Origin of the sequence: Pseudomonas sputi, from assembly GCF_021603585.1 — a bacterium.
In the GTDB taxonomy this organism is placed as follows: Bacteria; Pseudomonadota; Gammaproteobacteria; order Pseudomonadales; family Pseudomonadaceae; genus Aquipseudomonas; species Aquipseudomonas sputi.
This window is the reverse complement of record NZ_BQHI01000004.1, coordinates 1-57,671: the sequence shown is the minus strand read 5'-3', so window position 1 is coordinate 57,671 and position 57,671 is coordinate 1. Positions and strand designations below refer to the sequence as shown.

Sequence of the window (57,671 nt, the reverse complement as noted above, 5' to 3'; positions counted from 1 at the left end):
GCTGTTCAGCTGGTTGCCGGTCATTGGTGATCCGCTGACGCTGATCGCCGGGGTCATGCGCGAACCCCTCGGACGATTTCTGCTGATCGTCACCCTCGCCAAAGGCGCTCGCTATGGGGTGCTGGCGATGCTCACCCTCGGCTGGCTCGGTTGAACGATCGGGCCCGGGCATTGCCTGTGTTTAACGTCACCCTAATCCGGCCGCTCCAGCATCGGCCGATTTCTTGTGGAGTTGTCCTATGTCTGTTTCGCTGACCCGCTGGCTGCCCGGCCTGGTGCTGACCGCCGCCCTGCCCCTGCTCGCTCACGCCGAAGGCCCGCAATACGGCCCGGAATTGCAGGGTTTCGAGTATCCCTACACCCTCAAGCACTTTGCCTTTCAGTCCCAGGGCAAGTCCCTGCAGATGGGCTACATGGACGTCGCCGCCCACGGCAAGGCCAACGGACGCACCGTGGTGCTGATGCACGGCAAGAATTTCTGCGGCGCGACCTGGGACAGTTCGATCAAGGCCCTGAGCGAAGCCGGGTACCGAGTGGTCGCCCCGGATCAGATCGGTTTCTGTACCTCCAGCAAACCGGATCATTACCAGTACACGTTCCAGCAACTGGCGGCCAACACCCAACAACTGCTCAAGGCGCTGGGCATCCAGAAAGCCACCCTGCTCGGCCACTCCACCGGCGGCATGCTCGCCACCCGTTACGCCCTGCAATACCCGGATCAGGTCGAGCAACTGGCGCTGGTCAACCCGATCGGTCTGGAAGACTGGAAAGCCCTCGGCGTGCCGTATCGCAGCGTCGATCAGTGGTATCAGCGTGAACTGAAAGTCACCGCCCAGAGCATTCGCGATTATGAACGCACGACCTATTACGACGGCCGCTGGAAACCCGAATTCGACCGCTGGGTGGACATGCTCGCCGGCCTGAACAACGGTCCGGGCAAGACTCAGGTCGCATGGAACTCGGCGCTGATCTACGACATGATCTTCACCCAGCCGGTGTACTACGAGTTCAAGGACCTGAAGATGCCGACCTTGTTGCTGATCGGCACCTCCGACACCACCGCCATCGGCAAGGACATCGCGCCGCCGCAAGTGAAGGCGAAAATCGGTCATTACGAAGTGCTGGGCAAGCAGGTGGCGAAGCTGATTCCACAATCCACGCTGGTGGAATTCCCCGGCATGGGCCACGCCCCGCAGATGGAAGAACCGGCTAAATTCCACGAAGCACTGCTGGGCTGGCTGGACAAAACCAATCCCGTTCGTTGAAGAGGTAACGCTGATGGCGGTGCAGATTGCGGTGATCGATGACTGGCAGGACGTGGCCCGCGACGTGGTCGACTGGTCGGTGCTGGGCAGTCTCGGCGAAGTGACCTTTGTCCATGACTACCCGGCAGACAACGCCACGCTGGCCGAGCGTCTGGGCCGATACGAAGTGATCTGCGTAATGCGTGAACGCACGCGCTTCGATGAAGACCTGCTCAAGCGCTTGCCGAACCTGAAGCTGCTGGTCACCGGCGGCATGCGCAACGCAGCGCTGGACATGCCGGCCGCCGCCCGCCTCGGGATCAAGGTCTGCGGAACCGACAGCTATAAACACGCGGCACCGGAACTGACCTGGGCGCTGATCATGGCGGCCACCCGCAATCTGGTCAACGAAGCCAACGCCCTGCGCGCCGGCCAATGGCAGCAAGGGCTGGGCGGCGACCTGCACGGTAAGACCCTGGGCATTCTCGGGCTCGGCAGTATCGGCCAGCGGGTGGCGCAATTCGGTCAGGTGTTCGGCATGCGAGTGATCGCGTGGAGCGAAAACCTTACTGCCGAGCGCGCGGAACAGGCCGGCGTCACCTACGTCGGCAAACAACAATTGTTCGAACAGGCTGACGTGCTGTCGGTGCACCTGGTGCTCAGCGACCGCAGCCGGGGTCTGGTCGATGCCCAGGCGCTGGACTGGATGAAGCCGACTGCCCTGCTGGTCAACACGGCCCGTGGGCCGATTGTCGACGAAGCGGCGCTGATCAAGGCCTTGCAGAAACAGCGCATCGGCGGTGCGGCCCTCGACGTGTTCGATCAGGAACCCTTGCCGGCGCTGCACCCGTTTCGCACCCTCGACAATGTGCTGGCCACGCCCCATATCGGGTATGTCAGCCGCCAGAACTATGCGTTGTTCTTTTCGCAGATGATCGAAGACATACAAGCCTGGTCAGCCGGCGAACCCGTCCGCCTGCTCAACTGAGCCTACTCGCCTTCGCGGGCAATCCCTGCCCGCGAAGCAGCACCCGCTGTGCGCCTGCCAACACCTGTGTCCGCACCGCAACAGTGCGCTCGCACGCTTCCGGCGCCCGAAATCGTGACCGGGCGGTCACCATTTTGCATCATCGACACCGCCAGACATGCACTTCGTCGGGGCGTACCCCGTCCCCACGTCACGGTTTTCGCGAGCCTGCAACAGATTGTCGAACAATTCATCCGCCAGCCCTGGCCCGCTCTAGGATCTGGCCTAGACTGATGTTCGCGGGGTAAAACCGGCCGGTCACAAAGCGGAAATTTTGTCGAAACTTTTGCTGATCGCCACGGGTCATCTGATAGGCAGGGCCAAAGCGACTGGTTCAAGTCTTGCAATGGCCCCCTCACCCATTCTGCTTGCACGTGTTGGGTAGCGTTTGCTCACCGATGCGTGGCGCGTTTGCGCCCGGCCACAGGACCTGGCCATGGACATCGCTTGTTCAAGACAAGAATCAGATCAAAAAGACGGGAGATTCATATGATCAGTGCGGCATTGGAAATTCAGGGAGAACGGGCTCATCAGCCGATGGGTGAATCGAGCACCGTCAGCGTTCCCGGCAGCCGATCGATCAGCGTTCCCGGCACCAAGACGCTGACGCCAGTGGCCAGTCAGAACCCCAACAAGAAGAAAGTGCTGTTCGTGACCTCGGAAATCGCCGATCTGGTGAAGACCGGTGGTCTGGGAGACGTTTCGGCCGCCCTGCCCCGCGCCATGGCGCATCTGCACGACGTCCGGGTATTGATCCCCGGTTATCCGCAAGTCATGAACAGCGAAAATCCGATCCACATCATCGGCGAACTGGGTGGCCACGCCGCGCTGCCGCCCTGCAAGATCGGGCGCATGGACATGCCCGATGGTCTGGTCATTTATGTGTTGATCTGCCCTGAACTCTACGCCCGTGACGGTGGCCCCTATGGCGCCAACAACGGCCGCGACTGGCCGGACAACCACATCCGCTTCGCCCGTCTGGGGCTGGCTGCCGCCGATATCGCCGCCAACCTGGCGCAAATCCACTGGTGCCCGGATCTGGTGCACGCCCACGATTGGCCGGCCGGGCTGGCACCTGCCTATATGCACTGGCGCGGTCAGCGTACGCCGACCCTGTTCACCATTCACAACCTGGCCTACCAAGGCGTGACCAGCCTCGGCTCATGCCCGGAACTCGGGATTCCCGCCCATGCCCTGCAACAGGAAGGCATGGAGTTCTACGGCAAGATGTCGTTCCTCAAGGCCGGCATGGCCTATTCGAGCCACATCACCACGGTCAGCGCCACCTACGCGCAGGAAATCACCACCCCGGATTTCGGCTGCGGTCTCGACGGCTTTCTCGCCGCCAAGACCCAGCAAGGCTTGCTCAGCGGCATCCCCAACGGCATCGATGAAAGCTGGGACGCCGCTACCGATCCGCATCTGTTCGCGCCTTTCGCCATCGGCGACTGGGAAGGCAAAGCCATCAATGCCGCCCACGTTCGCGAACTGTTCGGCCTGAACGACTCCGAAGGACCTCTGTTTGCGGTCGTCTCGCGCCTTGTTTATCAAAAAGGCCTGGACCTGACCGAAGCGGTGTCGGAATACATCGTCCAGAACGGTGGCCAGATCGCGATCATCGGTCGCGGCGAACCGGAAGAAGAACAAGCCATGCGCGAACTGGCGCTGCGCTTCCCCGGCCAGATCGGCGTGCGCATCGGCTTCAACGAAACCGACGCCCGGCGCATGTTCGCCGGCAGCGATTTCCTGCTGATGCCGTCGCGCTATGAACCCTGCGGCCTGAGCCAGATGTACGCCCAGCGTTTCGGTTCGCTGCCGGTAGCGCGCAACACCGGCGGGCTGGCCGACACCATTGAAAACGGCGTCACCGGTTTCCTCTTCAACGAGTCCACCGCCGACAGCTACCGCGAAGCCCTGAGCCGAGCGTTCAAGGTATTTGCCTTTCCCGAACTGCTCAACGCCATGCGTTGCCGGGCGATGGCCGCGCCGTTCAACTGGTGCAAGGCGGTCGAACCCTACGCCGAACTCTACGAACAATTGGTGGCCAAGTCGCTGGGTAAAACGCACCACAAATAACCAGGGAGGTTTTCAACGATGCCGTCACGGACACCTGAAAGCTGGCCCCACGGCGCGATCATGCTGGATGCCGACCACACGCAATTCGCGCTGTGGGCGCCGGACGCTTTTTACGTCAGCGTCGAGCTGGACAACGGCCAGTCGCTGCCCATGCTGCCACAGGGCGATGGCTGGTTTGTCATCAAGACCCGCTGCCCTGCCGGCAGTCGCTACCGTTTCAACATCGATGGCGAACTGGAGGTGCTCGACCCGGCCTCCAGGGCGCAGGACGGTGATCTTGACCGCTACAGCGTGGTGGTCGATCCGCACCTCTACTGCTGGCGCAACACCACGTGGCAAGGCCGGCCATGGAATCAAGCCGTCATCTATGAACTGCATGTGGGCGCCCTCGGCGGTTTTGCCGAGGTCGAACAGCATCTGGCACGTCTGGCCGGGCTGGGCATCACCGCCATCGAACTGATGCCGATCGCGCAATTCCCCGGCGAACGCAACTGGGGCTACGACGGCGTGCTGCACTACGCGCCACAAGCCAGTTATGGCACACCTGAACAACTCAAACATTTGATCGACAGCGCCCACGGTTATGGCCTGGCGGTGATCCTCGACGTGGTCTACAACCACTTCGGCCCCGACGGCAATTACCTGCATCGCTACGCCAAAGGCTTTTTTCGCGAAGACAAACACACCCCATGGGGCGCGGCCATCGATTTTCGCCGTCGGGAAGTGCGGGACTTCTTTGTCGAAAACGCATTGATGTGGCTACTGGAATACCGTTTTGACGGCTTGCGCCTGGATGCAGTGCATGCCATCGAAAGCCCAGACTTCCTGCCGGAACTGGCGCAGCGTATTCGTCAGCAGCTCGACCCGTCCCGTCATGTATGGCTGACCATCGAGAACGAACTCAACCAGTCAAGCCTGCTCGAGGAAAACTACGACGCGCAGTGGAACGACGACGGCCACAACGCCCTGCACGTGTTGCTGACCGGCGAAACGGATGCCTATTACGCGGACTATGCGCTGCAACCTACCGAGCAACTGGCCCGCTGCCTGAGCCAGGGTTTCGTGTTTCAGGGTCATATCACCCGCCACGGCGCCCCCCGTGGCGAGCCGAGTGAGCACCTGCCGTCCACCGCGTTCGTGCTGTTCCTGCAGAATCATGACCAGATCGGCAATCGCGCCTTTGGCGAGCGCTTGCATCAACTGGCCGATCCGCGCGCGGTAGAGGCCGCGACAGCACTGCTGTTGCTGTCACCGATGATTCCATTGATGTTCATGGGCGACGAATACGCCGCCGAACAACCGTTCCTGTTTTTCACCAGCCACCATGACGAACTGGCGAAGCGGGTGCGCGAAGGTCGGCGCAACGAGTTTGCGGCGTTCAGTGCATTCACCGATCCCGACAAACGCGAGCAGATTCCCGACCCGAACGCTGCGCAAACCTTCCACGCCTCACAACCGCGCCTGATGGGGAACGGCACACCTCGGCAAAGGGAGACACTGGCCCTGTATCGCCAGCTCCTGCAATTGCGCCATCAATACATCATTCCAAACCTGTCTGGCACTCAAGCCCTTGGCGCACAGGTACTGGGCCACGGCGCCGTCAGTGCGCGCTGGCGACTGGGCGATGGCAGCGAGCTGCGAATCGACCTGAACCTCAGCGATACGCCAGTGGTCAACCTTCCACAGGCCGAATCCGTGTGGCTGTTTCGTCAGCCATCGACCGCCGGCCTGTCGGATGAGGGGCACCTGCCCCCGTATTGCGCGCTCGTCAGCCTCACGGCCGCAACCCCTTTGCCACCCCTGGATGGAGAGCGCCTATGAGCGATGCGCAACTGGAAATTCTTGCCAGCCGAGCCGGCCTCGCCGTCGACTGGATTGACGCCAACGGGCGAGCGCAAAAAGTCGCCCCGGCCGTACTGCGCAATGTGCTGATCGGTCTTGGCCACCCGGCCGCAACGACCCAGGAAATCGACGCCAGCCTGCTCGAACTGCAACAAGTTCAGGAAAATCGTCACTTGCCTCCGCTGCTCACCGCCGACGTTGGCAGGGGCGTGGATCTGGCCCGCTATTTCGAACCCGAGACCCCTTGCGAGATTCACCTTGAGGATGGCTCGCGTATGAGCCTTCAGCTGGATGCCGAGGCTGTGTTGCCCGGCGAGATTCCGGTCGGCTACCAGCAAGTGCACATCGCCGGCCAGCAATTCACCCTGGCCGTGGCACCGGAGCGCTGCTTCAGCGTGGGTGACGCGGTGGACAGCCCGATCCCGCGCGCGTGGGGCCTGAGCGTGCAGCTTTACGGCCTGCGCCGCGCCGGCGACGGCGGTTTCGGCGACACCCAGGCCCTGGAAGAACTGGCGCGGGTGGCCGGCGAACGCGGCGCCGATGCCCTGGCAATCAGCCCGCTGCACGCGATGTTCAGCGCCGACACCGGGCGTTACAGCCCTTACTCACCGTCCAGTCGGCTGTTTCTCAATCCGCTGTACGCCGCACCGGGGGCGATCCTTGGTGATCGTGCGCTGCGTGATGCGATTGACGCCGCCGGGCTGACCGATCAGTTCAAGCAACTGGAAGACCTGAAGTTGATCGACTGGCCCAAGGCTGCCGAGGCCAAGCTGAAACTGCTGCAAGCCTTGTATGACGGATTCATCAGCGGTGACCACCCGCTGCATGCCGACTTTTCCAGTTTCCGCGATGCCGGGGGCGAAGCGCTGGAGAATCACTGTCGCTTTGAAGCCATCCAGGAAATGCGCGCGGCCCGAGGCGAAAGCCTCGACTGGCGTGAATGGCCGGAGCACTGGCACGATCCGCGCGGCGCCGCCCTCGGCGCGTTTGCCGAGGAATACGCCGAACGCATCCGTTACTTCGCATTCTGCCAATGGTTGATCCACCGCTGCCTGGAACGTGCCCAGAGCGCCGCCCGCAGCGCCGGCATGGGTATCGGCCTGATCGCCGACCTGGCCGTGGGTGCCGATGGCGCCGGCAGTCAGGCCTGGAGTTTTCAGGACGAACTGCTCGCCTCGCTGACCGTCGGCGCGCCACCGGACATTCTCAACCGCTCCGGACAGGGCTGGGGCATCTCCGCGTTTTCCCCGGAAGGTCTGGTGCGTAACGGCTTTCGCGCGTTCATCGACATGTTGCGCGCCAACTTCGCCCACGCCGGCGGTCTGCGCATCGACCATGTCATGGGCCTGCAACGGTTATGGGTCATCCCCAACGGTTGCGCTCCGGCAGACGGTGCATACCTGTATTACCCGGTGGACGACTTGTTAAGGCTGCTGACCCTCGAATCCCATCGTCATCAAGCCATCGTGCTCGGTGAAGACCTCGGCACTGTGCCCGATGGCCTGCGGGAAAAACTGATCGCACGGGCCATGCTCGGCATGCGCGTGCTGTTGTTCGAGCAGGACAACACCTGTTTCAAGCCGATCCTCGACTGGCCGGACAACGCTCTGGCCACCACCAGCACCCACGATCTGCCGACCCTCAACGGCTGGTGGCACGGCCGCGACATCGACTGGAATGCCCGGCTCGGGCTGATCGATGCCAACGGCGAAATCGACTGGCGCCGGTACCGCGAACGCGAGCGTGAAGGCCTGCGCAGTGCCTTGAGCCAGGACCCGCAGAACTTTCGCGAGGAATCCCACGAGGCCGATCAGGTAGTCGACGCCGCTGTCCGCTTCCTCGGCCACACCCGTGCGCCGCTGGTGCTGCTGCCGCTGGAAGATGCGCTGGGTCTCGACGAACAGGCGAACCTGCCCGGCACCATCGACACCCACCCGAACTGGTCGCGCCGCCTGCCGGCCACCAGCGAGGCGCTGCTTGACGGTGTCGATGCCGCAAGGCGCCTGGAACTGTTGGCGTGCGCCCGTCTTCAGGCCGCCGAGCGTGACCGATGAGTGCATTGCCTATCCAGACCCTGCGGGCCACGGTTCGCCTGCAATTTCACCGAGGTTTCACCCTTGATCAGGCGGTGCCGCTGGTGCCGTATTTCGCGCGTCTCGGCATCAGCCACATTTATGCCTCGCCGCTGCTGGCCGCTCGCGCCGGTTCAATGCATGGCTACGATGTGGTCGATCCGACCCGGGTCAATCCGGAACTCGGCGGCGAGCCAGCCTTGCGTCGTCTGGTCGCCAGCCTGCGCGAGCACGGTATGGGGTTGATCCTCGACATCGTTTCCAATCACATGGCGGTCGGTGGCGGCGACAACCCGTGGTGGCTCGACCTGCTGGAATGGGGCCGGCTGAGCCCCTACGGCGAGTTCTTCGACATTCAATGGCACTCGCCCGACCCATTGATGGAAGGCCAGTTGCTGCTGCCGTTTCTCGGCAGTGACTACGGCGTCGCATTGCAGGACGCGACCTTGCCGCTGGTGTTCAACGCCGAGAGCGGCACCTTTCACGTCGAGCATTACGAGCATCACTTCCCGATCTGCCCCGGCGATTACGGCGAACTGCTCAAGTCCGATGACACCCCGAACGAAGCGCTGAAGGCCCTCGCCGACCGGTTCAGTGCGCTCAGCTATCAGACCGACGCGCGTTCGCTGGCCCTCCCGCTCAAGGAACAACTCCAGCGACTGGCCAGCGACCCGCACGTCCTGCGGGCCATTGAACGCAACCTGACGCACTACGATTCAAAGACCGAAGAAGGTTTTCAGCGCCTGCACCAATTGCTCGAACGGCAAAGCTATCGCCTGGCGAGCTGGCGCACGGCGGCAGATGACATCAACTGGCGGCGCTTCTTCGACATCAACGAACTCGGAGGTTTGCGGGTCGAGCGCCCGGCAGTATTCGAGGCTACCCACGGCAAGATTTTCCAATTGATCGGCGAGGGCTTGATCGACGGGCTGCGCATCGACCACATCGACGGCCTCGCCGACCCGCGTGGTTATTGCCGCAAACTGCGCCGGCGGCTTGACCACCTGGCACCGGGCCGGCACTTGCCGATCTACGTCGAGAAAATTCTCGGTGACGGCGAAACCCTGCCCACCGACTGGGCCGTGGACGGCAGCACCGGTTACGAATTCATGAACCAGCTGTCGCTGCTGCAGCACGACCCGGACGGTGAACATGTGCTCGGCGACTTGTGGCAACGCCGTACCGAGCGACCCGCCGCGTTCATCGAAGAAGCGCAGCTGGCGCGCCAGCAGATCCTCAATGGCTCGCTGGCCAGCGACTGCGAAAGCGTCGCCCAGGCCCTGCTGCAAGTGGCCCGCGATGACCTGATGACCCGCGACCTCACGCTCGGCTCGATCCGCCGGGCGCTGCAGGCGCTGATCGTGCACTTCCCGGTCTATCGCACCTACATCACTGCGATGGGGCGCTCGGCACGGGACGAGGTGTTTTTCCAGCAGGCCATGCACGGCGCGCGGCAAACGCTGAACGAAAGCGACTGGCCCGTGCTCGACTGCGTAGCCGGTTGGCTCGGCGGTCAGCCGTGGCGGCGCAAACCCCGAGGCCGCTCGCGCAAGATACTGCGCCATGCCTGCGTGCGCTTTCAGCAGCTCACTTCACCGGCCGCCGCCAAAGCGGTGGAAGACACTGCGCTGTATCGCTCGGCGGTGCTGCTGTCGCGCAATGACGTCGGTTACAACACCGAGCAGTTCAGCGCGCCGGTCAGCGACTTTCACGCGGTGAACCTGCAACGACTGGAAAGTTTTCCCGACAACCTGCTGGCCACCGCCACCCACGACCACAAACGTGGTGAAGACACCCGCGCGCGCTTGGCCGTGCTCAGTGAACGCAGCCACTGGTACGCCGAACAGATCGAGTTGTGGCGTGCCCTCGCCCGGCCGCTGCGCGATGACGATCAGGTGCCGTCATCGGCGGACGAACTGATCCTCTATCAGGCACTGCTCGGCAGTTGGCCGCTGGACTTGCATGACGACGATCAGGCCGGTTTCGCCGATTACGCCAAACGTGTCTGGCAGTGGCAGCAGAAAGCCCTGCGCGAAGCCAAGTTGCAAAGCAGCTGGAGTGCGCCGAACGAGGCATACGAAAACGCGGCTCAAGCGTTCACCGAACAATTGCTGCTGGCTCCTGAAGGTGAACTGCTGCGCGGAGCACTGGCCAAGACCGTCAACAGCATCGCAGCGGCCGGCGCCCTCAACGGTCTGGCGCAAACCTTGCTGCGCATGACCGTGCCGGGAGTGCCGGATTTGTATCAGGGCAACGAGTTCTGGGACTTCAGCATGGTGGACCCGGACAACCGCCGGCCAGTGGACTACGCCGCCAGGCAGCAGGCGCTGGAGGCACATGGGTCGGTTCAGGAACTGTTGGTGAACTGGCGCGACGGGCGCATCAAGCAAGCATTGATCGCCCAGGTGTTGCGCCTGCGCGCCGACTACGCCCAATTGTTTCGCCAGGGTTCGTACCAGGCCCTCGAGGTACTGGGCAGCCAGGCGCACAACGTGCTCGCGTTTGCCCGCGAGCTAGGGGAGCAACGGGTCATCGTGATCGTGCCGATCCGTTGTGCAACATTGCTGGAAAACAGTGCTGTGCCGAGGGTTGACGCGCTGCGCTGGGGCGATACACGGGTGGTTTTACCGTTCGACGCCTCTGACGAAAATCTGAAGGGACTTTTTTCGAGCACCGCAGTCACAAAAAACAGGGAGCTGCAGGTCAGCGCCGCGCTGGGGGATTTCCCGGTCAATCTGCTTATCCAACACGTCTAGCAGCATGAGTTCAGTTCAGGAGCATTGCGATGAGTACCGACGATAAACGCATCCGCGAATTCGCCTATCAGATCTGGGAATCCGAAGGAAAACCCGAGGGCCAGGACGCCCGCCACTGGGAGATGGCGCGCAAACTGGCCGAGGCCGAGGCATTGGCGCCGAAGAAATCGCCAAAGGCCACCGGCAGTAAAACCGCCGGCAAGACCGCTGCCAGCAAAGCCGTCGATGACAAGGCAACCGCTGCCAAACCCAAGGCCACGACGGCCAAGGCCAAGCCTGCCGGCGCCGCCAAAGTGATCCCCCCGGGCGAAAAAGCCGCCGAGAAAAAGCCCCGCGCGCCGCGCAAGCCGCCTGCGGTCTGACGCGTCCAAAACCATTGAGTTGAATAACCGTGTGGCGGGTTCGCTCGCCACCGAGGGCTTATTCGTCCTCGAAAAATGCCCACCCCCGATTTTTTTGCAGGAGCACCTATGACCCGTCCAAAGAAAGCCGAGCCCGCCGCGCACGCTGAACCCTCGCGCATCCGTGAAGGCCTGCCCTTCCCGCTCGGTGCGACCTGGGATGGTCTGGGGGTGAACTTCGCGCTGTTCTCCGCCAACGCCACCCGGGTCGAACTGTGCATTTTCGACGATGCCGGCGAAGTGGAACTCGAACGCATCGAGCTGCCGGAATACACCGACGAGATCTACCATGGCTACCTGCCCGATGCACATCCGGGCCTGATCTATGGCTACCGGGTCTACGGTCCGTACGACCCGGCCAACGGCCATCGCTTCAATCACAACAAGCTGCTGATCGACCCGTACGCCAAGCAGCTGGTTGGCGAACTGAAATGGTCCGAAGCCCTATTCGGCTACACCATCGGCCACCCGGACGCCGACCTCAGCTTCGACGAGCGCGACAGTGCGCCCTTCGTACCCAAGTGCAAGGTCATCGACCCGGCGCACACCTGGGGCCACGACCATCGCGTCAGCGTGCCGTGGGACAAGACCATCATTTACGAGACCCACGTGCGCGGCATCAGCATGCGCCACCCTTCGGTGCCGGAAAATGTGCGCGGCACCTTTGCCGGGCTGATGGTCGACGACGTGCTTGAGCACATCCGCAAGCTGGGCGTGTCGAGCGTCGAGCTGTTGCCGATCCACGCTTTCGTCAACGACCAGCACCTGCTGCACAAGGGCATGACCAATTACTGGGGCTACAACAGCATCGCGTTCTTCGCCCCGGACCCGCGCTATCTGGCCAGCGGCAAGATTGCCGAATTCAAGGAGATGGTCGCGCACCTGCACGAGGCCAATCTCGAAGTGATTCTCGACGTGGTCTACAACCACACCGCCGAGGGCAACGAGCAAGGCCCGACCCTGTCGATGCGCGGGATCGACAACGCCTCGTACTATCGCCTGATGCCGGACGACAAGCGCTTCTACATCAACGATTCCGGCACCGGCAACACGCTGGACCTGAGCCATCCGTGCGTGCTGCAGATGGTCACCGACTCGCTGCGCTACTGGGCCAGTGAAATGCACGTCGACGGCTTCCGCTTCGACCTGGCGACCATCCTTGGTCGTTATCACGACGGTTTCGACGAACGCCACAGCTTCCTTGTGGCCTGCCGTCAGGATCCGGTGCTGCGACAGGTGAAAATGATCGCCGAGCCCTGGGACTGTGGCCCCGGCGGTTATCAGGTGGGCAAGTTCCCGCCGGGCTGGGTCGAGTGGAACGACAAGTTCCGTGACACCGTACGCGCCTTCTGGAAAGGCGACGACGGCCAGCTCGCCGACTTCGCCAGCCGCATGACCGCCTCCGGGGAAATGTTCAACCAGCGCGGTCGCCGGCCTTATTCGTCGGTCAACTTCGTCACTGCTCACGACGGTTTCACCCTCAACGATCTGGTGTCCTACAACGACAAGCACAACGAGGCCAACGACGAAAACAATCAAGACGGCAGCAACAACAACCTGTCCTGGAACCATGGCGTTGAAGGCCCGACCGACGATCCGGAAATCAACGCACTGCGCCACCGGCAGATGCGCAACTTCTTCGCCACCCTGCTGCTGTCCCAAGGCACGCCGATGCTGGTGGCCGGTGACGAATTCGCCCGCACCCAGGACGGCAACAACAATGCCTATTGCCAGGACAGCGAGATCGGCTGGGTCAACTGGGACCTGAGCGAGGACGGCAAGGCACTGCTGAAATTCGTCAAACGCCTGATCAAGTTGCGCCTGGCCTACCCGATCCTGCGACGCGGGCGTTTCCTGGTCGGCGAATACAACGAGGACATCGGCGTCAAGGACGTGACCTGGCTTGCGCCGGACGCCACGGAAATGACCACCGAGCACTGGCATGACGCGCAGAACCGTTGCATGGGCATGTTGCTCGACGGTCGTGCCCAGGAAACCGGGATCCGCCGCAAGGGGGCTGACGCCACGTTGCTGCTGGTGGTCAACGCCCATCACGACATCGTCAACTTCACCTTGCCGGAAGTGCCTGAAGGCAGTTTCTGGACGTGCATGATCGATACCAACCAGCCCTCGATCCGTGGCCAGGAGCGATTCGAGTTCGGTCATGAGTACTCGGTCACCGGACGCTCGCTGCTGCTGTTTGAACTGCAACGCGAGGAAGAGGACTGACATGGACTTGTCCGCCTATCTCTCACGGCACACGCCGGATTACCGCGACACTGCCGCCCTCGGCCTGTGTCTGCGGCAGCTGGTCGAGGCCGGCCTCGACCGCCTGCCGTTGCCCGGCAGCGGTCGTACGCTGGAGCGCTGGCAAAGGCTGGCCGAGGTCGGCGGGCATGATCTGGGGCTGTGCAAACTCTACGAAGGTCATACCGATGCGTTGGCGATCATCGAACAACTCGGTGGCTCGCCGACGCCCGCCAGCACGTGGGGCATGTGGGCCGCCGAACCGCCGCAGGCGCGGGTCCGGGTCAGCCGTTCGGGGCAAATGGTGCAGTTGAATGGACGCAAGGCCTGGTGCTCCGGGGCGGCAGTGCTCAGTCATGCCCTGCTGACGGCGTGGGATGAGGACGATCGTCAGCAACTGGTGGCCGTGGCCCTCGATCAACCGGGCGTGACCGTCACCGATCAAGGCTGGCAAGCGGTCGGCATGGCCGCCACCGGCAGCGTCGAGGTGCTGTTCGATGAGGTCGAGGCCCAAGCGATCGGCGATCCTGGCGACTACCTGCAGCGTCCGGGTTTCTGGCACGGCGGGATCGGGATCGCCGCGTGCTGGTACGGCGCCGCGAGGGAGATCGGCGAACGCCTGCGCCAACACTGTGCGCGCCGTGAAGAGCCGCATGCATTGGCCAGTCTCGGCGCCGTCGACGGTGCGTTGCACGCCGCCGCGCAGGTGCTGCGCGTCAGTGCCCTGGACATCGACAGCGATCCCGGAGCCAACGCCGAGTTGTTGGCCCGGCGGGTTCGCGGCGTGGTCGAAGATGCCGCCGAACAGGTCATCCGCGAGACGGGTCGGGCACTTGGCGCCGGACCGTTCTGCAAGGACCCGCACTTTGCCCGCCTGGCGGCCGACCTGCCGGTGTATCTGCGCCAGAGCCATGCCGAACGGGATCTGGCGGCACTGGGCCAACTGATTGCGCAGCAACCGCGCGCGAGTTGGGCCCTATGAAGCGCAATCCGATCGTCGGCAAGGGAACCTCCCTGCACGAGTGGCAGGGCTCACGACATTTGGCGGCGGTGGAGAGCATCGACATTCTCGATCTGGTGCCGCCGGGCTCCCGGGCCGTGGTGATCGCGCCGCATCCGGACGATGAAGTGCTCGGTTGCGGCGGGCTGTTGCAACAGCTCGCTGCGGCGGGACGCACCCTGCAATTGATTTCGGTCACCGATGGCAGCGCCAGTCATCCGGGCTCGGAGCGCTGGCCGGTAGAGCGGCTGAGCGTGGTACGCCCGCAGGAGTCCGCTGAAGCCCTGCGTCGTCTCGGCCTGCCCATGCACCAGGTGCAATGGCTGCGCGGCGGTTTCCCCGACACCCGGGTCGCCGCACGCGAGTCGATGCTGTGTGACTACTTGACCGGTTACCTGCACGCCGACGACGTGATCTTCACCACCTGGCGCGAGGACGGCCACAGCGACCACGAGGCCGTCGGCCGCGCCAGCGTCGAAGCGGCGCGGCGCGTGGGTGCGATTTGCCACGAACTGCCAGTCTGGACCTGGCACTGGGCGACCCCGGAAGACGTCATCGTGCCCTGGGAGCGGGCACGCAAGATTCTGCTCAGCCCGGCGCAGGTCGCGCGCAAGCGTCACGCGGTACACGCTTTCGCCAGTCAGTTGGAAGGCGATCCTGATGCCGGCCTGGCTCCGGTGCTCGCGCCCTATGTCATCGACCGACTGCTGCAACCGTTCGAGGTGGTCTTTCTATGAGTGTCGAGGATCGCTACTTCGAAGGCCTGTTCGCCGGCAATAGCGACCCCTGGGGTTTCCGCCAGCGCTGGTACGAGCAGCGCAAACGCCTGGTGACTTTGGCGGCCCTGCCCCGCCCGCATTACCGGGCCATCTTCGAGCCGGGGTGCGCCAACGGTGAACTGAGCGCGGCGCTGGCCGAACGCTGTGATCGGCTGTTGTGCTGCGATACAAGCGAGGCCGCGGTCAATCTGGCGCGCACTCGCCTGAGCCTGTTCGACCACGCCGAGGTGCATCACGGTCGCCTGCCGGGCGACTGGCCCGCCGAAAAGTTCGATCTGATCGTCTTCAGCGAAATCGGCTACTACCTTGATCGACAAGATCTGACAGAGATCATCCGTCGCATCAGCGATTCGCTGACGGCGGACGGGCAGTTGCTGGCCTGCCACTGGCGACCGCCCATCGAAGGTTGCCCGCTCAATGCGCGCCAGGTTCACGACCTGATTCACGAACAGTTGCACCTGCCACGGCTGGTCTTGCACCAGGAAGCGGATTTCCTGCTGGAAGTCTGGAGCCGCGAACCGCGTTCAGTGGCCGCGCTGGAGGGGTTGCGATGATTGGCATCCTGATCCCTGCACACAACGAAGAAGAGTGGCTCGATGACTGCCTGCATGCCGCCCTGCGCGCCGCCGGGCATCCCATGCTGGCAGGGGAACCGGTGGAGATCCTGGTGGTGCTCGACAGTTGCCACGACCGTTCGGCGCACATCGTCAGCCAGTATCCGGTGCAGGCGCTGAGCATCGAAGCGCGCAATGTCGGCCGGGCCCGGGCCATCGGCGCGCAACAACTGCTTGATCGGGGTGCGCGCTGGATTTCCTGCTCGGATGCCGACAGCCGCGTCGCCGAGGACTGGCTGGTCGAGCAACTGCGGCTGGGCGCCGATGCCGTGTGCGGCACGGTGACGGTCGAGCGTTGGCATGACTCATTCGATGAAGCCGCGCAGATTCGCTATCACGGTCATTACCAGGCCTGTGAAGGTCACCGGCACATCCATGGCGCCAATCTGGGCGTCAGCGCGCAAGCTTACGTGCGCGCCGGAGGGTTCGAGCCGTTGACCTGCGACGAAGATGTGCAGCTGGTGCGCCAACTGGAGCTTTGCGGGGCCAGCATCGCCTGGAGCCATCGTCCACAGGTCATTACCAGTGCCCGGCTGGACAGTCGCGCAAGCGGCGGTTTTGGCGACTATCTGCGACAGCTGGCACAGACTGAATAAAAAAAAACGGATCAGATTGATCTGTGACGCGACGAACCGCCCGTCTTGAGCAATACTCTGCTGCGCAGCAATCCAGGGTTCGGAGCGCAGCAGGGCTATCCACCAGCCTTCACGGGTCGTACACGCCTGGCAACATCACGGCGCGGACGACTGAGGGCGAGACACAACAAGGACGTATCACCCATGAAACCGTTATCCCTCAGCGAGAACGGCCTGCCGGCGCAGATCTGGAACAGCGCCCCGCAGCTCGACAACATTCCCGTCATCAATACCCACACTTTGGTGCCACCCGGCGCCCGCGCCGTGGTCATCGCCCCGCACCCCGGCGATGAAGTCGTGACCTGCGGCGGCCTGCTGCAACTGCTTTCCAGCCTCGGGCATCCCTTGCAGTTACTGTCGATCACCGATGGCAGCGCCAGTCATCCGGGCTCGCGCCAGTGGTCGGAGAAACGCCTGAGCGTATTCCGCCCGCAGGAAAGCGTCGAAGCCCTGCGCCGCCTCGGTTTGCCGATGCACAGCCTGAAATGGGTGCGTGGTGGTTTCACTGACAACGCCCTGCACGATCAGGAATCTCAATTGATCGAGTTCATCGCTCGCTATCTGCGCCCCGGTGATGTGGTCTTCAGCACGTGGTGCGAAGACGGCACTGCCGATCATGAAGTGGTCGGCCGCGCCAGCGCCAAAGCGGCACAACAGGTCGCGGCCACCTACCACGATGTCCCGGTCTGGGCCTGGCACTGGCCGGAACGGGAGCAGACGCAGATTCCCTGGCATCGCGCACGCAAGCTGCGCCTCGACACCTGGACCGTCGCACGCAAGAGCCACGCCACCCATGCCTACGCCAGTCAGCTCAATGGCGAGCCGGCGATCGGAATCGCGCCACTGTTGCCCAAGTCGATCCTGGAACGCATGCGCCTGCCCTACGAGATCGTCTTCGTCGATTGACAGTCCGTCGGGCGCGGGCAGCCAGTCAAAGTGAACTGCCCGCGCCCGGATCAGTCGCATGAACAGGCAGTCATGATTCAGAGGAGTGAACGTGTCCAGCGATCCCAAGCGTCATGTCGTCGACGCGCAGACGTCCACCCCGTCCGCGATCCATCGCCTGCGGGTGCTGACGGTCAACACACACAAGGGCTTCACCGCGCTCAATCGACGTTTCATCCTTCCGGAGCTGCGTGAAGCGGTACGCAGCACCTCGGCCGATCTGGTGTTTCTGCAGGAAGTGGTGGGCGAACACGAGCGGCATTCCAGCCGCTACCACGAATGGCCGCAAACCTCGCAGTACGAATTCCTCGCCGACAGCATGTGGAGCGACTTCGCCTACGGCCGCAATGCCGTGTATCCCGATGGCCATCACGGCAACGCCCTGCTGTCGAAATACCCGATCCGCGAATACCGCAATCTCGACGTCTCGATTACCGGCCCGGAACGGCGCGGGCTGTTGCACTGCGTACTGGATGTGCCGGGGCATGCCGAAGTACATGCCATCTGCGTGCACCTGAGCCTGCTCGAAAGCCATCGGCAATTGCAGTTGCAGCTGCTCTGCCAATTGCTCGAATCCCTGCCCGACGATGCGCCGGTCATCATCGCCGGTGACTTCAATGACTGGCAGTTGCAGGGCAATGTCGCCCTCGCCCGCCGCGACTACCTGCACGAAGCCTTCGAACGCCATCACGGCCGCCCCGCCAAGACCTACCCTGCGCGCTTCCCGTTGCTGCGTCTGGATCGGATTTACCTGCGCAATGCCAGCAGCCACGACCCACAAATCCTCGGCAACAAACCGTGGACACATCTTTCGGATCATTTGCCGCTGGCCGTCGAAGTGCATTTGTAGCGCGATTCTGACAGCAGTCCTCACCCGCACAGTGGTGCGAAACCGGTTGCCTGGCCCGTTTTCGCAGACCGACTGTCGGTTGCAAAAGGTCTCTGCCTCGCGGTTTTCTCAGTGATTGGCACTACAAACAAGAACTTAGATAAATACGCAAAAACAAAAACTTGCATCGCCCGTTCTGACCTTACCGCTCATCGTCCAATTTCTTGACGCGAGGGCTCGGGTCTTCTTAGCTCTACCTTACTACCCCCGGAAACACTACTCGGGGCGAGCCTCAGATCACTCGTCAAAACGAGCGACCACGGGTTCGCCACGCTTTATTCGGTCGCCCCTCGTTCGGGGTAGGAGAGACGCCAAGGCGAGATACCACATGCGCTAGCAAGGTAGACCTCCATGAAAACTTCAATCACTTCACAAGAGATCAAAATCACGTTTTGCACTGTTTCAAGTTCTATCTTGCTGTGCTCGTCCATGGAGGCGCAGGCGGGTCCTGTGGCGGACGAGGCGACGCCCTGGTATCGCCAGGACATTCCGGTCATGACCCTCCCCGCCACGGTCGTGACCCCGGGCCCGCAACGTCTGAGCCCGAAACCGGATCTGCGCGGTGCCCAGTTGATCACCGAGGACCTTGCCCCTTCGGCCTGGGAGCAGCTTTACGGAGAGACTTCCCGCCAGGCGCAAACCGACGTTCTCAGCCCGGGCTTCGCCATGCCCGGCACTGGCGAAGCCAAGGGCCCCGCCGTGTTGACCCTGAAAAACAGCAGCGGCCACACCCAGCAGGTCGGGTTGATCGGCGGGGTCAGTCAGATTCAGGGCAATGGCAACGGCCTGATTACCAGCCGCGCCCTCGCCGACCCGAGCACCGACACCCTCAATCTGCAAGGCCAGAGCCTGGGCGCTTACTACAGCCTGACCGGCCCGCAGGGCTGGCACGTTGACTTGTCGGCCAGTGGCGGTCGGGTCAGCGGTTTCAGTCGCAATGAGCAAGGCGCACGTCGCGCCACCGAAGGCAATGCGATGACGTTGTCGGTGGAAGGCGGATTTCCGATCGGGCTGGGAGAAAACTGGGTGGTTGAACCGCAGGCGCAGTTGGTCAACCAGCGCATCACCCTGGATACGCCGTACGCTGGCTCGGGCAACAGGTCTTCCAGCGATATTTCTTCATGGAGCGGCCGGGTCGGTGCACGCTTGAAAGGCAGTTACGACCTCAATGGCATGCCCGTCGAACCCTACGTGCGCACGAACCTGTGGCACACGGTGTACACCGGTAATTCGGTGACACTGGATCAGGTGGACAAGATCAGCAGCAGTCGCAAGTCTTCGACCGTGGAAGTCGGACTGGGGCTGGTGGCGAGAATGACGCCGATGGTGAGCGTGTACGTCAGTGCCGATTACAGCAGCGATGTGGACGATAACGACCTGAATGGGTTGATCGGGAGTTTGGGGATCCGGATGCGGTGGTGAGCACCCGTCATGATCGTTCCCACGCTCTGCGTGGGAACGATCAGTACTCCGCGTGGGGCGATCCGTTACGCGCTCGGGCCCTCAGGCTTGAGGATCAACACCGCCAACGGCGGCAGGTTCAGCTCCAGTGACAGCGCCTGGCCATGGCTCGCCACCTCTTCGGTGAACGCCCCGCCACCATTGCCATAATTGGAACCGGCGTAGGTGTCGGCGTCACTGTTGAGCAATTCCTTCCAACGCCCGGCAAACGGTACACCGACGCGGTACGACTGACGCGGCACCGGGGTGAAGTTGGCCACCACCAGCACCGGCGTGCCGTCCTTGCTCCAGCGCAACCAGGCGTAAACGCTGTTGATCGCATCGTCGCCGATCAACCACTGAAACCCTTGCGGCGCATCGTCCTGCTCGTGCAGCGCCGGCTCGTCGCGGTACAGCCGGTTGAGGTCGCCGACCAGTTTCTGCACGCCTTTGTGTTCCGAGTATTGCAGCAGGTACCAGTCCAGTTGCTGGTCATGATTCCACTCGCGCCACTGGCCGAACTCGCACCCCATGAACAGCAGTTTCTTGCCCGGATGGGTCCACATGAAGCTCAAGTAGGCGCGCAGGTTGGCAAACTTCTGCCAGCGGTCGCCGGGCATCTTGTCAATCAGCGAATGCTTGCCGTGCACCACTTCGTCATGGGAAATCGGCAGGATGAACCGCTCGGACCAGGCGTAGACCAGACCGAAACTCAACTCATTGTGATGATGGGCGCGGTACACCGGATCCTGCTGGATGTAATGCAGCGAATCGTGCATCCAGCCCATGTTCCATTTATAGGCAAAACCGAGACCGCCCTGCTGGGTGCTCTGGCTGACGCCCGGCCATGCCGTGGATTCCTCGGCGATCACCAGCGCGCCCGGCGCTTCCAAAGCCACCACATCGTTCAAGTGCCGCAGGAAATCGATGGCTTCCAGGTTCTCGCGCCCCCCATGACGATTGGGTACCCACTCGCCGGCCTTGCGCGAATAGTCGCGATACAGCATCGACGCCACCGCATCGACCCGCAGCCCATCGACATGGAAATGCTTCAACCAGTGCAGCGCCGACGCCAGCATGTAGCCGTGCACTTCGGTGCGGCCGAGGTTGTAGATCAGCGTGTCCCAGTCCTGATGGAAACCCTCCAGCGGGTTGCCATATTCGTACAACGCGGTGCCGTCGAACTGCGCCAGACCGTGGGTATCGGTGGGAAAATGCGCCGGCACCCAATCGAGAATCACACCGATGCCCGCCTGGTGGCAGGCATTGACGAAATCGCCGAACTGCTCGGGCGTACCGTATCGCGCACTCGGAGCGAACTGCGACAGCAACTGATAGCCCCATGAACCGCCGAACGGGTGTTCCATGATCGGCATCAGTTCGATGTGGGTGAAGCCCAGCTCCTTCACATAAGGAATCAGACGTTCGGCCAGTTCCGGCCAAGTGTACTGGCGCGCAACTTCGCCCAGATCATCCAGCTCGCACTGCCAGGAGCCGGCATGCAATTCATAGATCGACAGCGGCGCGTTGTGCTGCTGGCGCTCGCGACGGCCGGTCATCCAGTCCTCATCCTGCCAGTCGATCTGCAACGGCGCGGCGACTTTCGAGGCGGTGTCCGGCGGCAGGCTGGTGGCCAGCGCCATCGGGTCGGCCTTCAGCGGCAGAATGCCGTGGGCCCCAAGGATTTCGTACTTGTACAGTTCCCCTGCCTGCAGGCGCGGAATGAACAATTCCCACACGCCAGACGGATGCCGCAAGCGCATCGGATGCCGCCGCCCGTCCCATACGTTGAAATCGCCGACCACCGACACCCGGCGAGCATTCGGGGCCCACACGGCAAAGCGCACGCCGTCTACGCCGTCGACGGTTTTCAACTGCGCGCCCAGGCAACTGCTGAGGTCGCGGTGATTGCCTTCGGCAAACAGGTACAGGTCCATTTCACCCAGCAACTGACCGAAGCTGTAAGGATCTTCCGCGACCTGCTCACCACCGGCCCAGCGGGTGCGCAACAGGTACGGCCGCGCCGACTCGAAATGGCCGACAAACAGCCCCGGCGTTTCAGTGGCATCCAGCGGCCCGAGCTCTTCGCCACTGTTCTTGTCCAGCACCGAAACGCTCAACGCGCCGGGCAGGTAAGCCCGGATAAATTGCCCGCCGGCACCATCGCCGTGGGGGCCAAGAATGGAAAACGGGTCGTGGTGTTCTGCGCGCACCAAGGCATCAATGTCTTTTGCAGCGGGCAGCAATCTTTCTTTAGCGTGACCCTGTTCCCTGTTCGAGAAACTCATGACTACTCTCCACCAAGATCGGAAAAGGGTTTGAGCCCCGTCAACAACCCATACAGACCGTGCAGCGGCACGGGCAGCCAGGTGGGGCGATTTTCGGCTTCATAGGCCACTTCGTAGGCCGCTTTCTCCAGACCGAACAACGCCAGTGCGGCGTCGGCACCTTCAGGATCTTGCCAGGCATGATCAAGACTAGCTGCCGCTTGGCGATATGCCTGGAGAAATGCGTCCCGTGCTTCACGCAAATACCGCTCCGTGACCCGCCGGCGCGCGGCTTCAGCCTCGGGGCTGTTGTCGACGTTGTGCACATTCAGGGCCATGGCCGCGGCATAGTCGAAGGAGCGCAGCACCCCGCTGACGTCCTTGTACGGACTGTGCTTGCCCCGGCGCTCGGCCAGTGGCCGTGCCGGTTCGCCCTCGAAATCGATCAGGAAGGCATCGCCCTTGATCACCAGCACTTGTCCCAAATGCAGATCGCCGTGCACACGAATGCGTAAGCCGCCCGCGGATTGTTTCGCCAGTTGCTGCACATGGGCCAGGATGGTTTTCTTGTTGTCGAGCAATCGAGCGACAAGCTTCTGATCCGCCGCGTCAAGTTCGCCCTGATGTTGCTTCAGGAGTTTCAAAGCGTGCTCGACCTGCGCCCCGACGTCCTTGCCGATCGCCTGGGCATCCTTGGCCGAACTGACCTGCGGCGCGAAGTCGTTGTTGTCGCTCGGCGCTGCCAGCACCTGATGCATTTCACCCAGGCGCTGGCCGAGCATGCCGGCGAAATCCTTCAGCTCACCGAGGGCGTTGTAGTGTTGCGCCTGTTCAGACATGGCGTCAGCCAGCTCATCGCGCAGCGCCCGTTCGAGGTTGTTCTGCGTCCATTCCCAGGCATCGCCCTGGTTGCTCAGATAGCCCTGCGCAATCATCAGCAGGTTGTCCTCGCCATCGGCGCCGCGGCGAATCACCGAACCCAGCAGCGGGGAGATATTGGCAAATCCGGCCGCCGTCAGGTAAGCGCTCATTTCCAGTTCCGGGTGTACGCCAGAAGCGACTTTGCGGATCAGCTTGAGCACCAGGCTGTTGCCGATCACCACCGAACTGTTGGATTGCTCGGCGGACAGATAGCGCACTTCGGATTCGGCGCCGAGGCCAAGCTTTTCCAGTTGCGGCGTTGCCTCGAAACGGATCTCGCCGTCACCGGATTCCAGCACCGTACCGCCCTGCATGCCTTGCAGCACCGCGCGAATAAACGCTTCAAGGCTGAAGGCATCGGTAATCAACCCGACCTGACGCACCCGGCGCACGCGGGCCAAAGCCAGTTGCTGCGGCAATGCCGGCCCGACCTGATCTTCGGATATGAAGCCGAACGGCAATTGATAGCGACTGGTCTGCCCGCCGCTCTGCACTTCGATTTCGCTCAACAGCACCGGATGCTGCGCATCGCCGAAGCGCACGCCGTAGGCCAGGCTCACCTGGTCGATGGCGGCGTCCTTGCCGGCGAACCAGCGACGATTCTGCAGCCAGTTCGGCAGGATGGTCTGCTCGAGCATGGCCCGGGACGGTGCTTCGAGCAGTTCCTCCATGCGCTTTTTCAGCACCAGCGTGGTGAAGTCCGGCAGGCTCTGCGCCGGCTCGACGTGCCAGCTCGGCATCTGGTTTTCCGCCGCCAGGCCGAACCAGTAGAAACCGTAAGGCGGCAAGGTCAGCAGGAAACTCAACTGGCCGATGGGCGGGAACGCGTTACCGCCCAGCATCTCCACCGGCACCATGCCGACGTAGGCCGACAGGTCGAGCTCCACCGCTTGCGCGCTGCGCGACACGTTGGCCACGCACAGAATGATTTCGTGCTTGCCGTCCGGTCCGGTGTATTCGCGGGTGTACGCCAGAACGCGGCGGTTGGCCGGCGAAAGCATTTTCAACGTACCGCGACCAAACGCCTTGGATTGCTTGCGCACGGCCAGCAGACGACGGGTCCAGTTCAGCAGTGAATGCGGATCGCCGGCCTGGGTTTCGACGTTCACCGACTGATAGCCGTATTGCGGGTCCATGATCGGCGGCAGCACCAGACTGGCCGGATCGGCGCGGGAGAAGCCACCGTTGCGGTCGATCGACCATTGCATCGGCGTACGCACGCCATCGCGGTCGCCCAGATAAATGTTGTCGCCCATGCCGATTTCATCTCCGTAATACAGGGTCGGCGTGCCGGGCATCGACAGCAGCAGACTGTTGAGCAGCTCGATGCGGCGGCGGTCGCGCTCCATCAGCGGCGCCAGACGCCGGCGGATACCCAGGTTGATCCGCGCGCGACGGTCGGCGGCGTAGTAATTCCACAGGTAGTCGCGCTCCTTGTCGGTGACCATCTCCAGCGTCAGTTCATCGTGGTTGCGCAGAAAGATCGCCCACTGGCAGTTGGCCGGAATCTCCGGGGTCTGGCGCAAGATGTCGGTGATCGGGAAGCGATCTTCCTGGGCCAGCGCCATGTACATGCGCGGCATCAGCGGAAAGTGGAACGCCATGTGGCACTCGTCGCCATTGACGCCCTCGGCGTCGGTATCGCCGAAGTACAGCTGGGTGTCTTCCGGCCATTGGTTGGCTTCGGCCAGCAGCATGCGATCGGGGTAGTTGGCGTCGATTTCGGCGCGGATCTGCTTGAGAACGTCGTGGGTTTCCGGGAGGTTTTCGTTGTGGGTGCCGTCGCGTTCGATCAGGTACGGAATCGCATCCAGTCGCAGGCCGTCGATGCCCATGTCCAGCCAGTAGCGCATCACCGACAGCACGGCTTTCATGACTTGCGGGTTATCGAAGTTGAGATCCGGCTGGTGCGAATAGAAGCGGTGCCAGAAGTACTGACCGGCCACCGGGTCCCAAGTCCAGTTGGACTTTTCGGTGTCGAGGAAAATGATCCGGGTGCCGTCGTATTTCTGGTCGTCATCCGACCACACGTAAAAGTCCCGCGCCGCCGAACCGGGCTTGGCCTTGCGCGCACGCTGGAACCACGGGTGCTGATCGGAGGTGTGGTTGATGACCAGCTCGGTAATCACCCGCAGGCCACGCTTGTGCGCCTCGACGATAAAGCGCTTGGCGTCGGCCATCGTCCCGTAATCGCTGTGGACGCCTCGGTATTCGGCGATGTCGTAACCGTCGTCGCGGCGTGGCGAAGGGTAGAACGGCAACAGCCAGATGGTGTTGACGCCAAGATCGGCGATGTAATCGAGTTTGGCGATCAGGCCGGGAAAGTCGCCGATCCCGTCGTTGTTCGAGTCGAAAAAGGATTTGACGTGAACTTGATAGATGACCGCGTCCTTGTACCAGAGCGGGTCTTTGATGAAGGTGGCTGCCTTGGGTTTCTTCGCCATGTGAAACTCCTGTTGAATTCAATAAGGGCGCCCTGCGCAGATCGCTGATCGCTGATCGTTCCCACGCTCCGCGTGGGAATGCCGCCATGGACGCTCTGCGTCCGCTTTGGGACGCGGAGCGTCGCGGTATGCATTCCCACGCGGACGGTTCGACGCCTCAACGCGGGAACGATCAAGGGGAAGTAATGCGCCAGATTCCGAACGGCTGATACGCCGGGTCGATCCGCATGAACTGGTATTTGCCGTGCCAGTCCCAGCGATGGCCGTTCATCAGGTCTTCGCCGTGGGTGGTGGCATTGTCCGGCAGGCCCATTTCCCACAGCGGCAGCTCGAAATTCGCCTCCTGCACGTTATGCGGGTCGAGGCTGACAGCGACCAGAATGAAGTTGCTGCCGTCCGCGCTGCGCTTGCCGAAATACAGAATGTTGTCGTTCCAGGCGTTGTAGATCTTCAGGCCCAGGTGACTGTGCAGCGCCGGGTTCTGGCGGCGGATGCGGTTGAGCTGGGCGATTTCGGCAATGATGTTGCCGGGCTGGTTGAAGTCGCGGACGCGGATCTCGTACTTCTCGGAATCGAGGTATTCCTCCTTGCCCGGCACCGGCGCCGATTCGCACAGCTCAAACCCTGAATACATGCCCCACAGGCCCGAGCCCATGGTCGCCAGCGCGGCGCGGATGAGAAATCCGGGACGTCCCGACTCATGCAGGAACGCCGGGTTGATGTCCGGGGTGTTGACGAAGAAATTCGGCCGATAGCATTCGCGCCACGGCGACTCATTCAGTTCGGTGAAGTAGGTCGCCAATTCGGTCTTGGTATTGCGCCAGGTGAAATAGGTGTAGCTCTGGGTGTAACCGACCTTGCCCAGGCGCGCCATCATCGCCGGCGTGGTAAAGGCTTCGGCGAGGAAGATCACTTCCGGGTACAGCGTGCGCACATCGGCGATCAGCCATTGCCAGAACGGCAGCGGCTTGGTGTGCGGGTTATCGACGCGAAAAATCTTCACGCCCTCCTTCACCCAGCCGACCACGATGTCGCGCAACTCGACCCACAGACTCGGAATCGCTTCCGGCGCATAGAAGTCGACGTTGACGATGTCCTGGTATTTCTTCGGCGGGTTCTCCGCGTATTTGATCGTGCCGTCCGGCCGCCAGTTGAACCAGCCCGGATGCTGCTTGAGCCACGGGTGATCCTGGGAACACTGGATGGCGAAGTCGAGGGCGATTTCCAGACCGTGCTCGGCAGCGGCCGCCACCAGCCGGCGGAAATCCTCGCGGGTGCCGAGTTGCGAGTGAATCGCTTCGTGGCCGCCCTCCTCGCTGCCGATCGCATACGGGCTGCCAGGATCATCCGGGCCGGCGGTCAGGGAATTGTTGCGCCCCTTGCGATGGCTGCGACCAATCGGGTGAATCGGCGTGAAGTACAACACGTCAAACCCCATGTCCTGAATCATCGGCAGCCGCGAATGCACATCATTGAAAGTGCCGTGGCGGGCAGGATCATCGGTGATCGAGCGGGGAAACAGTTCGTACCAACTGGCAAACTCCGCCAGTTCGCGTTCGACGTCCACCGGGAATTCCGCACTGATGCTCAGGTAGGCGCGATGATCCGCCTCGGCCATCAGTTGCGCACTGCGCGAGTGCAAAAACAACGCGACCTGCTCGGTTTCGAGCAGGCCGGACAATTCGTGGTGCAGGCCGGCCAGCTGTTCGCTGAGCTGACCTTCGCTGCGCTCGGCAGCCTGCTGCACCAGGGTGCGGCCCTCTTGCAGCTCGAGGCTGACCGGGACACCGGCAGTGTGTTTCTTCTCCAGCTCGTATTGAAAACTGGCGAACTGGTCGATCCAGGCTTCGATCAGAAACAGATAGCGGCCCATGCGCTGTGGCTGGAACACACCGCGCCAGCCGTTATTGCCCTGATCGGACATGACCTCGGTCTGCCACGACTCGTCGCCCTCTTCGCGCCAGCGGATACGCACCGCCAGTTTGTCGTGACCGTCGGCGAACACCTTGCTGGTGACCACGATCTTGCGGCCGGCAATGGCCTTGACGGCAAACTGGCCGCCATCGAGGGTTGGCGCGGTGTCTTCAATGACGATGCGCGGCAACAGCAAAGCCTGCGACAGCGGCATGTGCGGGTTGTAGCTCTGTTCGGCGGGTTTTTCAGCAGTCATTGAGCATCTCTCCTTAACGCCCCAAGGACGCTCGTTTGCCTGTTTGGCGGTCACGGCCGGGCCTGGGCCCGGATGAACTCTCTCAGGTTCCGAGCGGCCGTCGCCGGGAAAAGTTCACAGGGATTTGCCCCGCTACAAAATCGGATCGATTTCGCAGTGAAGTGGTCAATCCACTTAAGCACGTCCCACGCCAAGTGCCACACGGAGGTTCACCCGATGACTATCCCGATTCCCGCCGAAACACCGGATCCGAACATCGACAAACCGATCCTGCCCGAGACCGAGCCACAGCCGATTCCCGAACAGGAGCCACCTGGCACCACGCCACCGCCCAAGGAAGAACCGCCGACGACCATGCCGCCGGTGATCGTCTGATCAGCGCGGATCGTTGGGGTCCTTCTCGATACGATCCTTATCCGGTTCATCCTTCTCGAAGACGCTGACGATCCGCGGCATGACGCTGAAGATCCCCAGCGCCAGCAACGTACTGAGCACCGCTGTCGACTCGCGGCCCAACCCGGCCGCGACGCCGATGGCGGCGGTCAACCACAGGCCGGCGGCGGTGGTCAGGCCCTTGACGTGGCCTTCGTCACCTTCGTGGTTCTTCAGGATGGTGCCGGCGCCGAGAAAGCCGATGCCGGCGATGACCCCTTGCACCACCCGGCTCATGGCGTCGGCCTGGGACCCGGACAATTGCGGCACCAGTACAAACAGCGCCGCGCCGAGGGCCACCAGCATGTGCGTTCGCACCCCGGCGGCTTTGCCTTTGTGTTCACGCTCGAAGCCGAGAATCCCGCCCAATATCGCCGCCGTCAGCAGGCGCACGGTGATCCGGGTCAGCTGCGACGCATCGCCGATGTCAGCGAATTCCGCTTGCAGGGTTTCCCACACTTCATGCCACCAGGCGTTCATCGTCCAGTCCTTGTAATGCGTTGATAAAGGATGGACAGCGGCGACCATTAATCGGTTGCGTCGAACGATCTGCAGAACCGCGCACCCTAACGTCTCAGACTCCCGTGAAAAAAGGACACGCCCATGCCCGTTCGTATCGATGAAAGCAATCCGGAATCGAAAGTCTGTTTTTTCACCGTGGAAAACGGTGAGGAAATCCGGATCTGCGACACGCTGGAAGTCAGAACAGATAGCGAAAAAGCCATGTCGTTCGTCGAAGTGGAAGGACGGCGCATCTACGTCACCGAAGCGGAAGCCGATGCATTGACCGTCGCAGGCGCCCGGGATGGGCGCAAACACCTGAAGGCCGACGACAGTGATTCGGTGATTTGACTGACCTCGATCAACAACCGGCGCAGAGCTCTGGGATAGGCCTCTGCGCTTTGGCCTGCGGGCTGCTTCAAGTTGTCGCAGGCATTGACTCAGAATCCATCTGATCCGCTTTTTATTGAAATACCTGAGTCTGTTATGCAAACAGATCGACGCTCATAGTTCCCTGGCCTGATGGAGGCTGATGAGCGAACGACCATGAGCGAACGAATCCCCGTCCGAACCGTAGAAGCATCTCCCCAGATCAAAAAAGTACCGGCGCGCCCAATGAAGGCGAAACACGCCACCAGCGACAACCAGATCTTCACCCGCAGCTTCACCGGCCTGTTCCGCACCTTGCGCATGAGCGGCGCGGGGTTTCTGTTTTTGCTGTTCTTCGGCACGGTGTGGCTGAACTGGGGCGGTCGTCAGGCAGTGCTCTGGGACCTTTCCGAAAGCAAATTCCACATCTTTGGCGCGACCTTCTGGCCGCAGGATTTCATTCTGCTGTCGGCGCTGCTGATCATCGCCGCATTCGGCCTGTTCGCCATTACCGTGTTCGCCGGTCGGGTCTGGTGTGGTTACACCTGCCCACAGAGTTCGTGGACGTGGATCTTCATGTGGTGCGAGAAGATCACCGAAGGCGAACGCAACCAGCGGATCAAGCTGCAAGCGGCACCGTGGAGCCTGAACAAACTGGCACGACGTGCGGCCAAGCACACGCTGTGGCTGGCGATCAGCGTGCTGACCGGCCTGACCTTCGTCGGCTACTTCACCCCGATCCGGCCGCTGGCCGAAGAGCTGCTGACCCTGCAGATCGGCGGCGTCAGTCTGTTCTGGGTGCTGTTCTTTACCGCCGCCACCTACATCAATGCCGGCTGGCTGCGTGAAGCGGTGTGCATGCACATGTGCCCGTATGCGCGGTTCCAGAGCGTGATGTTCGACAAGGACACCCTGACCATTTCCTACGACGTCGCCCGCGGCGAAAGCCGTGGCCCGCGCAAACGCGAGGTCAAACCGGCCGAAGCCGGCCTCGGTGACTGCATCGATTGCCAGTTGTGCGTGCAGGTCTGCCCGACCGGCATCGACATCCGCGACGGCCTGCAAATGGAATGCATCGGCTGCGCAGCGTGCATCGACGCCTGCGATTCGATCATGGACAAGATGAATTACGCCCGTGGCCTGATTCGCTACACCTCCGAACGTGAATTGCAGGGAGGCAAGACGCATCTGCTGCGCCCACGGCTGATCGGCTACGTCGCGGTGCTGGTGGTGATGATCGGCGCCCTCACCCTGGCACTGGTCGAACGGCCAATGGTGTCGCTGGACGTGACCAAGGACCGTGGTCTGTTCCGCGAGAATGGTCAGGGCCAGATCGAAAACATCTACACCCTCAAAGTCATCAACAAGACCCAGCAGCGCCAGGACTACAACCTGAGCCTGGTGGACGGTGACGGCTTCCAGCTGCAAGGCAAGACCGAACTGAGCCTGGCGCCGGGCGAGATCGTCGATGTGCCGGTGTCCGTGGCAATGACCACCGACCGTCCCGCCAGCAGCTCGCAGACCTTGAGCTTCAGGATTGCCGACAGTGATGAGCCCGAGATTTATAGCGTGGCGAAGAGCCGGTTTGTTGCGCCGATGAATCGGTGAGGCTTTAAGATGCTGTCCGTTGTGCCAATGGTATTGCTTGCATTGGCACAGCCGTTTTTCAAATTCCTTCCATTGCAGGACATCGATGAAACGCTACGAAAAATTCGCCGACGACATCGCTGAACTGATCCGCTCCGGCGTCCTCGGCCCCGGTCAGCGGGTGCCGTCGGTGCGCTACGCGAGCCAGACTTACGGCGTCAGCCCGTCCACGGTGTTCCAGGCCTACTATCTGCTGGAACGTCGCGGCCTGATCCGTGCGCGCCCGCGCTCCGGCTACTTCGTCAACGCCCACGCCCCGAGCCCGTTCTCGGAGCCGGTGATCAGCAGCCAGGTCAACGAGTCGACCAAGGTCGACGTCAGCGAACTGGTGTTCTCGGTGCTGGAATCGATCAAGGACCCGAGCACCGTGCCGTTCGGCTCGGCGTTCCCCAGCCCGACCCTGTTTCCGCTGCAACGCCTGTCCCGCTCGCTGGCCAGCGCCGCGCGGGAGATGGACCCGCGCATGGTGGTCACCGACATGTCACCGGGCAACCCGCAACTGCGCCGGCAGATCGCCCTGCGCTACATGGTCGGCGGCCTGATGCTGCCGATGGAGGAACTGCTGATCACCAACGGCGCACTCGAAGCGCTGAACCTGTGCCTGCAAGCCGTGACCGAGCCCGGTGATCTGGTGGCCATCGAAGCCCCGGCGTTCTACGCCAGCCTGCAAGTGCTGGAGCGCCTGAAACTCAAAGCCGTGGAAATCCCCGTGCATCCGCGCGACGGCATCGACCTCGGCGTGCTCGCCCAGACGCTGGAACGACACCCGATCAAGGCCTGCTGGTGCATGACCAGTTTTCAGAATCCGATGGGTGCAACCATGCCCGAGGCTAAGAAACAGGAACTGGTGGAACTGCTGAAACAGCATCAGGTGCCGCTGATCGAAGACGATGTTTACGCCGAACTCTATTACGGCCAGCAGGCACCGAAACCGGCCAAGGCTTTCGATACCGAAGGTCTGGTGATGCATTGCGGTTCATTCGCCAAGAGCCTGGCCCCCGGCTACCGCATCGGTTGGGTCGCCGCCGGACGCTATGCGCAGAAAATCGAACGACTGAAACTGATGACTTCGCTGTGCGCCTCGATGCCGGCCCAAGCAGCCATCGCCGACTACTTGCAACACGGGGGCTACGACCGTCACCTGCGCAAACTGCGCTACGCCCTGGAAGAACAGCAAAGCGCGATGCTCGCGGCCATCGCCCGTTACTTCCCGGCGCAGACGCGCGTCAGTCAACCGGCCGGCGGCTACTTCCTGTGGCTGGAACTGCCACCGCAGATGGATTCGTTGAAGTTGTTTCAGATGGCGTTGGCGCAGGGGATCAGCATTGCACCGGGGCCGATCTTTTCACCGACCCAGCGATTCAGGAACTGCATCCGGTTGAACTACGGCAGCCCGTGGACCGAGGATGCGGAGAAAGCGATGGAGACGCTGGGGCGAATCGTCAGATCATTTTGAGCGTTATCGCTCGACTCCCGCCGTTTGGCGATTGAATGGATGACCGAATGCGAGAAAGCCGACCAAGGCCAGCAAACTCAGCATCAATGCCAGCAATACCACGACCAAGAGCGTCCAGACTCGGCGATTCAGACGACGAAAAAACGACCGTATAAGCGGTAACTCACTGCCGCCGAACAACTCGCGACTGGCATGGGAGACCTTGATACCAATCAAAAATGAGAACAAGAACGTGAGGTAGGCCCAGCGTTTGTTTTTCAGGGATTTCTGGGCGTTTACCTGATCCTGCTCCTTGATCGAGTTTCCCCACTTGCGATTGATGGTGGGCATGACTGCTTCAGCGGATATTGCGTAGGTCGCATAAGGGCTGACACGACCATCGAGCATCAGAGGATGCAGGTTGAGCTCGATAGGAACTGTTTGACAAGCCGGGTTCGCGTTACGTCGCTCAGAGCACACTTGATCGTTGTATTCACGAATAGCTTGCACTACGGCACGCGAATCAGCGCCATCGCGGGCTGACAAGGAAAAAAGTTCGTCGCTGTTCGGAGCTGTTGAGTATTTCCGCCCGACCCAGTTATTTTCCGAGGCCCGATCCAAGTAATCGCGAGCACGTCCAAGCCAACCGCAAAGCAAAGGTTGGGTTTCTTTCAGCCCAGAGCTCCAGCAGTTGGAGTACTCCCGTTCAATCTGGCCATTGAGCAGAGTGAAAGCGCGACTCAAATCCCGATTGGTTTCAGCCAGATGTTCAACCTCGCTGCTGAATCCATTATCAGAAACATAAAAGACAATTGCCGTCAGCCCCAACAGGTACCACAAATGGTCAAAAGCACTCTTTGACCTTTTCCCTGCCCGCATCAGGTGAAGCAACAACGTCGATATCGACCAAGCGATGACGACCATGACGAAAGCATTGATCAGTGCGCCGGTAGCACTTCCAAGCTGATCGGCTCCGCCCGAACCGATGACATATTTCTCGGGAACCACGGCGTGGAACCACTGGATTCCAAACATCTTCAGCACGCAGGGCGACAGCCATACCAGCCCCAACACCCATGCCAGTCGCTTTGACAGCACGGAAGCCGCCACGATGTTCAGCAAAAACACCAAAGGCAGCAACAGCAGATAGGCGCCGGAGATCATCCTGACCGCTTCGAACACTCCGAGCCCGCCCGGAAAAATGCTCATTTGGGCCCAGCCCATTGCCTGAAAGTTCTGAAGCAGGGAGTAGGTACCGGAAAGAGCGATAGCGTAGTAAGGGGAAAACAGGACGAAAAATGACACTGACAATCCTTATGTCGAACAACCGTTACAAAAGCCTTGTGGGCTTGTTTTCCTCATGAAAACAGAAAACCCGACAACCTTCGTCATCGGGTTCGAGGATAGCGATGACTAACGCCCGCCGCCGAGATCGACAAAAGTGCCGGTGGCATACGAAGCCTTGTCCGACAACAACCACACAATCGCCTCCGCCACCTCATCCGGCCGCCCGCCCCGGGCCATCGGAATCGCCGACTCCAGTTTGCTGACCCGATCCGGGTCGCCGCTCAAGGCGTGAAAATCGGTATAGATGTATCCCGGGCGCACCGCATTCACCCGAATCCCCTCGCCCGCCACTTCCTTGGACAGACCGATGGTGAAGCTATCCAGCGCACCTTTGGAGGCGGCGTAATCGACATACTCATTGGGCGAGCCCAGCCGCGCGGCGACCGAGGAGACGTTGACGATACTGCCGCCCTGCCCGCCGTGTTTGGGTGACATGCGCAGGATCGCGTGCTTGGCGCAGAGGATCGGCGCCAGCACGTTGGTTTTCATGATTTTGAGGATGCGGAATTCGGACATTTCGTCGACCCGCGACTTGTGCCCGACGGTGCCGGCGTTGTTCACCAGGGCAGTGACCCGGCCCAGCTCGGTGTCGACCCGGTGGAACAGCGCGATCACTTCGTCTTCGATACTGACGTCGGCACGCACGGCGATGGCCGTCGCGCCGCGTTCCCGAACCTGATCGAGCACATGGTGTGCGGCCTGTTCGTCCGTCTGGTAATTGATGCAGATCCGATAGCCTTGCTCGGCAGCCAACAGCGCGGTGGCCGCACCGATTCCACGACCGCCGCCGGTGATCACAATGACTTTATCCATGCTGGCCTTTCCCCCGATGCACACGTAACAGTCGGGGCAAGAATAACCGTCATTGCAGGGTTTTGCATGACCTGCAATGAGTGGCTCAGCTCACCGCCAATGGTTTGCCGCGCGCGACGTCCTGCAGAAAGCGATCCGCCGGCATCGGGTGACCAAGTAGATAACCTTGCAGCGAATCGCAGCCCAGTTGCGTCAGGAAGTCCTGTTGCGAGTCGGTCTCGACGCCTTCGGCCACAATGCGCAGCCCCAGCGCCTGACCCAGGGCGACAATTGCCGAAACGATCGCCGCATCGTCGCTGTCGTGTTCCAGATCACGGACGAAACCGCGATCGATCTTCAGCTCATTGGCCGGCAGACGCTTGAGGTACATCAGGCTGGAATAGCCGGTTCCGAAGTCATCGATGGACAGATCGACGCCCATGTCCGACAGCTCCTGCAACACCGTCATGCTCGCATCGGCGTCGCTCATGGCGGTGGTTTCGGTGATTTCCAGGGTCAGGCTGTTGGCCGGCAAATGGTGGGTGGCCAAAGCCTTGGCCACGCTTCGCACCAGCCCGGCGTGGCAGAACTGCAACGCCGACAGGTTCACCGCGATCCGCCAGTCGGTGTAGCCCAGCACGTACCATTCGCGCATCTGCCTGCAGGCTTCGTTGAGCACCCATTCGCCAATCGGAATGATCAGCCCGGTCTTCTCCGCCAGATCGATGAACGTGTCCGGCATCAGCATGCCGTGGACCGGATGTTCCCAGCGCAGCAACGCTTCGGCACCGACCGGGTGACCGTCAGCGGCGTGGAATTTGGGTTGGTAATGCAGGCAGAACTCGCTGTGCTCCAGTGCTGCCCGCAGGTCCTGCAACAGTTGCAATTGCTTGCGGGCGTTGCTGTTCATCGAAACGTCGAAGAAGCTGTAACCGTTCTTGCCGCCGCCCTTGGCGTGGTACATCGCGGCGTCGGCGTTCATCAGCAGTTCCTGGGCACTTTCCCCGTTGCCGGGGTAGAGCGCAATGCCGACGCTGGCGGAAATCTGCAGTTCATGCTCGGCGACCCGGAATGACTGAGCGATCAGGCCCACCTGACGCGCCGCCAGGCCCAGTGCATCGTCGGGTTCGGTCAGGCGCACCAGCAGGACAAACTCATCGCCGCCGATCCGCGCCAGCGTGTCGAGGCTGCGCAAGTCTTCGCGCAGACGCACCGCCACTTCGCGCAGCAACTGGTCACCCATGTGGTGCCCGAACGCGTCGTTGACCGGTTTGAAGCCGTCCAGATCGATGAACATCAGCGCAAAACAGCCACCCTGCTCGTTGACCTCTTTCATCGCCTGATTGATCCGGTCGTCCAGCAACATCCGGTTCGGCAGGCCGGTCAGGGGGTCGTGCAGGGCCAGTTGGGTGAGTTCGCGGTTGGCCACGGTCAAGGAATGAGCCAGATCAGCCGTACGGGCTTCGAGGCGCGCATCGAGAATCGAGGTCAGCAACGCGATGGCCAACACCGCCAGCGTGGTGATCAGCACCAGATTGTCGAGGCCTTTGCCGTTCAGGCCGCTGAACGCCGCGCCGCAGAAACTGCCGTCGGGAAACCGCGCCGCGGCCATGCCGGTGTAATGCATGCCGACAATCGCCACGCCCATGACAATCGCCGCCCCGGCCCGAAACAGCCGCACGTAAGGCGAATGCTGACGCAGGCGGAAGGCGATCCACAGCGCTGCCGCCGAAGCACCGACGGCGATCAACAACGAGGCGCCGAACAGGGTCGGATCGTAGTCGATGCCCGGTTGCATGCGCATCGCGGCCATGCCGGTGTAATGCATGGCGCTGATGCCGGCGCCCATGATCAGCGCGCCAAAGGCCAGTTGCCAGGCCGGCAGTTTCGGCTGGCTCACCAGCCACAGGGCAAAACCGCAGGACAGCACGGCGATCAGCAATGAGAGCGCCGTGATCGAAATGTCATAACCGAGGCTGATCGGCAGTTTGAATGCCAGCATGCCAATGAAATGCATCGACCAGACGCCGATGCCCATGGCAAATGCCCCGCCGGCCGTCCACAAATGCACGGCGCGGCCCTTGGCAGTGGCAATGCGCCCGGTGAGATCGAGCGCGGTGTACGAAGCGAGGATCGCCACACACAGCGAAATGAAAACCAGCGTGAAGGAATAGCTACCGATGAGCATGAGCATTCTCGTGACCACCTCGCGGTACTGCATCCATTCTCAGCGAGGCCAAATGCGGCGATTGTACTGATTGCGCAGCAGAACGCACTGACTAAGTAATCAAATGGCCATCAAGCCGATGAAACGCTTGTTTGATCGTCTGACAAGGCTCTAGCCCGGTGGCGAAGACACAGAACAGATCGTTCCCACGCTCTGCGTGGGAACGATCATGGCTTCACGTCAGCGGTTATCCGTGGTTTCCAGCTGCCCGTCCCAGCCACCGCCCAGCGCCGCAATCAGCTGCACACTGGCAATCAAACGGCTCTGCAGAATATTCAGGACTGTGCGTTCATTGCTCAGCGCCGTCGCCTGCACCGTCACTACATCGAGATAAGCAATCACCCCGGCCTTGTACTGGTTTTCGGTCAGGCGCAGCGAATCCCGTGCCGCGTCGAGGGCTTCCTGGCGCACGGCCGCTTCGTCTTCGTACACCTTCAATTGCACCAGATAGTTTTCCACCTCGCGGAAACCGTCGAGCACCGTCTGGCGGTATTTGGCCACGGTCTGGTCGTACACGGCTTCGGTGCGGTCGACTTCGGCCGAACGGATGCCGCCGTCGAACAGCGGCAAGGTCATTTTCGGCCCCACCGACCAGAAGCGGTTCGGCAGGCTGATGAGGTTCTGCGAGGTACTGCTGCTGTAGCCGCCGCTCATACTCAGGCTGAAATCCGGGTAGTACGCAGCCTTGGCCACGCCGATGTTGGCGTTGGCAGCCATCACCGAGCGCTCGGCCGAGGCGATGTCCGGGCGGCGCTCGAGCAACTGCGACGGCAGGCTCAGCGGGATCTGCGGCAGCGTGGGAATGTCCTGGGTTTCGGCAATGTTGAATTCGGCGGGCGGCTGGCCGGTCAGCACCGCGATGGCGTTTTCGAACTGCGCCCGCTGCCAGATCAGGTCCACCAGATCGCCCTGGGTGGTTTTCAGCTGGGTCTGCGCCTGGGCTACCGCATCGCGCCCGGAAACCCCGGCGTTGTACTGGTTCATGGTCATTTTCAGCGAGCGCTCGTAAGCCGCCACTGTCGATTCGAGCAAACGTTTCTGCTGATCGATCACCCGCAATTGCAGGTAGTTCTGCACCAGCTCCGACTGCTGGCTCAAACGCATCGCCGCCAGATCGGCGTAGCTCGCCTGGGCGCTGGCCTCATTGGCTTCCAGGCCACGACGCAGCTTGCCCCAGACATCCGCTTCCCAGCTCACGCCCAGTTGCGCGCTGTAGGTGTCACGAATGCCGCTGGAGGAACTGCTCAGGCTCGAACTGCTGCTGCCGGTGCCCTGGCTGGAACGGGTCTTGCCGGCACTCAGATCAACGCTCGGGTAAAACGCCCCGCGCGCGCTGCGTACCAACGCCTGGGCCTGACGGTACTGGGCTTCGGACTGGGCGACAGTCTGGTTGGAACTGTTGAGTTTCTCGATCAGCTCGTTGAGCTGACGATCGCCATACAGCTCCCACCAGGCACCGCGCGCCAGGGAATCGCTCGGGTTGGCCTGACGCCAGCCTTCGGCTTCCTTGTACTGGGCGATTTCGGCGGTCTGCGGGCGCTGATAATCCGGGCCGACAGCGCAGGCACTGAGCATCGCCACGCACAGTGACAGGCTCAACAAACGCGAGCCGCGCACACTGGCCAGTTGGATAAGCGAACGATCATTCATAGCGGAGTTTCCAGAGCGGCATCGGTACGCACGCCACGCCACCTGTTGAAACGATGGCGCAACTTGTCGAGATAGAGGTAAACCACAGGCGTGGTGTAAAGGGTCAGCACCTGGCTGAAAACCAGCCCGCCGATGATGGTCAGGCCCAGCGGCTGACGCATTTCCGCGCCTTCGGCCCGGCCCAGCAGCAACGGCAAGGCGCCAAGGATCGCCGCCAGCGTGGTCATCAGGATCGGTCGCAAGCGTTGCAGACAGGCGCTGCGGATCGACTCCTGCGGCGCCATGCCCTCATGACGCTCCAGTTGCAGCGCCAGGTCGATCATCAGGATTGCGTTTTTCTTCACCACGCCGATCAGCAGGAACAGTCCGAGCAGCGAGATCAGACTGAACTCGCCGCCCAGCACATAGATCGACAGCAACGCGCCGACCCCGGCCGACGGCAGCGTCGACAGGATCGTCAGCGGGTGAATGTAGCTTTCATACAGCACGCCCAGCACCAGATACACCGCCAGCAGCGCACCGAGGATCATGAACGGCTGGCCCTTCTGGGTGGCGGCGAACGCATCGGCGGTGCCGGCCATTTTCACGATCACGTCTTCCGGCAGGCCAAGTTTGGCAATCGCCCGCTCGATGGCGGCACTGCCCTGCTCTACCGTCACACCTTCGGCCATGTCGAAGGAAATGCTCTCGGAGGCGAACTGGCCTTCGTGGCTGACCCGGTCGTCTTCCAGGCTGTTTTCATAGTGAGCGAAGGTCGACAGCGGAATCCGCGCACCGTCGGCGGTAATCACCTGAACCTGTTTGAGTGTCACCGGATCCTGGGCGTATTTCGGATTGACCTCCATCACCACCTGATACTGGTTGAGGCTGTCGTAAATCGTGGAGATCTGCCGCTGGCTGTAGGCATTGTTGAGCACCGCCGTGACCATCTCCATGTCCACGCCCAGGCGCTTGGCCTGATCGCGGTCGACGATCAATGTCACTTGCTGCGCACCCGCCCCTTCGCGGGCGTCGATGGCGGTCAGCTCGGGCAAGGCCCGCAGCGCGGTGACCACTTTCGGGTACCACTCGCGCAACTCACCCAGATCACCGCTTTGCAGAATGTAGCTGTACTGCGAAGTGGTCTGCTCGCGGCCGCCGCCAAATTGCAGGTCCTGGTCGGCCATCAGCATCAACTGCGCACCGGCCACCTTGGGCATTTCCTTGCGCAGGCGCTCGATAACCTTCTGCGCCGAGATATTGCGCTCCTTGATCGGTTTCAGGCGCACCAGCATGAAGGCGTTGTTGGTGCCGTTGGTGCCACCGATGAACCCGGCGACACTCTCGACCGCTTCGTCCTTGAGCACGGCGCGGCGGAAGGTCTCCATTTTCGGCTGCATCACGCTGAACGACAGGCCGTCGTCACCACGCACGAAACCGATCAACTGGCCGGTGTCCTGCTGCGGCATGAAGGTTTTCGGCACCACCACATAGAGGGCAATGTTCACCCCGACGGTGATGATCAGGCTCAGCAAGGTCAGGCGCCGGTGACGCAACACCCAGTCGAGGCTGGTGGCGTATTTGCCGACCATCCAGTCGTTGGTGCGGCGGCTCCAGCGTTGCAAGCGGTTTTCCTTGCCCGGCGTATGGGGTTTGAGCCAGCGGGCGCAGAGCATCGGGGTCAGCGTCAGGGAAACCACCAGCGACACCACGATGGCCGCCGCCAGGGTGATGGAAAATTCACGGAACAGGCTTTCGATGATCCCGCCCATGAACAGGATCGACAGGAACACCGCCACCAGCGAAACGTTCATCGACAGCAAGGTGAAACCGACTTCCTTGGCCCCGAGGTAGGCGGCCTTCATCGGTTTGACGCCTTCGTCGATATGCCGGGAAATGTTCTCCAGCACCACGATGGCGTCGTCCACCACCAGCCCGGTGGCGAGAATCAGCGCCATCAGCGACAGGTTGTTCAGCGAGAATCCGTAGAGGTACATCACCGCAAAGGTGCCGACCAGCGACACTGGCACCGCCAATGTCGGAATCAGGGACGCACGGAAGTTACCGAGGAACAGGAACACCACCAGGATCACCAGTGCAACGGCGATCAGCAGGGTCATTTCCGCTTCGTGCAGGGTGGCCTTGATTACCGGCGAGCGGTCCATCGCCAGGTTCAGTTTGACGCTGGCCGGCAGCACCGCCTGCAACGCCGGCAACTGGGCCTTGATCTCATTGACCGTCTCGATGATGTTGGCGCCGGCCTGGCGGTTGATCACCAGCAGCACCGCCGCGTCATCGTTGAAGAAACCACTGTTGTAGCGGTCTTCCACGCCGTCACTGACCTTGGCCACGTCCTTCAGGCGCAGCGCCGCGCCGCCGTTGTAGTGGATGATCAGCGATTCATAATCCTTGGCTTTCTCCAGCTGGTCGTTGGCCTGGATCTGCCACAGACGCTGGTCGTCTTCGACCGAGCCCTTGGGCCGGCGCACGTTGGCTTCGGCGATGGTCTTGCGCACATCGTCGAGCGCTACGCCGTACTGGTTCAGTGCCTGGGGTTCGAGCTCGATGCGCACCGCCGGCAGGGAGCTGCCGCCGATCTGCACTTCACCGACGCCCTGCACCTGGGACAGGCTCTGGGACAGGATGGTCGAGGCCAGGTCATAGAGCTGGCCTTTTTCCAGCACGTCCGAGGTCAGCGACAGCACCATGATCGGTGCCTGCGACGGGTTGACCTTCTTGTAGGTCGGCATGCTGCGCATCCCGCTCGGCAGCAGGTTGCGCGAGGCGTTGATCGCCGCCTGCACTTCCCGCGCCGCGCCGTTGATGTCGCGGTCGAGGTCGAATTGCAGGATGACCCGGGTCGAGCCCTGGCTGGAGCGGCTGCTCATGGTGTTGACGCCGGCGATGGCGCCGAACGAGCGCTCCAGCGGCGTGGCCACGGTGGACGCCATGACCTCCGGACTGGCGCCGGGCAGGCTGGCCTGCACCACGATCACCGGGAAGTCCATTTGCGGCAGCGGCGACACCGGCAGCAGACCGAAGCTCACGCCGCCCAGCAGCATGATCGCCAGGCTCAGGAGCATGGTCGCCACCGGGCGTTTGATGAAAGGACCGGACAGGTTCATGGCTGTTCCACCGGCTCCACGGCTGACGGTGCACGGCCCCAGCGCCGGCCGAGACGATCGAAGTACAGGTAGATCACCGGCGTGGTGAACAGCGTCAGCACCTGGCTCACCAGCAACCCACCGACCATCACCAGCCCCAGCGGTTGACGCAATTCAGCACCGGAACCGGTCGCCAGCATCAATGGCACCGCGCCGAACAGCGCCGCCAGCGTCGTCATCAGAATCGGCCGGAAGCGCAACAGCGCCGCCTGATAGATCGCCTGCTCCGGCGCCATGCCCTGAGTGCGTTCGGCGTCGAGGGCGAAGTCGATCATCATGATCGCGTTCTTCTTCACGATACCGATCAGCAGAATGATGCCGATGATCGCGATCATGCCCAGGTCATTGCCGCTGAGCAGCAAGGCCAGCAAGGCACCGACCGCCGCCGACGGCAACGTCGATAGGATGGTGATCGGGTGGATGTAGCTCTCGTAAAGCACGCCGAGCACGATGTACATGGTCACCACCGCCGCCAGGATCAGCAGCAAGGTGCTCGACAGCGATGCCTGGAACGCTTCGGCTGCGCCCTGGAACTGGGTCTGCACGCCGATCGGCATGCCGATGTCCTTCTGCACCTGCTCGATGATGTCCACCGCATGCCCGAGCGCCACGCCGGGTGCGAGGTTGAACGACATCATTACCGCCGGGAACTGGCCGATGTGGGTGATCGCCAGTTGTGCCTGCCGCTCCTCGACGCGGGCCAGACTCGACAACCGCACCTGACCGCCATCGGTGGTCTTGACGTGAATCTGATCCAGCGCCTGGGGGCCGATTTTCTCCCCGGCCTGAGCCTGCAGCACCACGCGGTACTGGCTGGCCTGGGTGTAAATGGTCGAGATCTGCCGCTGGCCGAACGCGTCATACAGCGCGTCGGTGATGTTCGACACCGACACACCCAGCCGTGAAGCGGCATCGCGGTCGATCACCAGGAACACCTGCAAGCCCTTGTCCTGCAAATCGCTGGCGACGTCGGTCAGTTCCGGACGCTGGGCCAGTGCCTCGACCAGACGGCCGCTCCACAGGCTGAGCAATTCGGAATCCGGCGAGGACATGCTGAACTCGTACTGGGTACGGCTGACGCGGTCTTCAATGGTCAGATCCTGCACCGGCTGCATGAACAGGCGGATGCCCACCAGTTTGTCCAGTTGCGGTTGCAGGCGCGCAATCACCTCGGTCGCGGTCAGATCGCGTTGGCCATGGGGCTTGAGGTTGATCAGCAATCGACCGCTGTTGAGTGTGGCGTTGTCACCGTCGACACCGATGTAGGACGACAGGCTTTCCACTGCCGGATCGTCGAGAATCACCTTGGCCAGCGCCTGCTGACGCTCACTCATGGCGGCGAAGGAAATCGACTGCGGCGCTTCGGAGATACCCTGGATCACCCCGGTGTCCTGCACCGGGAAGAAGCCCTTGGGCACCACCATATACAGGAACACGGTCAGGGCCAGCGTACCAATGGCCACCAGCAGGGTCAGCGGCTGGTGCTTGAGCACCCACTGCAACTTGCGCCCGTAAGCGGCGATCATCCAGTCGATGAACGCACCACTGGCGCGGTAGAAACGGCCCTGTTCGTGTGCTTCCGGTTCACGCTTGAGCAGACGCGCGCACATCATCGGCGTCAGGGTCAGCGAGACCACCAGGGAAATCAGGATCGCCACCGCCAGGGTGATGGCGAACTCGCGGAACAACCGCCCTACGACGTCGGCCATAAACAGCAGCGGAATCAGCACCGCAATCAGCGACAGGGTCAGGGAAATCAGGGTGAAGCCGATCTGCTTCGCGCCCTTGAGCGCAGCCTGCATCGGACTGTCACCCTCCTCGATGAAACGTGCGATGTTTTCCAGCATCACGATCGCATCGTCGACCACAAAACCGGTGGCGATAGTCAGCGCCATCAGCGTCAGGTTGTTGACCGAGAACCCCGCCAGATACATCACGCCGAATGTACCAATCAGCGACAGCGGCACGGCCACCGACGGAATGATCGTGGCACTGGCGCGGCGCAGGAACAGGAACGTCACCATCACCACCAGCGCAATGGCGATCAGCAGTTCATGTTGCACGTCAGTGACCGAGGCACGGATGGTCTGGGTGCGGTCGGTCAGCACGACCACGTCGAGGCCGGCCGGCAGGTTGTCGGTGATGCTCGGCAGCAGCGCCTTGATCCGGTCGACCACTTCGATCACGTTGGCGCCCGGCTGACGCTGAATGTTCAGCAGCACGGCCTGATTCTGGTTGGCCCACGCCGCCAGACGCTCGTTCTCGGCGCCGTCGACGATCTGTGCGACATCCTTGAGCCGCAGCGGTGCGCCGTTGGCGTAGGCGAGGATCAGGTTGGCGTAATCCTTGGGCGACGTCAGTTGGTCGTTGGCGTCGAGCATCGACACTCGGGTCGGGCCGTCGAAGTTGCCCTTGGGCTGGTTGACGTTGGACGCACTGATCAGCGTGCGCACGTCCGACAGGTTCAGGCCGTTGGCGGCGAGTGCCTCGGGATTGACCTTGATCCGCACTGCCTGACGCTGGCCGCCGGCGATGCTGACCATGCCGACGCCGCTGATCTGGGCAATTTTCTGCGCCATGCGCGTATCGACCAGATCATTGAGTTTGGGCAGCAACATGGTTTTCGAGGTGATGGCCAGGGTCAGCACCGGGGTGTCTGCCGGGTTGACCTTGTTGTACACCGGCGGCGCCGGCAAATCGGTCGGCAACAGGTTGGTCGCGGCGTTGATCGCGGCCTGCACCTGCTGTTCGGCGACATCCATGTTGATGTCGAGGCTGAAACGCAGGGTCAGCACCGAGGCACCACCGGAGCTGGTCGAGGCCATTTGCGTGAGGCCCGGCATCTGCCCGAACTGGCGTTCCAGCGGCGCGGTGACGGCGCTGGTCATCACGTCCGGGCTGGCGCCCGGATACAAAGTCATGACCCGGATCGTCGGGTAATCGACCTGGGGCAAGGCCGAGACCGGCAACAGGCGATAGGCAATCAGACCGGCCAGCACGATGGCCAGCATGCTCAGCGTGGTGGCGACCGGGCGGAGGATGAACAGACGCGAAATGTTCATGCGCCCTTCTTGGCCTTGTCGGTGACGGTGGCGTCAGGTGCGGTGGCGGCCGACTTGCCTTGCAGGTGTTCGGTCGGCGTGGTCGGCACGTCCTTGCTGTCGTTGACCACTTCCACTTCGCTGCCTTCCTTCAAGCGGTCAGTGCCTTCCAGCACCACCCGGTCGCCGGCGGCCAGGCCTTCGGTGATTACGGTGTTTTCGCCGTCGCTGGCACCGATCTTCAATTGGCGGATGGTGACTTTCTTGTCGCCATCCAGTGCGTAGACGAAGGTGCCGTTGGTGCCGAACTGAATGGCGGCCGACGGCGCGAGCACCACACCTTTCAAGGTGTCAGCGAGCAGGTGAACGTTGACGAACTGGTTGGGGAACAGCGACTGATCGCGGTTTTCGTAGCGAGCCTTGAATTTCAGGGTGCCGGTGGTCACGTCGATCTGGTTGTCGAGGCTTTGCAGCACGCCGGTGGCCTGCAGTTTGGTGTCGCCGCGATCCCAGGCTTCGGCAGGCAGCTTGGCGCCGCTGCGGTAGCGGGCAAGTACGGTGTCCAGGCTGTTTTCCGGCAGGGTAAAGGCGACGCTGATCGGTTGGGTCTGGGTGATGACCGCCAGGGAGGTCGTGTCGTTCGCCGCCACCAGGTTGCCGACGTCGAGCTGACGCAGGCCGACGCGACCGGTAATCGGTGCGCGGATCTTGGTGAATTCGAGATTGAGCTTGGCGTCGTTGACCGCCGCCTGATTGGTCTTCACGGTGCCGAGGTACTGGCCGACCAGCGCTTCGGCGGTGTCCAGCGTCTGCTTGGCGATGCTGTCTTCCTTATACAGGCCGCGATAGCGCTCGACATCGACCTGGGCGTTCCTCAACTGTGCCTGATTCTGCAGCAAGGTGCCTTCAGCCTGGAGCAAGGCGTTCTGGTACGGGCGCGGGTCGATTTCCGCCAGCAGGTCGCCGGCCTTGACCATCTGCCCTTCCTCGAAATAAATCTTCACCAGCTCGCCACCGACCCGGCTGCGCACATTGATGGTGTTGAGTGCCGTCACCGTGCCCAGGGCCTTGTAGTACAGCGGGAAGTCCCCGGTGACCGCCGGCGCCACGCGCACCGGAATCGGCCCCGCGGCCCCGCCGAAGCCCGGACGCATCATCCCCGAACGGCCGGTGTGGCCGGCCTGCGCCTTCTCGCCGCCCTCCTTGTGGGTCGAACCGGCGGGCCAGAATTTCCAGCACAGACCGGCAATGACCAGCAGGACGAGCAGGCTCAACAGCCAGCGACGGGAGTTTCGGGAAGACGATTGCATGGAGTGATTAACCATTGGGCGCGTGGGCTTCTTTTACGGGAGGCTGAACGATAAGCACTGGTGGGGATTTAGCAAAGCAGCTTTACCGGCAATTTACCTTCCACTTACGTTTCAAGGTGTGAGGCAAAACACTGATACACAAATGAAAACGGCCTGGACAGGGCCAGGCCGTTAACAATTGTAAAGCGCTTATTTCAGAACATTTACTTCAATACAGCGAGTGCCGCATCGTAGTCAGGCTCTTCTGCAATTTCCTTGACCAGTTCGCTGTGCAGGACGTTGTCGTTTTCGTCCAGAACAACCACCGCACGGGCGGTCAGGCCTTTCAGCGGGCCGTCAGCGATGGCCACGCCGTAGTTCTCGAGGAACTCGGTGCCGCGCAGGGTCGACAGGTTTTGTACGTTTTCCAGGCCTTCGGCGCCGCAGAAACGAGCCTGGGCGAACGGCAGGTCAGCCGAGATGCACAGCACCACAGTGTTGCTGATGTCGTTGGCCTGAGCGTTGAACTTGCGCACGGAGGTGGCGCAGGTCGGGGTGTCGACGCTTGGGAAGATGTTCAGCACTTTGCGCTTGCCGGCGAAGTCTTTCAGGGTGACGTCGGACAGATTGCCGGCTACCAGGGAAAAGGCTGGCGCCTTGGAACCGGCTTGTGGCAGTTGGCCGTTGACTTGAACCGGGTTGCCTTTGAGCGTGACTTGAGCCATGAACGGAGTCCTTCTTAACGTTGTTGGGAAAGCATGCAAGAGGCGGAAGTTAACCACGAAATTGTCCGACGACCTATGCCTGAACCGAAATTGTCATGTGCTGGCACACAAAACTGGATACACGCTCTCCAGTGCCGGCCACAGCCGTGTGTCCAAAGCAAGTGAAGCTTGTGAAAGAGACAATCTGCGGCTTTTCTTTAACGACCTGTCGATTCCGACCAGAGCCGTTCGACTAAGCCATGAATCCTTCACTCACCTGCGGAGAAACACCATGCGCTTCATGATCATTGTCAAAGCCAGCCACGACTCCGAAGCCGGCGTGATGCCCAGCGAGCAATTGCTGACCGACATGGGCAACTACAACGAACAACTGGCCAAGGCCGGCATTCTTGTGTCCGCCGACGGCCTGCACCCCAGCAGCAAAGGCGCCCGCGTGCGCTTCAGCGGCGAAAACCGCAGCGTGATCGACGGCCCGTTCGCCGAAACCAAGGAGCTGATCGCCGGTTACTGGATCTGGGACGTGAAATCCAAAGAAGAAGCCATCGAATGGGTCAAGCGCTGCCCGAACCCCATGCCGGGTACTGAATCGGAAATCGAGATTCGCCAGGTGTTCAGCGCGGAAGATTTTGGCGCCGAGTTCACTCCGGAACTGCGTGAGCAGGAAGGACGCATACGCGAGCAAGCCAAAAACCACTGAGGCCCCGAATCGGGAGCGTGAGCATTTTCTGCATGGCCGATGACGATTGAGCGAGACACGAGGACTTTTCGACGCGAAACAGGTAGGGTGCGCAACATCACAATGCCACCACTGGATCGCGTCGCGGTTTTCATGGAGTTGTCATCGCAATGAGTTGCTGGACCGTCCTTGGCCTGTCGGCCGACGCCGATGTGCGCACCATCAAACGCCAATATGCCGCCCTGCTCAAACAAACCCGCCCCGACGATGACCCCGAGGGCTTCCAGCGGCTGCGCGACGCCTATGAGCAGGCGCTGGCCTACAAGGAATGGCAGCAGTATCACGAGCAGGATGAAGAACAAGCGCAGGACAAGGGCATTGAAGAATCCTGGGACCTGAGCGGCCTCACCGTGGTCGAGGTCGATGCCCTGCAACTGGCGACACGCTCGCTGGACGGGCTCAGCGTTGAAGAGCTGAAACGCCGCCATACCGTCGCCCTCGAACAAGGCTGTGCGCACATCTTGGAGGACACACTGCTGCATCACTGCATCGAGCACCCCGAGTCGTCCGACTCGCTGGTGGACTGGGCGGTGCCGACCTTTTTCTGGTTCAGCGCCTGGCAACGCCTGGAGCTGGATGAGGAATCGATCGAGCTGTTGCTGGCCCGCCAACGCGCGCGTATCACGCAACCCATGCGTAATGCCCTCGAGCGGGAAGACGTCGACGGATTTCTCCAGGCCTACGCCCGTTGCGCGGATTTCAACTGGCTGACTACTGAGCAACATCAGAAATGGTTTAACCATGCTCTGAGCCATTTGTTGCTGGATGCGCCGTTCTGGTCTCCCGAGATTTTCGAACGGGTGCGCGCCGTTCAAGGCTGGCACGGCTGCACGGGGAATCCCTGCCCTGACGGCGAATGGCAACGCCTGCTGGCTCGACAGAATGCGCCGTTTTTTGTGGCTCGCCAGCAACAGCTCGCTCTGGAACCGCCCGCCACCCCCGAACACCGCGCCGCCCGCCTGCTGCTGGGCACCGGCTCGTTCAGTGCCCGCCGTGCACTGGCCCGACGCCTGCGCGAAGACGACTGGGCGCAGTGCCGTAAGTTGAGTTCCGAGCTGTACGCCAATCACCCCAAGGTCTGCGCGCAGATGCCCGGCGGTACGGCTTTTTTCTGGCGTGACTGGGAACTGAGCTTCAATGACTGGCCGACCTACGTGGGCGTGGTGCTGGCCTGCCTGATCGGCGCGTTCACCCATTACATTCCGCTGGGTGTGCGCCTCAGTGGACTGATCAATATCGTCATGATCTCGACCGTGGTGTTTGGCGTGATCGTGGCCGGGCTCAACTGGCTGGTACACAACGTTGCCCATCGCGTATGGCGGCTGGATGACCGGCTCAGCGCAAGCCTCTGCCCCGATTTTCTCAAAGACTCGCCGCCGTTCGGGGTACTGCGCGACCTTGTGCCCGGCGCATTGATGGTGGCCGGGCTCGGCTGGTTTTTCGGCCCGATTGCCGGCGGGGTGTACGCTGCGACACTGGCGACCTTCGGGCTGGTGCGGCGCTGGCAGTCCAGGCCCCGGGTGTCCTGGGAAGAGAGCCGTCCGGCCATGAAAGTCGGCGTGACGATCCTCGGAATTTTGGTGCTGGCCCTCGTGCTCGGCGTATTCAAAGTGGTCGCCAGCCAAGGCACGGTCAATCGCAATCAGGGCCTGCAACCCTGGACCGAACGCCTGTGCAGCCGTTTGCCGGCCACCACCAGCGAATGCAGCGCACCGGCCACCGATGAACAGTGGTACGGCAAGGAGGCGCGCCCATGAGTACAAAAATCATGTTCTGTTGCGGCCTGTTCGTGGCGCTGGTGGTGATGGCCCTGACGAGTGCGACCCGGCCCTTCCTCCAGCTCGATCTCTGGCTGGACGGGCGCGATGCGCCGGTCACCGCCCAGGCCAATGCCCTGAGCCCGGTGATCGCCTGCGTCAACCGGATCGACGTGCAATGGCGAGTGGCCTACGACCGCTACAGGAATCCTCAACCGCCCTTGCCTCGCGACCAGCGCTGGTTGAAGAGCCTCAAGGATTTCGACGACAGTGACGCGTTCAATGTGCGAGACATTCAGCGCGATGTCTGCGGTCAGGGCCTCACGGAAAAACTCGAACGGCTGGACTGGCAGCCTGAACTGGCGCGACAGGCCAACGAGTACGTCCGGGCGCTGAATCACGTCACGACGACCATTCCTCCAACGCGGTTTTACCGAGAGGCGAGCTTCGTCTCCGGGTCGCAGCAGCCCTCCCCTGGAGAACTGGCTGCCATCGAGCGTGTGTCACAGGAGTACATCGGTGCCTCGACGGCTCTGCGGCAAAACCTGCTGCCCCTCGACGCCGCGCAACGTCCCGAACAGCTCAAGCTGATCGAGGCGCGTCTGGGCAGGGACATTCACTGGGACTTGCTGGCGTACATGATTCAGGCGCGTGAGACCGTCGACGTGCTCGAAGAAGCGATGAACAACCGCACCCTGACCCCGCGATTGCTGGCCGACACCACCGCAAAGCTGCAACAGGCGTGGAACCGTCGCGAACCCTGGCTCGCGCCACGCACGGGCGGATTCCAGACCAAGACCGATGCCGCACGGGATCTGTGGCTGCGCATCAGCGAGCCGGGGCAAAACTATCTCGAGGCGTTGAACACCCTGCAAGCCGACTGGCAGAACCACGCGCCGCCCCAGCGCTTGAGCGAGGATTACTACGCCGTGACCCGCCGCTACGACGGTTTGCTCAGCCATTACAACCGACTGGCGCGCGCCAACTTCTGACGCTGTGCTCACGCCGGATCGCCCTCTTGGGCGACCCGGCGTGCCGGTCTTACTTGGCCTTGAGCTTGAGGTAGGACTGATGCAGATCCGAGGCCCAGCCATCGATCACGCTTTTCACGTCATCGGCCTTCATCACCTGCGAATCGTTTTCCAGCGGTTTGCCGGTGCCTTTGCGCACCACCTGCGCCGCCACTTTGTTGGTGCCACCCTCGAGGAACACCGCTTCGGTCGCCAGGGTGGTTTCCTGGTCGCGAATGCCGCTGGCAGTGCTGACCGCTGCCGCTACCAGGGCAATCGGAATCACTTCATAGGCGTGCAGGCCTTCGGTCTTGCTGCTCACGGCGGTGATCGCCGCGCGCACCACGATCACACCCGGTCCGGGGCCTGAGGCCAGCGGCAGGGATTTGCCCAGCTCACGCTTGAGCGCCTGATCGTAGTAGCTGGTGATGCCATTGAGGGTCTGCTGCGGAATCTTCACGGTGGGTTGCGGTTTGGGATAGAGCTGGGTCGGTTCGACGTAGACGCTGGTGAATTTGCTGATATCGATTTTCGGGTCAATCCAGCGCATCACCTCAGCCCCCGACGGGGATTTGGCCTCCCTCAGCTGGCTGTAGTCCTTGAGGAAGCCTGAATACTCATCGGGTGCGACGGTTTTGCTGGAGCAACCCACCACGCCCAGCGTGGCAATGCACAGGGTGCTCATCATTACGGCTAGCTTCATGCTGTAACTCCTGTCGGAAGGCCGAATTTATTGCGTCAGGGGAGTTACAGGTATAGCTAAAACCGCGCCGTTTGCGATCAGTCACCACAATATTGCACAACACCTGGCCCGGACATCCGCCAGATCCGGGCCACTGCAGGCGCCTCGTTACCAGGTAGAGGTCTCCCCACTGCGCAACGCCATCTCCCGCCGGCTGTTGGCCCGCATCGCCTTGATCAGCGACACCGTGCCCACCAGCAGAATCGCCGCACCAAACAGAAAATCAATGTTGTACAACTGGAAATCCTGCACCGGCCCCACCAGCACCGTGCGCACCACACCGATGCCCACCAGCGTGGCAAGGAAGTCGATCCCCGGCTCATCGCGGTAGAACACCAGCAGCAACGGCAGGCACAGCACCAGCAGCATCAACAGCACCACGACCTTGAACGAGCCTTTGCGCTCGACGCTGAACGCACATTCGTGGGGGCCGTAGGCTTTGTAGTCCACGTCGCGGATCATCGAGTTTTTCTCGTTGATGTAGTCGGCGCGGTTGTACTTCTGGATCGGCGTGAAGGTATTGGACATCTCCATCAGCGTGGTGATGTTCTTGAAGCGCAGGTCGATACGCTCGCTGCCCTTGAGGTAATACAGCACCGGCTTGTAGCCGTAGCGATAGGTGTCGAAGGGAAATTCGGTGACCCGACCCTGAACGCTGATCGGGCGTGATTCGAGTTCGGCGAAGGCGCTCTTGTCGGTCGAGGCGAGGTTGCGGCTCAGGGGCAGGACTTTCACCTGTTCGAGGAAGATCGGCGTGACGCCAAACGACCACTGCAACGGCTCCAGGCGCAGACGCAGTTCGTTGCGGCCCAGGTCATAGCGGTTGAAGGTACGTTCGGAGACCACCACCGCGCCGCTGAGCATGAACTCGCCGCGCAGGTTGTTGGTGACGCGCAGGGTCAGTTGGTCCTTGCCCAGCAGCGCCGCTTCGGTGTTCGGCGGCGTGCCGCACCACGCGGTGCTTTCGCCCACGCCACCGAGCTGACCGCCACGGTTTTCGTTGAACACATAGATGTAACCGGCCCACAGCGTCACCATCAGCAGCAACGCGGTGATGCCCAGAATTTTTTTGCCCGGACTCACTGATCAGACTCCCTTCTTCGTTCCGTCGTCCAGCCGAAAACCCGCTGGCGACGGGGACTCTACCAAAAGGCCACCATCGACCCAAGGAAAAATCCCCGATTCATCAGGGTTCTAAGGGTTTCCCCTGCATCACCGGCGCCGGAACAACGGCCGCGGCTCGATCACCGAGCGCCCGTACAACACGCTCATCCCGGCCAGGCCCTTGAGCGCATCCTCGGCGGATTTGTCCTCGCGCACGGCGAAGCTGTCGAAACCGCACTGACGCATGTGGCTGAGCTGGTCGCGCAGCACATCGCCGATGGCGCGCAACTCGCCTTTCCAGCCGAAACGACTGCGCAGCAGATAGGCCTGGCTGTAGGCGCGGCCGTCGCGAAAGTTCGGGAAGTCGAGGGCGATCAGTGGCAGCGAGGTGAGCCAGGGCAGCAGACTTTCGACGTCGTCGTCCGGGCCCAGCCAGACTGCGTGGGTCGAGGGCGATTCGAGCCAGTGGGCCAGCGGCAGAATCAACATCCCGGCGCTGGAATCCGTTTCAGGCGAGCGAATCAGCGTCCACGGATCATCCAGCACGAGCCGCGCCCCACTCGCCTCCATTCGCAGCAGATTGTTCATGCCGAGGCCTCCAGCGCTTTCGGATAGACCCGCTCCTTGAACGGCTCCAGCCCAATGCGCGCCACGGTGTCGACGAACAGTTCTTCAGCCTCGCGATAACGCACGAAGGTGCCGATGATCCGTTCGATCACCAGCGGCACTTCGGCGGCGCTGAACGACGGGCCGATGACTTTGCCCAATGCGCTGTTCTTGCCCTGGGCGCCGCCGAGGGTGATCTGGTACCACTCGCTGCCGTTTTTATCGACGCCGAGAATCCCGATGTTGCCGATGTGGTGATGGCCGCAGGCGTTCATGCAGCCGGAAATGTTCAGGCTGATGTCGCCCAGATCGTGCAGGTAATCGAGGTTCTCGAAGCGCGCCTGAATCGCCTGGGCGATCGGGATAGATTTGGCATTGGCCAGCGCACAGAAATCGCCGCCGGGGCAGGCAATGATGTCGGTCAGCAGTCCGACGTTGGCGGCGCCCAGCCCCTGCTCTTTCGCTTGCTGCCACAGCGCATACAACTCGGACTTGGGCACATCCGGCAGGACGATGTTCTGCTCATGGGCGATGCGGATTTCGCCGAAGCCGAAGCGCTCGGACCAGTCGGCCACCGCCAGCATCTGCGCATCGGTGACGTCCCCCGGCGGCGAGGCCAGGCCCGGTTTGGTCGACAGCACCACGCTGGTGTAGCCCGGCACTTTATGCGGCTGCACATTGCGCGCGACCCAGCGGGCGAACGCCGGGTTGTCGGCCAGGTGCGTACCGAAATCCAGATCAGTGCCCGCCAGCGGGCGATAGCTCGGCGGCACGAAAGCACTGGCGACGCGCTGGTATTCATCCTCGGTCAGTTGCGCCGGGCCGTCCTTGAGGTGTTGCCATTCCTCTTCGACTTCCCTGGCGAACGCCTCGATGCCCAGCGCCTTGACCAGAATCTTGATCCGCGCCTTGTATTTGTTGTCGCGTCGGCCGTGGCGGTTATAGACCCGCAGCACCGCCTCGACGTAAGACAGCAAATGCTGCCACGGCAGACCGTCGCGGATCTGCAGGCCGAGTATCGGCGTGCGTCCCAGACCACCGCCGACAATTACCCGCAGCAGCATCTGGCCGTCGCGACCGGGGTAAAGGTACAGGCCGATGTCGTGCATCATGATCGCCGCGCGATCCTGCTTCGCCGAGCAGATGGCGATCTTGAACTTGCGCGGCAGGAACAGGAATTCCGGGTTGATCGTCGACCATTGCCGCAGGATTTCGGCCAGCGGACGCGGGTCGATCAGTTCGTCCGCCGCGACCCCGGCAAAGGCTTCGGTTGTGATGTTGCGCACGCAGTTGCCCGAGGTCTGGATCGCATGCATGTTGACCTGCGCCAGACGTTCGAGAATGTCCGGCACTTCGTGCAGTTCGATCCAGTTGAACTGCAGGTTCTGCCGGGTGGTGAAGTGGCCGTAGCCACGGTCGTAATCCCGGGCAATGCTCGCCAGTGTGCGCATCTGCTCAGCGCTCAGGGTGCCGTAGGGAATCGCCACCCGCAGCATGTAAGCGTGCTTTTGCAGGTACAGGCCGTTCTGCAGGCGCAGCGGCAGGAACTCTTCTTCGCTCAACTCCCCGGCCATGAAGCGCTCGACCTGATCGCGAAACTGCGCAACGCGCTCGAACACCAGCGCCCGGTCGTAATCATCGTACTGGTACATGCAGCGGCTACCTCATCAGAACTTCAGCACACTCCTGTGGGAACGAGGCTTCTAGAGATTGCGCGATCTGGCGCAATCTCTAGAAGCCTCGTTCCCACAGATTCCTGAAAGCACTATGACGTTGCAGCGCAGCCCGTTACAGATTCACCTGAACGCATAAAAACCGTATCAGGGCGCGGCAGATGGCCGCAGGCAGCGCCTGGATCTGATCCGCATAAATGAACAATTCCTGAGCCTGTTTTGTTTCCGGTGGGGTTTCTACAGTGCAGCTCGTGCCAGACCGGGTGGCCTGGCAAGACTTTGCAACCGTGGATGAACTGACCATGAGCACAGCAACAATCGGACAGGCTTATAACTACAAGGTCGTCCGCCAATTCGTCATCGCGACTGTTTTCTGGGGCGTCGTGGGCATGGCGATGGGGGTATGGATCGCCTCGCAACTGGTATGGCCGGACATGAATCTGGACCTGCCGTGGACCACCTTCGGCCGCTTGCGACCGTTGCACACCAGCCTGGTGATTTTCGGCTTCGCCGGCAGCGCGCAATTCGCCGCCAGTTACTACGCCGTGCAGCGTACCTGTCAGGTGCGGCTGTACTCGGACAAACTCGCCGCGTTCACCTTCTGGGGCTGGCAATCGGTGATCGTGATCATGCTGGTCACCCTGCCGCTGGGCTACACCACCACCAAGGAATACGCCGAGATCGAATTCTCCGGCGCGGTGTGGATGGCCGTGGTCTGGGTCGCGTATGCCGTGGTGTTCTTCACCACCGTGGTGCAGCGCAAGACCAGGCACATCTATGTCGGCAACTGGTTCTTCGGCGCGTTCATTCTGGTGATCGCCATGCTGCACGTCGTCAATCACCTATCGATTCCGGTGGACTGGTTCAAGTCCTATCCCGTGTACTCCGGCGCCACCGACGCCATGGTGCAGTGGTGGTACGGGCACAACGCGGTGGGGTTCTTCCTGACCACCGGGTTCCTCGGGATGATGTATTACTTCGTGCCCAAGCAAGTGAATCGGCCGGTGTATTCGTACCGGTTGTCGATCGTGCACTTCTGGGCGCTGATCACCCTGTACATCTGGGCCGGCCCGCACCATTTGCACTACACCGCGCTGCCGGACTGGGCGCAGTCGCTGGGCATGGCGATGTCGCTGATCCTGCTGGCGCCGAGCTGGGGCGGGATGATCAACGGCATGATGACCCTTTCAGGCGCGTGGCATAAGTTGCGCACTGACCCGATCCTGCGCTTCCTGGTTTTGTCGCTGGCGTTCTACGGCATGTCGACGTTCGAAGGCCCGATGATGGCGATCAAGACCGTCAATGCCCTCTCCCACTACACCGACTGGACCATCGGCCACGTTCACGCTGGCGCCCTTGGCTGGGTGGCGATGATCACCTTCGGCGCGACCTATCACATGGTGCCCAAGGTGTTTGGCCGCGAGCGCATGCACAGCACGCCGCTGATCAACCTGCACTTCTGGCTGGCGACCATCGGCACGGTGTTGTACATCGCCTCGATGTGGGTCAACGGGATTACCCAGGGCTTGATGTGGCGGGCGATCAACGAGGACGGCACGCTGACTTATTCGTTCGTCGAAGCGCTGCAGGCCAGCCATCCGGGGTTCGTCGTACGCTTTGCCGGCGGGGTGTTCTTCCTCAGCGGCATGTTGCTGATGGCCTATAACGTGTGGCGCACGGTGCGGGTTGCCGACGTTGCACTCGCCCATCGTGAAGCGCAGATCGCCTGATCAAGGGAGCTGGTCATGTTCGATGTTTTATTGAATGTGTTGGGTGTGGTCTTTCTATGGCTGGCGGTTGAGTACTGCTTGCGCCACGAGACGGCCGAAAGCCTGGATGAGGCGAGTCTGACGCCGTTTGCCGATGATCCGGAGGTGGCGCGGCGGGTGGAGTTGGCTACCGGTAAAACCGTGAAGGCGGTGGCGCCGGAGGTAACGAAGCCGGGGTGGGTCAATCTCGAGATGTGAGCGACTTCCAATGATCGTTCCCACGTCGAGGCGTCGAACCTTGTGCGTGGGAACGATCAAGTGTGTCAACCTCGGTCGCGGGGGATCAGGCTCTGCAGTTGCTGCGCGAGAAAATTCGCATCGAAGGCAAAGGTATCCGGGTCCTTCAAGCCATTGGTCTTGCGCCACTGCCACTCCCCGCCCGGTAGCCCCACCAACGAAACACTCCCGTAACGCGCCGCTGTCAGCCCCATCACCGCCAACGAAATCTGCCCGCCGCTGCCCATCACATCCGGCACGAACTCCACCGGTTTACCGGTAATCACGATGCTCAGCTTTTCAGTCTTGAAGGTTGAGGTCTCAACCGGGGTGCTCGGCCCGGACGCCACATAGGGTTCGCGATTTACCTCCAGCAACCCCGGCGCCTGCACCGGTTCCAGCCATTGCTGGATCTGCCCGAACAACTCGGTAATTCGTGTAGCCCAGGTCGCCGACTGCGTCTCGAACAGTTGCTTCTTGTGCGCTTCGCTGTCGGCATAGTGGCGAAGCATCTCGCCCAGTTGCTGTACGTCGTCCATTGCGGTGTTCCTTTGAGGAAGCAGTGCTGCGGACTCCGAGCATGGCAGATGCCGATGACGGCCGTGCAAGTCATTTGCCTGCTCGGTCGCCTCGTCAGCCATGAACGGACAGAAGGTCAGCGCTTACGCAGCCGCGCCATGCTCAAGGTGTCGACCCATTGCCCGTCACGCACGGCGTAATCGCGGAACAGCCCCTCTTTTTCGAAGCCGAACTTGCGATAGAGCCCGATGGCCGCCTCGTTGTCGGCGTACACCGAAAGCTCGACCCGGTGCAAATTCATCCAGTTGTCGGCCACGTCCAGCGCCGCCGCCAACAGCTTCGAACCGACACCCTTGCCCTGCCACGCCACCGCAACGGCCATGCCGACACTGCCCGCATGGCTGCGGCGAATTCGTGAATATTGCTCCAGCCCCAGATTGCCGATCACCACCCCCTGATGCAGCGCCACCAGTTGCACCACCCGCTCGTTGTCCGGCGCCAGTCGTTTGCGCCAGACCTCGGAGGTCTGAAACGGCATCTGCAACACCTGCCGGGTCACGGCCGGGTCGTTATAGAGCGCGGTGATGCCCTCAACGTGGGATTCGTTGAAGCGCTCGAGATGAATGGCGGGGTTGTGCTCAGGCATGAAAGATCCCTCCTGGATCAGTGCGTGGCCGGTCACTGTAAACCGCTTCTTCACGAACTCGCCATGACTGTTTAAAGCCGTTGACCGAAACGTCCGGCAAGCCACAACGCCTTGCGCCATTGCCTACGCATCCGCCAGAATCCGCCGGCTTGTGCGCCTTGAGGGCCGGCTCTATCGTTTCCGGGTCGCTGATGAATCAGCGATCGGGTCTCGCAGCCCGCGATCTCTAGACGCACAACATCCTCCAGTTTATGGCGGCTGTACGTGGGAGACCCTCGGGTCTGCCGGTTCTAGAGTCCCGGTCTGCGACCCGCGTATAGCTGCCACCTCTTCGTATCGCAGCGAATCGTGGCGGCTCCATGACTCTGGAGATTCAATCATGATGGGGGTGTCAGAAATTTTGTGTTCGGGCATAACATGAGTAAGAGGTGCATGTATGCCAACCAAAAAGAAACCCGCGTTGCGAGAGCTGCCAAAAATCCCGAAAGAGCTGCTTGAGCAATTCACAGATGGACCGATGACCGCT

The 57,671-nt window shown here is 61.8% G+C and carries 43 protein-coding genes (1 of these 43 running past the window's edge); 25 read left to right on the top strand and 18 right to left on the bottom strand.

The features are described from left to right. The 16 genes from L6D81_RS07145 to L6D81_RS07070 form a co-directional block, all read left to right on the top strand. Positions 1 to 154: the end of a YqaA family protein gene (locus L6D81_RS07145; protein WP_236178465.1), read on the top strand. The gene continues 281 nt to the left of window position 1, outside the view; only the last 154 of its 435 coding nucleotides appear in the window; its start codon lies off the left edge, out of view; its stop codon occupies positions 152 to 154. 85 nt (positions 155 to 239) lie between these two features. Continuing rightward, positions 240 to 1,265 (top strand): alpha/beta fold hydrolase, encoded by a 1,026-nt coding sequence (locus tag L6D81_RS07140; protein WP_236178464.1) that lies wholly within the window; start codon positions 240 to 242, stop codon positions 1,263 to 1,265. Between the two features lie 13 nt (positions 1,266 to 1,278). Then, complete coding sequence (locus L6D81_RS07135) at positions 1,279 to 2,232, top strand: D-2-hydroxyacid dehydrogenase family protein (protein ID WP_236178463.1); 954 nt, start codon at positions 1,279 to 1,281, stop codon at positions 2,230 to 2,232. A 528-nt stretch (positions 2,233 to 2,760) separates the two neighbouring features. After that, complete coding sequence (gene glgA, locus L6D81_RS07130; RefSeq protein WP_236178462.1) at positions 2,761 to 4,347, top strand: glycogen synthase GlgA; 1,587 nt, start codon at positions 2,761 to 2,763, stop codon at positions 4,345 to 4,347. Positions 4,348 to 4,365: 18 nt separating this feature from the next. Continuing rightward, positions 4,366 to 6,168: a malto-oligosyltrehalose trehalohydrolase gene (gene treZ, locus L6D81_RS07125; protein WP_236178461.1), complete on the top strand. Its 1,803-nt coding sequence runs from the start codon at positions 4,366 to 4,368 to the stop codon at positions 6,166 to 6,168. Further along, positions 6,165 to 8,243 (top strand): 4-alpha-glucanotransferase, encoded by a 2,079-nt coding sequence (gene malQ / locus L6D81_RS07120; protein WP_236178460.1) that lies wholly within the window; start codon positions 6,165 to 6,167, stop codon positions 8,241 to 8,243. Before treZ ends, malQ begins: the two co-directional genes overlap by 4 nt. Next, positions 8,240 to 11,017 (top strand): malto-oligosyltrehalose synthase, encoded by a 2,778-nt coding sequence (locus L6D81_RS07115; protein ID WP_236178459.1) that lies wholly within the window; start codon positions 8,240 to 8,242, stop codon positions 11,015 to 11,017. The genes malQ and L6D81_RS07115 overlap by 4 nt, the downstream gene beginning before the upstream one ends. Before the next feature lie 29 nt (positions 11,018 to 11,046). Then, positions 11,047 to 11,379, top strand: a complete 333-nt coding sequence (locus L6D81_RS07110; protein ID WP_236178458.1) for a DUF2934 domain-containing protein — start codon at positions 11,047 to 11,049, stop codon at positions 11,377 to 11,379. A gap of 108 nt (positions 11,380 to 11,487) precedes the next feature. Continuing rightward, positions 11,488 to 13,647 (top strand): glycogen debranching protein GlgX, encoded by a 2,160-nt coding sequence (glgX, locus tag L6D81_RS07105; RefSeq protein WP_236178457.1) that lies wholly within the window; start codon positions 11,488 to 11,490, stop codon positions 13,645 to 13,647. A 1-nt stretch (position 13,648) separates the two neighbouring features. Next, entirely contained in the window at positions 13,649 to 14,647 is a 999-nt protein-coding gene (locus tag L6D81_RS07100; protein WP_236178456.1) for an acyl-CoA dehydrogenase family protein, read from the top strand. Then, a complete protein-coding gene (locus L6D81_RS07095) occupies positions 14,644 to 15,402 on the top strand; it encodes a PIG-L deacetylase family protein (protein WP_236178455.1) in 759 nt (252 codons plus the stop codon). Before L6D81_RS07100 ends, L6D81_RS07095 begins: the two co-directional genes overlap by 4 nt. Beyond that, positions 15,399 to 15,998, top strand: a complete 600-nt coding sequence (locus tag L6D81_RS07090) for a class I SAM-dependent DNA methyltransferase (RefSeq protein ID WP_236178454.1) — start codon at positions 15,399 to 15,401, stop codon at positions 15,996 to 15,998. Before L6D81_RS07095 ends, L6D81_RS07090 begins: the two co-directional genes overlap by 4 nt. Further along, the gene (locus L6D81_RS07085; RefSeq protein WP_236178453.1) at positions 15,995 to 16,654 is read left to right on the top strand and encodes a glycosyltransferase family 2 protein; all 660 of its coding nucleotides are present in this window, start codon (positions 15,995 to 15,997) and stop codon (positions 16,652 to 16,654) included. Before L6D81_RS07090 ends, L6D81_RS07085 begins: the two co-directional genes overlap by 4 nt. 183 nt (positions 16,655 to 16,837) lie before the next feature. After that, positions 16,838 to 17,599: a PIG-L deacetylase family protein gene (locus L6D81_RS07080; protein WP_236178452.1), complete on the top strand. Its 762-nt coding sequence runs from the start codon at positions 16,838 to 16,840 to the stop codon at positions 17,597 to 17,599. 91 nt (positions 17,600 to 17,690) lie between these two features. After that, positions 17,691 to 18,488, top strand: a complete 798-nt coding sequence (locus tag L6D81_RS07075) for an endonuclease/exonuclease/phosphatase family protein (RefSeq protein ID WP_236178451.1) — start codon at positions 17,691 to 17,693, stop codon at positions 18,486 to 18,488. A gap of 390 nt (positions 18,489 to 18,878) precedes the next feature. Then, positions 18,879 to 19,949: an autotransporter outer membrane beta-barrel domain-containing protein gene (locus L6D81_RS07070; RefSeq protein ID WP_236178450.1), complete on the top strand. Its 1,071-nt coding sequence runs from the start codon at positions 18,879 to 18,881 to the stop codon at positions 19,947 to 19,949. A 65-nt stretch (positions 19,950 to 20,014) separates the two neighbouring features. Here L6D81_RS07070 and glgB read toward each other — a convergent pair whose 3' ends face one another. From glgB to L6D81_RS07055, 3 genes are all read right to left on the bottom strand, one after another. Further along, positions 20,015 to 22,255: a 1,4-alpha-glucan branching protein GlgB gene (gene glgB / locus L6D81_RS07065; RefSeq protein ID WP_236178449.1), complete on the bottom strand. Its 2,241-nt coding sequence runs from the start codon at positions 22,253 to 22,255 to the stop codon at positions 20,015 to 20,017. A gap of 2 nt (positions 22,256 to 22,257) precedes the next feature. Then, on the bottom strand, positions 22,258 to 25,599 hold the full coding sequence (treS, locus tag L6D81_RS07060) for a maltose alpha-D-glucosyltransferase (protein ID WP_236178448.1): 3,342 nt from the start codon (positions 25,597 to 25,599) through the stop codon (positions 22,258 to 22,260). A 172-nt stretch (positions 25,600 to 25,771) separates the two neighbouring features. Further along, entirely contained in the window at positions 25,772 to 27,769 is a 1,998-nt protein-coding gene (locus tag L6D81_RS07055; RefSeq protein WP_236178447.1) for an alpha-1,4-glucan--maltose-1-phosphate maltosyltransferase, read from the bottom strand. Positions 27,770 to 27,985: 216 nt separating this feature from the next. Here L6D81_RS07055 and L6D81_RS07050 point away from each other — a divergent pair, with 216 nt between their 5' ends. After that, positions 27,986 to 28,144: a hypothetical protein gene (locus L6D81_RS07050; protein WP_236178446.1), complete on the top strand. Its 159-nt coding sequence runs from the start codon at positions 27,986 to 27,988 to the stop codon at positions 28,142 to 28,144. On the opposite strand, the gene L6D81_RS07045 is transcribed toward L6D81_RS07050, so the two are convergent. Next, positions 28,145 to 28,681: an MgtC/SapB family protein gene (locus L6D81_RS07045; RefSeq protein ID WP_236178445.1), complete on the bottom strand. Its 537-nt coding sequence runs from the start codon at positions 28,679 to 28,681 to the stop codon at positions 28,145 to 28,147. A 123-nt stretch (positions 28,682 to 28,804) separates the two neighbouring features. On the opposite strand from L6D81_RS07045, the gene L6D81_RS07040 reads away from it, so the two are divergent. The 3 genes from L6D81_RS07040 to mapR all read left to right on the top strand — a co-directional run bounded on the left by L6D81_RS07040 (position 28,805) and on the right by mapR (position 32,174). Further along, positions 28,805 to 29,053 carry a DUF3203 family protein gene (locus tag L6D81_RS07040; protein ID WP_236178444.1) on the top strand — a complete coding sequence of 83 codons (249 nt, stop codon included), beginning with the start codon at positions 28,805 to 28,807 and terminating at the stop codon, positions 29,051 to 29,053. Positions 29,054 to 29,248: 195 nt separating this feature from the next. After that, positions 29,249 to 30,679 (top strand): cytochrome c oxidase accessory protein CcoG, encoded by a 1,431-nt coding sequence (gene ccoG / locus L6D81_RS07035; RefSeq protein ID WP_236178443.1) that lies wholly within the window; start codon positions 29,249 to 29,251, stop codon positions 30,677 to 30,679. A gap of 85 nt (positions 30,680 to 30,764) precedes the next feature. Next, complete coding sequence (gene mapR, locus L6D81_RS07030) at positions 30,765 to 32,174, top strand: GntR family transcriptional regulator MpaR (protein ID WP_236178442.1); 1,410 nt, start codon at positions 30,765 to 30,767, stop codon at positions 32,172 to 32,174. Positions 32,175 to 32,177: 3 nt separating this feature from the next. Here mapR and L6D81_RS07025 read toward each other — a convergent pair whose 3' ends face one another. The 8 genes from L6D81_RS07025 to tpx all read right to left on the bottom strand — a co-directional run bounded on the left by L6D81_RS07025 (position 32,178) and on the right by tpx (position 46,367). Beyond that, positions 32,178 to 33,458: a hypothetical protein gene (locus L6D81_RS07025; protein WP_236178441.1), complete on the bottom strand. Its 1,281-nt coding sequence runs from the start codon at positions 33,456 to 33,458 to the stop codon at positions 32,178 to 32,180. A gap of 108 nt (positions 33,459 to 33,566) precedes the next feature. Beyond that, positions 33,567 to 34,313: an SDR family oxidoreductase gene (locus L6D81_RS07020; RefSeq protein ID WP_236178440.1), complete on the bottom strand. Its 747-nt coding sequence runs from the start codon at positions 34,311 to 34,313 to the stop codon at positions 33,567 to 33,569. Between the two features lie 85 nt (positions 34,314 to 34,398). Next, positions 34,399 to 36,480, bottom strand: a complete 2,082-nt coding sequence (locus L6D81_RS07015; RefSeq protein ID WP_236178439.1) for a putative bifunctional diguanylate cyclase/phosphodiesterase — start codon at positions 36,478 to 36,480, stop codon at positions 34,399 to 34,401. Positions 36,481 to 36,699: 219 nt separating this feature from the next. Beyond that, complete coding sequence (locus L6D81_RS07010; RefSeq protein WP_236178438.1) at positions 36,700 to 38,169, bottom strand: efflux transporter outer membrane subunit; 1,470 nt, start codon at positions 38,167 to 38,169, stop codon at positions 36,700 to 36,702. After that, the gene (locus L6D81_RS07005; RefSeq protein WP_236178437.1) at positions 38,166 to 41,273 is read right to left on the bottom strand and encodes an efflux RND transporter permease subunit; all 3,108 of its coding nucleotides are present in this window, start codon (positions 41,271 to 41,273) and stop codon (positions 38,166 to 38,168) included. The genes L6D81_RS07010 and L6D81_RS07005 overlap by 4 nt, the downstream gene beginning before the upstream one ends. Beyond that, positions 41,270 to 44,374 (bottom strand): MdtB/MuxB family multidrug efflux RND transporter permease subunit, encoded by a 3,105-nt coding sequence (locus tag L6D81_RS07000; protein ID WP_236178436.1) that lies wholly within the window; start codon positions 44,372 to 44,374, stop codon positions 41,270 to 41,272. The genes L6D81_RS07005 and L6D81_RS07000 overlap by 4 nt, the downstream gene beginning before the upstream one ends. Further along, positions 44,371 to 45,678 carry an MdtA/MuxA family multidrug efflux RND transporter periplasmic adaptor subunit gene (locus L6D81_RS06995; protein WP_236178435.1) on the bottom strand — a complete coding sequence of 436 codons (1,308 nt, stop codon included), beginning with the start codon at positions 45,676 to 45,678 and terminating at the stop codon, positions 44,371 to 44,373. Before L6D81_RS06995 ends, L6D81_RS07000 begins: the two co-directional genes overlap by 4 nt. 188 nt (positions 45,679 to 45,866) lie before the next feature. Next, positions 45,867 to 46,367, bottom strand: a complete 501-nt coding sequence (tpx, locus tag L6D81_RS06990) for a thiol peroxidase (RefSeq protein WP_236178434.1) — start codon at positions 46,365 to 46,367, stop codon at positions 45,867 to 45,869. A gap of 271 nt (positions 46,368 to 46,638) precedes the next feature. Between tpx and L6D81_RS06985 the strand changes: the two genes are divergently transcribed. The 3 genes from L6D81_RS06985 to L6D81_RS06975 all read left to right on the top strand — a co-directional run bounded on the left by L6D81_RS06985 (position 46,639) and on the right by L6D81_RS06975 (position 49,852). Then, positions 46,639 to 47,064, top strand: coding sequence for a YciI family protein (locus tag L6D81_RS06985; protein WP_236178433.1), 426 nt, complete (start codon positions 46,639 to 46,641; stop codon positions 47,062 to 47,064). A 149-nt stretch (positions 47,065 to 47,213) separates the two neighbouring features. Then, on the top strand, positions 47,214 to 48,860 hold the full coding sequence (locus L6D81_RS06980) for a J domain-containing protein (RefSeq protein ID WP_236178432.1): 1,647 nt from the start codon (positions 47,214 to 47,216) through the stop codon (positions 48,858 to 48,860). Next, the gene (locus L6D81_RS06975; protein ID WP_236178431.1) at positions 48,857 to 49,852 is read left to right on the top strand and encodes a DUF3829 domain-containing protein; all 996 of its coding nucleotides are present in this window, start codon (positions 48,857 to 48,859) and stop codon (positions 49,850 to 49,852) included. The genes L6D81_RS06980 and L6D81_RS06975 overlap by 4 nt, the downstream gene beginning before the upstream one ends. A 49-nt stretch (positions 49,853 to 49,901) precedes the next feature. Here L6D81_RS06975 and L6D81_RS06970 read toward each other — a convergent pair whose 3' ends face one another. From L6D81_RS06970 to L6D81_RS06955, 4 genes are all read right to left on the bottom strand, one after another. Beyond that, entirely contained in the window at positions 49,902 to 50,573 is a 672-nt protein-coding gene (locus L6D81_RS06970; RefSeq protein WP_236178430.1) for a DUF3313 domain-containing protein, read from the bottom strand. Between the two features lie 147 nt (positions 50,574 to 50,720). Continuing rightward, on the bottom strand, positions 50,721 to 51,695 hold the full coding sequence (locus L6D81_RS06965) for a hypothetical protein (RefSeq protein WP_236178429.1): 975 nt from the start codon (positions 51,693 to 51,695) through the stop codon (positions 50,721 to 50,723). Positions 51,696 to 51,824: 129 nt separating this feature from the next. Continuing rightward, the gene (locus L6D81_RS06960; protein ID WP_236178428.1) at positions 51,825 to 52,304 is read right to left on the bottom strand and encodes a DUF934 domain-containing protein; all 480 of its coding nucleotides are present in this window, start codon (positions 52,302 to 52,304) and stop codon (positions 51,825 to 51,827) included. Beyond that, positions 52,301 to 53,974, bottom strand: a complete 1,674-nt coding sequence (locus tag L6D81_RS06955; RefSeq protein ID WP_236178427.1) for a nitrite/sulfite reductase — start codon at positions 53,972 to 53,974, stop codon at positions 52,301 to 52,303. Before L6D81_RS06955 ends, L6D81_RS06960 begins: the two co-directional genes overlap by 4 nt. Positions 53,975 to 54,297: 323 nt before the next feature. On the opposite strand from L6D81_RS06955, the gene ccoN reads away from it, so the two are divergent. Beyond that, the gene (gene ccoN / locus L6D81_RS06950) at positions 54,298 to 55,725 is read left to right on the top strand and encodes a cytochrome-c oxidase, cbb3-type subunit I (protein WP_236178426.1); all 1,428 of its coding nucleotides are present in this window, start codon (positions 54,298 to 54,300) and stop codon (positions 55,723 to 55,725) included. A 15-nt stretch (positions 55,726 to 55,740) separates the two neighbouring features. Then, positions 55,741 to 55,962, top strand: a complete 222-nt coding sequence (locus L6D81_RS06945; protein WP_236178425.1) for a cbb3-type cytochrome c oxidase subunit 3 — start codon at positions 55,741 to 55,743, stop codon at positions 55,960 to 55,962. A 65-nt stretch (positions 55,963 to 56,027) separates the two neighbouring features. Here L6D81_RS06945 and L6D81_RS06940 read toward each other — a convergent pair whose 3' ends face one another. Together L6D81_RS06940 and L6D81_RS06935 are read right to left on the bottom strand one after the other, a co-directional pair. Beyond that, a complete protein-coding gene (locus L6D81_RS06940) occupies positions 56,028 to 56,519 on the bottom strand; it encodes a hypothetical protein (protein ID WP_236178424.1) in 492 nt (163 codons plus the stop codon). Between the two features lie 116 nt (positions 56,520 to 56,635). Continuing rightward, on the bottom strand, positions 56,636 to 57,145 hold the full coding sequence (locus tag L6D81_RS06935) for a GNAT family N-acetyltransferase (RefSeq protein ID WP_236178423.1): 510 nt from the start codon (positions 57,143 to 57,145) through the stop codon (positions 56,636 to 56,638). Positions 57,146 to 57,671 lie beyond the last annotated feature (526 nt).

Coding starts and splice junctions, on each gene's coding strand:
- malQ (WP_236178460.1), top strand. CDS start 6,165: ATGAGCGATGCGCAACTGGAAATTCTTGCCAGCCGAGCCGGCCTCGCC.
- L6D81_RS07095 (WP_236178455.1), top strand. CDS start 14,644: ATGAAGCGCAATCCGATCGTCGGCAAGGGAACCTCCCTGCACGAGTGG.
- L6D81_RS07135 (WP_236178463.1), top strand. CDS start 1,279: ATGGCGGTGCAGATTGCGGTGATCGATGACTGGCAGGACGTGGCCCGC.
- L6D81_RS06955 (WP_236178427.1), bottom strand. CDS start 53,974: ATGTACCAGTACGATGATTACGACCGGGCGCTGGTGTTCGAGCGCGTT.
- ccoN (WP_236178426.1), top strand. CDS start 54,298: ATGAGCACAGCAACAATCGGACAGGCTTATAACTACAAGGTCGTCCGC.
- L6D81_RS07140 (WP_236178464.1), top strand. CDS start 240: ATGTCTGTTTCGCTGACCCGCTGGCTGCCCGGCCTGGTGCTGACCGCC.
- L6D81_RS07110 (WP_236178458.1), top strand. CDS start 11,047: ATGAGTACCGACGATAAACGCATCCGCGAATTCGCCTATCAGATCTGG.
- glgB (WP_236178449.1), bottom strand. CDS start 22,255: ATGAGTTTCTCGAACAGGGAACAGGGTCACGCTAAAGAAAGATTGCTG.
- L6D81_RS07010 (WP_236178438.1), bottom strand. CDS start 38,169: ATGAATGATCGTTCGCTTATCCAACTGGCCAGTGTGCGCGGCTCGCGT.
- L6D81_RS06975 (WP_236178431.1), top strand. CDS start 48,857: ATGAGTACAAAAATCATGTTCTGTTGCGGCCTGTTCGTGGCGCTGGTG.
- L6D81_RS07050 (WP_236178446.1), top strand. CDS start 27,986: ATGACTATCCCGATTCCCGCCGAAACACCGGATCCGAACATCGACAAA.
- L6D81_RS07020 (WP_236178440.1), bottom strand. CDS start 34,313: ATGGATAAAGTCATTGTGATCACCGGCGGCGGTCGTGGAATCGGTGCG.
- L6D81_RS06940 (WP_236178424.1), bottom strand. CDS start 56,519: ATGGACGACGTACAGCAACTGGGCGAGATGCTTCGCCACTATGCCGAC.
- L6D81_RS06970 (WP_236178430.1), bottom strand. CDS start 50,573: ATGAAGCTAGCCGTAATGATGAGCACCCTGTGCATTGCCACGCTGGGC.
- L6D81_RS07115 (WP_236178459.1), top strand. CDS start 8,240: ATGAGTGCATTGCCTATCCAGACCCTGCGGGCCACGGTTCGCCTGCAA.
- glgA (WP_236178462.1), top strand. CDS start 2,761: ATGATCAGTGCGGCATTGGAAATTCAGGGAGAACGGGCTCATCAGCCG.
- glgX (WP_236178457.1), top strand. CDS start 11,488: ATGACCCGTCCAAAGAAAGCCGAGCCCGCCGCGCACGCTGAACCCTCG.
- L6D81_RS06985 (WP_236178433.1), top strand. CDS start 46,639: ATGCGCTTCATGATCATTGTCAAAGCCAGCCACGACTCCGAAGCCGGC.
- L6D81_RS07080 (WP_236178452.1), top strand. CDS start 16,838: ATGAAACCGTTATCCCTCAGCGAGAACGGCCTGCCGGCGCAGATCTGG.
- L6D81_RS07100 (WP_236178456.1), top strand. CDS start 13,649: ATGGACTTGTCCGCCTATCTCTCACGGCACACGCCGGATTACCGCGAC.
- treZ (WP_236178461.1), top strand. CDS start 4,366: ATGCCGTCACGGACACCTGAAAGCTGGCCCCACGGCGCGATCATGCTG.
- L6D81_RS06995 (WP_236178435.1), bottom strand. CDS start 45,678: ATGGTTAATCACTCCATGCAATCGTCTTCCCGAAACTCCCGTCGCTGG.
- mapR (WP_236178442.1), top strand. CDS start 30,765: ATGAAACGCTACGAAAAATTCGCCGACGACATCGCTGAACTGATCCGC.
- L6D81_RS06935 (WP_236178423.1), bottom strand. CDS start 57,145: ATGCCTGAGCACAACCCCGCCATTCATCTCGAGCGCTTCAACGAATCC.
- L6D81_RS07000 (WP_236178436.1), bottom strand. CDS start 44,374: ATGAACATTTCGCGTCTGTTCATCCTCCGCCCGGTCGCCACCACGCTG.
- L6D81_RS07055 (WP_236178447.1), bottom strand. CDS start 27,769: ATGACTGCTGAAAAACCCGCCGAACAGAGCTACAACCCGCACATGCCG.
- L6D81_RS06980 (WP_236178432.1), top strand. CDS start 47,214: ATGAGTTGCTGGACCGTCCTTGGCCTGTCGGCCGACGCCGATGTGCGC.
- L6D81_RS07005 (WP_236178437.1), bottom strand. CDS start 41,273: ATGAACCTGTCCGGTCCTTTCATCAAACGCCCGGTGGCGACCATGCTC.
- L6D81_RS07090 (WP_236178454.1), top strand. CDS start 15,399: ATGAGTGTCGAGGATCGCTACTTCGAAGGCCTGTTCGCCGGCAATAGC.
- L6D81_RS07085 (WP_236178453.1), top strand. CDS start 15,995: ATGATTGGCATCCTGATCCCTGCACACAACGAAGAAGAGTGGCTCGAT.
- ccoG (WP_236178443.1), top strand. CDS start 29,249: ATGAGCGAACGAATCCCCGTCCGAACCGTAGAAGCATCTCCCCAGATC.
- tpx (WP_236178434.1), bottom strand. CDS start 46,367: ATGGCTCAAGTCACGCTCAAAGGCAACCCGGTTCAAGTCAACGGCCAA.
- L6D81_RS07070 (WP_236178450.1), top strand. CDS start 18,879: ATGAAAACTTCAATCACTTCACAAGAGATCAAAATCACGTTTTGCACT.
- L6D81_RS06945 (WP_236178425.1), top strand. CDS start 55,741: ATGTTCGATGTTTTATTGAATGTGTTGGGTGTGGTCTTTCTATGGCTG.
- treS (WP_236178448.1), bottom strand. CDS start 25,599: ATGGCGAAGAAACCCAAGGCAGCCACCTTCATCAAAGACCCGCTCTGG.
- L6D81_RS06960 (WP_236178428.1), bottom strand. CDS start 52,304: ATGAACAATCTGCTGCGAATGGAGGCGAGTGGGGCGCGGCTCGTGCTG.
- L6D81_RS07045 (WP_236178445.1), bottom strand. CDS start 28,681: ATGAACGCCTGGTGGCATGAAGTGTGGGAAACCCTGCAAGCGGAATTC.
- L6D81_RS07040 (WP_236178444.1), top strand. CDS start 28,805: ATGCCCGTTCGTATCGATGAAAGCAATCCGGAATCGAAAGTCTGTTTT.
- L6D81_RS07015 (WP_236178439.1), bottom strand. CDS start 36,480: ATGCTCATCGGTAGCTATTCCTTCACGCTGGTTTTCATTTCGCTGTGT.